The 57,671-nt window shown below is 70.2% G+C and carries 40 protein-coding genes (1 of these 40 running past the window's edge); 13 read left to right on the top strand and 27 right to left on the bottom strand.

Annotated elements, in window-relative coordinates; all coding sequences use genetic code 11:
* Nucleotides 1-4,964, bottom strand: the 5' end (the start) of a protein-coding gene (locus tag ACWGDX_RS26725; RefSeq protein WP_453629517.1) for an SDR family NAD(P)-dependent oxidoreductase. It extends 9,118 nt beyond the left edge of the window; only the first 4,964 of its 14,082 coding nucleotides appear in the window; its start codon is at nt 4,962-4,964; its stop codon lies beyond the left edge, outside the window.
* Nucleotides 4,965-5,257: 293 nt separating this feature from the next.
* Here ACWGDX_RS26725 and ACWGDX_RS26720 point away from each other — a divergent pair, with 293 nt between their 5' ends.
* On the top strand, nt 5,258-5,590 hold the full coding sequence (locus ACWGDX_RS26720; RefSeq protein WP_453629515.1) for a YybH family protein: 333 nt from the start codon (nt 5,258-5,260) through the stop codon (nt 5,588-5,590).
* A gap of 175 nt (nt 5,591-5,765) precedes the next feature.
* Nucleotides 5,766-6,185 carry a YybH family protein gene (locus ACWGDX_RS26715; RefSeq protein WP_453629513.1) on the top strand — a complete coding sequence of 140 codons (420 nt, stop codon included), beginning with the start codon at nt 5,766-5,768 and terminating at the stop codon, nt 6,183-6,185.
* A 334-nt stretch (nt 6,186-6,519) separates the two neighbouring features.
* Here the strand turns inward: ACWGDX_RS26715 and ACWGDX_RS26710 are convergent, their stop codons facing one another.
* Complete coding sequence (locus ACWGDX_RS26710; protein WP_363083851.1) at nt 6,520-7,068, bottom strand: flavin reductase family protein; 549 nt, start codon at nt 7,066-7,068, stop codon at nt 6,520-6,522.
* Between the two features lie 193 nt (nt 7,069-7,261).
* Between ACWGDX_RS26710 and ACWGDX_RS26705 the strand changes: the two genes are divergently transcribed.
* Nucleotides 7,262-8,893: an aspartate aminotransferase family protein gene (locus ACWGDX_RS26705; protein ID WP_453629512.1), complete on the top strand. Its 1,632-nt coding sequence runs from the start codon at nt 7,262-7,264 to the stop codon at nt 8,891-8,893.
* A 174-nt stretch (nt 8,894-9,067) separates the two neighbouring features.
* Nucleotides 9,068-11,281, top strand: coding sequence for a BTAD domain-containing putative transcriptional regulator (locus tag ACWGDX_RS26700; protein WP_453629510.1), 2,214 nt, complete (start codon nt 9,068-9,070; stop codon nt 11,279-11,281).
* A gap of 164 nt (nt 11,282-11,445) precedes the next feature.
* Here the strand turns inward: ACWGDX_RS26700 and ACWGDX_RS26695 are convergent, their stop codons facing one another.
* From ACWGDX_RS26695 to ACWGDX_RS26680, 4 genes are all read right to left on the bottom strand, one after another.
* Nucleotides 11,446-12,135 (bottom strand): hypothetical protein, encoded by a 690-nt coding sequence (locus tag ACWGDX_RS26695; RefSeq protein ID WP_453629508.1) that lies wholly within the window; start codon nt 12,133-12,135, stop codon nt 11,446-11,448.
* A gap of 45 nt (nt 12,136-12,180) precedes the next feature.
* On the bottom strand, nt 12,181-14,703 hold the full coding sequence (locus tag ACWGDX_RS26690) for a BTAD domain-containing putative transcriptional regulator (protein ID WP_453629506.1): 2,523 nt from the start codon (nt 14,701-14,703) through the stop codon (nt 12,181-12,183).
* 533 nt (nt 14,704-15,236) lie between these two features.
* Nucleotides 15,237-16,031, bottom strand: coding sequence for a thioesterase II family protein (locus ACWGDX_RS26685; RefSeq protein WP_453629504.1), 795 nt, complete (start codon nt 16,029-16,031; stop codon nt 15,237-15,239).
* 27 nt (nt 16,032-16,058) lie between these two features.
* Entirely contained in the window at nt 16,059-16,670 is a 612-nt protein-coding gene (locus tag ACWGDX_RS26680) for an NADPH-dependent FMN reductase (RefSeq protein WP_453629502.1), read from the bottom strand.
* Between the two features lie 171 nt (nt 16,671-16,841).
* Between ACWGDX_RS26680 and ACWGDX_RS26675 the strand changes: the two genes are divergently transcribed.
* Together ACWGDX_RS26675 and ACWGDX_RS26670 are read left to right on the top strand one after the other, a co-directional pair.
* Entirely contained in the window at nt 16,842-20,108 is a 3,267-nt protein-coding gene (locus ACWGDX_RS26675; RefSeq protein ID WP_453629500.1) for a BTAD domain-containing putative transcriptional regulator, read from the top strand.
* Nucleotides 20,109-20,211: 103 nt separating this feature from the next.
* Nucleotides 20,212-21,057, top strand: coding sequence for an NmrA family NAD(P)-binding protein (locus tag ACWGDX_RS26670; protein ID WP_453629498.1), 846 nt, complete (start codon nt 20,212-20,214; stop codon nt 21,055-21,057).
* 52 nt (nt 21,058-21,109) lie between these two features.
* On the opposite strand, the gene ACWGDX_RS26665 is transcribed toward ACWGDX_RS26670, so the two are convergent.
* Nucleotides 21,110-21,949, bottom strand: coding sequence for an alpha/beta fold hydrolase (locus ACWGDX_RS26665; protein WP_453629496.1), 840 nt, complete (start codon nt 21,947-21,949; stop codon nt 21,110-21,112).
* A gap of 155 nt (nt 21,950-22,104) precedes the next feature.
* Nucleotides 22,105-23,430, bottom strand: coding sequence for an FAD-dependent oxidoreductase (locus ACWGDX_RS26660; RefSeq protein WP_453629494.1), 1,326 nt, complete (start codon nt 23,428-23,430; stop codon nt 22,105-22,107).
* 611 nt (nt 23,431-24,041) lie between these two features.
* Here ACWGDX_RS26660 and ACWGDX_RS26655 point away from each other — a divergent pair.
* Nucleotides 24,042-25,691 carry a thiamine pyrophosphate-binding protein gene (locus ACWGDX_RS26655; protein WP_453629492.1) on the top strand — a complete coding sequence of 550 codons (1,650 nt, stop codon included), beginning with the start codon at nt 24,042-24,044 and terminating at the stop codon, nt 25,689-25,691.
* Between the two features lie 172 nt (nt 25,692-25,863).
* Here ACWGDX_RS26655 and ACWGDX_RS26650 read toward each other — a convergent pair whose 3' ends face one another.
* From ACWGDX_RS26650 to ACWGDX_RS26590, 13 genes are all read right to left on the bottom strand, one after another.
* The gene (locus tag ACWGDX_RS26650; protein WP_453629490.1) at nt 25,864-26,637 is read right to left on the bottom strand and encodes a methyltransferase domain-containing protein; all 774 of its coding nucleotides are present in this window, start codon (nt 26,635-26,637) and stop codon (nt 25,864-25,866) included.
* A 79-nt stretch (nt 26,638-26,716) separates the two neighbouring features.
* Nucleotides 26,717-27,805: a metallopeptidase TldD-related protein gene (locus ACWGDX_RS26645; protein WP_453629489.1), complete on the bottom strand. Its 1,089-nt coding sequence runs from the start codon at nt 27,803-27,805 to the stop codon at nt 26,717-26,719.
* Between the two features lie 117 nt (nt 27,806-27,922).
* On the bottom strand, nt 27,923-29,302 hold the full coding sequence (locus tag ACWGDX_RS26640) for an MFS transporter (RefSeq protein ID WP_453629487.1): 1,380 nt from the start codon (nt 29,300-29,302) through the stop codon (nt 27,923-27,925).
* Between the two features lie 40 nt (nt 29,303-29,342).
* Entirely contained in the window at nt 29,343-31,436 is a 2,094-nt protein-coding gene (locus tag ACWGDX_RS26635; RefSeq protein WP_453629485.1) for a JmjC domain-containing protein, read from the bottom strand.
* 79 nt (nt 31,437-31,515) lie between these two features.
* The gene (locus tag ACWGDX_RS26630) at nt 31,516-32,781 is read right to left on the bottom strand and encodes a tetratricopeptide repeat protein (RefSeq protein ID WP_453629483.1); all 1,266 of its coding nucleotides are present in this window, start codon (nt 32,779-32,781) and stop codon (nt 31,516-31,518) included.
* Nucleotides 32,778-33,677 (bottom strand): hypothetical protein, encoded by a 900-nt coding sequence (locus ACWGDX_RS26625; protein ID WP_453629481.1) that lies wholly within the window; start codon nt 33,675-33,677, stop codon nt 32,778-32,780. The genes ACWGDX_RS26630 and ACWGDX_RS26625 overlap by 4 nt, the downstream gene beginning before the upstream one ends.
* Nucleotides 33,674-34,750, bottom strand: coding sequence for a multinuclear nonheme iron-dependent oxidase (locus ACWGDX_RS26620; RefSeq protein ID WP_453629479.1), 1,077 nt, complete (start codon nt 34,748-34,750; stop codon nt 33,674-33,676). Before ACWGDX_RS26620 ends, ACWGDX_RS26625 begins: the two co-directional genes overlap by 4 nt.
* Nucleotides 34,747-36,732 (bottom strand): B12-binding domain-containing radical SAM protein, encoded by a 1,986-nt coding sequence (locus ACWGDX_RS26615; RefSeq protein ID WP_453629477.1) that lies wholly within the window; start codon nt 36,730-36,732, stop codon nt 34,747-34,749. The genes ACWGDX_RS26620 and ACWGDX_RS26615 overlap by 4 nt, the downstream gene beginning before the upstream one ends.
* Nucleotides 36,733-36,832: 100 nt before the next feature.
* Nucleotides 36,833-36,970: a hypothetical protein gene (locus ACWGDX_RS26610; protein WP_365906229.1), complete on the bottom strand. Its 138-nt coding sequence runs from the start codon at nt 36,968-36,970 to the stop codon at nt 36,833-36,835.
* 243 nt (nt 36,971-37,213) lie between these two features.
* The gene (locus ACWGDX_RS26605) at nt 37,214-38,890 is read right to left on the bottom strand and encodes a phosphodiester glycosidase family protein (RefSeq protein ID WP_453629474.1); all 1,677 of its coding nucleotides are present in this window, start codon (nt 38,888-38,890) and stop codon (nt 37,214-37,216) included.
* 254 nt (nt 38,891-39,144) lie between these two features.
* Nucleotides 39,145-40,353: an IS701 family transposase gene (locus ACWGDX_RS26600; protein ID WP_453629472.1), complete on the bottom strand. Its 1,209-nt coding sequence runs from the start codon at nt 40,351-40,353 to the stop codon at nt 39,145-39,147.
* Between the two features lie 387 nt (nt 40,354-40,740).
* Nucleotides 40,741-41,928: an IS701 family transposase gene (locus ACWGDX_RS26595; protein WP_453629470.1), complete on the bottom strand. Its 1,188-nt coding sequence runs from the start codon at nt 41,926-41,928 to the stop codon at nt 40,741-40,743.
* Between the two features lie 389 nt (nt 41,929-42,317).
* Nucleotides 42,318-42,971, bottom strand: a complete 654-nt coding sequence (locus tag ACWGDX_RS26590; protein WP_453629468.1) for a ScbR family autoregulator-binding transcription factor — start codon at nt 42,969-42,971, stop codon at nt 42,318-42,320.
* Between the two features lie 250 nt (nt 42,972-43,221).
* Between ACWGDX_RS26590 and ACWGDX_RS26585 the strand changes: the two genes are divergently transcribed.
* Nucleotides 43,222-44,079 (top strand): ScbA/BarX family gamma-butyrolactone biosynthesis protein, encoded by an 858-nt coding sequence (locus ACWGDX_RS26585; protein ID WP_453629466.1) that lies wholly within the window; start codon nt 43,222-43,224, stop codon nt 44,077-44,079.
* A 24-nt stretch (nt 44,080-44,103) separates the two neighbouring features.
* Here the strand turns inward: ACWGDX_RS26585 and ACWGDX_RS26580 are convergent, their stop codons facing one another.
* On the bottom strand, nt 44,104-44,868 hold the full coding sequence (locus tag ACWGDX_RS26580) for an SDR family NAD(P)-dependent oxidoreductase (protein WP_453629464.1): 765 nt from the start codon (nt 44,866-44,868) through the stop codon (nt 44,104-44,106).
* Between the two features lie 84 nt (nt 44,869-44,952).
* Nucleotides 44,953-45,660 carry a ScbR family autoregulator-binding transcription factor gene (locus tag ACWGDX_RS26575; RefSeq protein ID WP_453629462.1) on the bottom strand — a complete coding sequence of 236 codons (708 nt, stop codon included), beginning with the start codon at nt 45,658-45,660 and terminating at the stop codon, nt 44,953-44,955.
* A gap of 398 nt (nt 45,661-46,058) precedes the next feature.
* On the opposite strand from ACWGDX_RS26575, the gene car reads away from it, so the two are divergent.
* Nucleotides 46,059-49,559: a carboxylic acid reductase gene (gene car, locus ACWGDX_RS26570; protein ID WP_453629460.1), complete on the top strand. Its 3,501-nt coding sequence runs from the start codon at nt 46,059-46,061 to the stop codon at nt 49,557-49,559.
* Nucleotides 49,560-49,686: 127 nt separating this feature from the next.
* Nucleotides 49,687-50,397: an SAM-dependent methyltransferase gene (locus ACWGDX_RS26565; RefSeq protein WP_453629458.1), complete on the top strand. Its 711-nt coding sequence runs from the start codon at nt 49,687-49,689 to the stop codon at nt 50,395-50,397.
* Between the two features lie 137 nt (nt 50,398-50,534).
* Here ACWGDX_RS26565 and ACWGDX_RS26560 read toward each other — a convergent pair whose 3' ends face one another.
* A complete protein-coding gene (locus tag ACWGDX_RS26560) occupies nt 50,535-50,978 on the bottom strand; it encodes a MarR family winged helix-turn-helix transcriptional regulator (protein ID WP_453629522.1) in 444 nt (147 codons plus the stop codon).
* Between the two features lie 187 nt (nt 50,979-51,165).
* Between ACWGDX_RS26560 and ACWGDX_RS26555 the strand changes: the two genes are divergently transcribed.
* Nucleotides 51,166-52,557: an MFS transporter gene (locus tag ACWGDX_RS26555; protein WP_453629457.1), complete on the top strand. Its 1,392-nt coding sequence runs from the start codon at nt 51,166-51,168 to the stop codon at nt 52,555-52,557.
* A gap of 185 nt (nt 52,558-52,742) precedes the next feature.
* Here ACWGDX_RS26555 and ACWGDX_RS26550 read toward each other — a convergent pair whose 3' ends face one another.
* Nucleotides 52,743-54,653 (bottom strand): anthranilate synthase family protein, encoded by a 1,911-nt coding sequence (locus ACWGDX_RS26550; RefSeq protein WP_453629455.1) that lies wholly within the window; start codon nt 54,651-54,653, stop codon nt 52,743-52,745.
* Entirely contained in the window at nt 54,650-55,327 is a 678-nt protein-coding gene (locus tag ACWGDX_RS26545) for an isochorismatase family protein (protein ID WP_453629453.1), read from the bottom strand. Before ACWGDX_RS26545 ends, ACWGDX_RS26550 begins: the two co-directional genes overlap by 4 nt.
* 30 nt (nt 55,328-55,357) lie before the next feature.
* On the opposite strand from ACWGDX_RS26545, the gene ACWGDX_RS26540 reads away from it, so the two are divergent.
* Entirely contained in the window at nt 55,358-55,492 is a 135-nt protein-coding gene (locus ACWGDX_RS26540) for a hypothetical protein (protein WP_453629452.1), read from the top strand.
* A gap of 90 nt (nt 55,493-55,582) precedes the next feature.
* Here the strand turns inward: ACWGDX_RS26540 and ACWGDX_RS26535 are convergent, their stop codons facing one another.
* Entirely contained in the window at nt 55,583-56,785 is a 1,203-nt protein-coding gene (locus ACWGDX_RS26535) for a 3-deoxy-7-phosphoheptulonate synthase (RefSeq protein WP_453629450.1), read from the bottom strand.
* Between the two features lie 344 nt (nt 56,786-57,129).
* Here ACWGDX_RS26535 and ACWGDX_RS26530 point away from each other — a divergent pair, with 344 nt between their 5' ends.
* Entirely contained in the window at nt 57,130-57,477 is a 348-nt protein-coding gene (locus ACWGDX_RS26530) for a hypothetical protein (protein ID WP_453629448.1), read from the top strand.
* The last annotated feature ends 194 nt before the right edge of the window (nt 57,478-57,671 follow it).

The raw sequence follows: 57,671 nt of genomic DNA, 5'->3' as shown, positions 1-57,671 counted from the left end.
GCGGGGGTGAGTCCATGGTGGGCCAGCAGCCGGAACAGCGCCGTCTCCACGGCGAACAGGGCCGGCTGGGTGTACGCGGTCCGGTGCAGCAGCGCCCCGTCCGCGCTGTCGGCGGGAGCGAACAGCACATCGCGCAGGGGCCGTCCCAGATGCGGGTCCAGCGCCGCGCAGACCTCGTCGAGGGCGGCGGCGAACACCGGTGAGGCGCCGTGGAGTTCGCTGCCCATACCGGCGCGCTGCGCGCCCTGTCCGGTGAACAGGAACGCGGTACGGCCGGCGCCCGAGGAGCTTCCCGTCACAAGGTGGGGAACGTCGGCGCCCTGTGCCAGGGCATCGAGACCCGCCAGGAACATGTCACTCGTGGTGCCGAGGATCACGGCCCGCTGATCGAGGGCGGTACGGGTGGTGGCGAGGGAGAGGCCGATGTCGGCGGGACGGACGCCGGTGCCGGCGATGTGCTCCCGCAGCCGGGCGGCCTGGGCGCGCAGGGCCGTGCTGTCCCGCGCGGTGATCAGCCAGGGGGCCGGGACCGCCGTCGCGGAGGGCTCCGGTGCCACCGGTTCGTCCACCGGCTCGTCCGGCCGCTCCTCCGCCGGCTCGTCCACCGGCTCGTATTCGAGGACGACATGGGCGTTGGTGCCGCTGATCCCGAAGGAGGAGACGGCGGCGCGGCGCGGACGGTCCACCTCGGGCCACTCCGCCTGCTCCGTCAGCAGCTCCACAGCGCCGGAGTCCCAGTCCACGAACGGCGACGGCTCGTCCACATGCAGTGTCTTCGGCAGCACACCATGCCGCATCGCCTGCACCATCTTGATCACACCACCCACACCGGCGGCCGCCTGGGCATGACCGATGTTCGACTTCAACGACCCCAGCAGCAGGGGGTGTTCACGTCCCTGCCCATAGGTGGCGATGACCGACTCGGCCTCGATGGGGTCGCCGAGGCGGGTTCCGGTGCCGTGTGCCTCGACCGCGTCGACCTCGGCCGGGCCGAGTCCCGCGTCGGTCAGGGCCTGGCGGATGACACGCTGCTGGGAGGGGCCGCTGGGCGCGGTGAGTCCGTTGCTCGCGCCGTCCTGGTTGACCGCCGAGCCCCGGATCACGGCCAGCACCCGGTGTCCGTTGCGGCGGGCGTCGGAGAGCCGCTCCACCACCAGCAGACCGACGCCCTCCGCCCACGAGGTGCCGTCGGCACCCGCCGCGAAGGACTTGGAGCGTCCGTCGGACGCGAGTCCGCGCTGCCGGGAGAACTCCACGAACATGCCGGGCGCCGACATCACGGTGGCGCCGCCGGCCAGGGCCAGCGTGGTCTCCCCCGAGCGCAGCGACCGTACCGCCAGATGCAGCGCCACCAGCGACGACGAGCATGCCGTGTCCACGGTCACCGCGGGCCCGACGAGTCCGAGCTGATAGGCGATACGGCCGGACATCACACTCGGTGTCGTGCCGGTCAGCAGATGGCCCTCCACACTGTCGGGGGCCTCGTGCATACGCGGTCCGTAGTCGAGCGCCGTGGCGCCGACGAACACACCGGTACGGCTGCCCCTGAGCGTGCCGGCGTCCAGCCCGGCCCGCTCCACGGCCTCCCAGGCGGTCTCCAGCAGCAGCCTCTGCTGGGGATCCATGGCCAGCGCCTCGCGCGGGGAGATCCCGAAGAGGGTGTTGTCGAACCGGGCGGCGTCATGGAGGAACCCGCCCTCGCGCACGGAACTCCGGCCGCTCCTCGACGGGTCGCGGTCGAAGAGTTCCTCGTCCCAGCCCCGGTCGGTGGGAAAGCCCGAGATCGCGTCGCCGCCCTCGGCGACCAGTCGCCACAGGTCCTCGGGCGAGGCGACCCCGCCCGGGTAGCGGCAGGCCATGCCCACGATGGCGATGGGTTCATGGGCGGCTGCGGCGTCGGGCCGTTCGTCGTCCGCGCTCCCGTCCGGCCCCTCGGCCAGTGTGCGCAGATGGTCGATGAGCGCGCTGGGCGTGGGCCGGTCGAAGAGGAGTCCGCTCGGCAGCCGCAGCCCGGTGGCGGCGGACAGGGCGTCGCGCAGCTCCACCGACATCAGCGAGTCGAAGCCCAGGTCCTTGAAGCTGGTGTGCGGTTCGACGCGGCGGTCGCCGGAGTACTCCAGTACGGAGGCGATGTGCGCGGTGACGAGTCCGGCGAGGTCGGCCGTGGCCCCGGCCGTGACCGTGGCCCCGGCCGGTGACACGGGTGTGCCCGTGTCCGCCGGAGGGCTCGCCGGTGCGGCGCCCGGGGGGAGCGCCGCGGCGCCGGCCGTGCCGGAGATCCAGTACGGCTCGCGCTGGAAGGCGTACGTGGGCAGCGGGACCCTGCGGGCCCCCTCCCCCGCGTACACGGCCGCCCAGTCCACGTCCGCGCCACGGACGAAGACGGTGGCGAGGGCCGTGAGCAGTCCGCGGGGCTCGGGGCGGCCGGAGCGCAGCGCGGCCACCGCGGCCGTGGTGCCGGCGTCGGCCAGGCACTCGACGGCCATCGCCGAGCAGACGCCGTCGGGGCCGAGTTCCAGGAAGGTCGTGACACCGGCGGCCTCCAGGGCGCGTACGGCGTCCAGGAAGCGCACGGGGCGGCGCACCTGTTCCACCCAGTACTCGGGCGAGGACCACTCCCCGGGCGTGACGGGCCGCCCGGTCACGGTGGAGATGGCGGGCACGCGCGGCTCGTGGAAGGTGAGCTCCCCGACGACCTGGCGGAAGTCGTCCAGCATGGGGTCCATCAGCGGTGAGTGGAAGGCGTGCGAGACCGTCAGCCTGCGGATGCTCCTGCCCTGGTCGCACAGGCGCCCGGTGATCCGGTCCACCGCGTCGCCGTCTCCCGAGACGACTGTCGACAGGGGTCCGTTGACGGCGGCGATCGCGGCCAGCGGCTCATCGGCGAGCAGCGGCAGCACCTCGTCCTCGGTGGCCCGTACGGCGGCCATGACGCCACCGGCCGGGAGGGCCTGCATCAGCCGGCCCCGGGCCGCCACCAGGCGCGCGGCGTCCGCGAGCGAGAGCACTCCGGCGACATGGGCGGCGGCGATCTCTCCGACGGAGTGCCCGACCACCTGGGCGGGGACGATGCCCCAGGAGGCGACGAGACGGTACAGCGCGACCTCCACGGCGAAGATCGCGGGCTGGGTGAAGCCCGTCTCGTCCAGCCCGTCGCCGGACTCGATGATCTCGCTCAGCGGGCGGTCGAGCAGCGGGTCGAGATGACCGCACACCTCGTCGAACGCCTCGGCGAACACCGGGAAGGCGCGGCGCAGTTCCTGGCCCATACCGACGCGCTGGGCACCCTGGCCCGTGAAGAGCAGGGCGGGTGCCCCGGGGCGCGCCGCACCGGTGACGGCGCCGGGGGCGGGCGCTCCCTGGGCCACCGCCGCGAGTCCCTCCAGCAGCGCGGTACGGCTGTCGGCGAGGACGACCGCGCGGTGGTCGAAGACGGTGCGGTGCGCGGCGAGGGAGAGGCCCACATCCGCCGGGTCGAGTGTCGCGTCCGCGGCGACGGCCGCGTGCAGCCGTCCGGCCTGGCCGCGCAGCGCGGCGGTGCCACGGCCGGATATCACCCAGGGGGTGGGGGCGGGGGTGTCCCCGGCCTCCGGGCCGGGCTCGGAGCGGGGGGCCGGGCGGGGCGCCGGCTCGGGCGCACGGTGCTCGGCGAGTACGACATGCGCGTTGGTGCCGCCCATGCCGAAGGAGGACACACCGGCCAGCAGCGGGCGGCCGGGCTCCGGCCACGGGGAGAGTTCGCTCTGCACCGCGAGGCCGAGCGCGGCCAGCGGGATGCCGGGATTCGCCGTCTCGAAGTTGAGGCTGGCGGGCAGCTCGCGGTGACTGAGCGCCAGCAGCGCCTTGAGCAGGCCGACCATACCGGCGGCCCCTTCGAGATGCCCGACGTTGGTCTTCGCCGAGCCGACCCGCAGGGCCCGCCCGGGGGTGCGGCCGGCGCCGAGGACCGCGCCGAGCGCCGCGGCCTCGATCGGGTCCCCGACGGGCGTGCCCGTGCCGTGCAGCTCCACGTACTGGACCGCCGCGGGGTCGACACCGGCCTTCTCGTACGCCTCGCGCAGCACCCGCTCCTGGGACGCGCGGCCGGGGACGGTCAGACCGGGGGTGGCACCGTCGTTGTTGACCGCGCTGCCGCAGATCACTCCGTAGACGTGGTCGCCGTCCGCGACGGCCCGGGAGAGCGGCTTGAGGATGACGGCGCCGCCGCCCTCACCGCGTACGAATCCATTGGCGCGGGCGTCGAAGGTGTAGGACGTGCCGTCGGGCGACAGGCCGCCGAACCGCTCCTCGGTGATCGCGCCCTCGGCCAGGATGTTGAGATTGACACCGGCCACGACGGCCGCCTCGGACTCGCCCGAGCGCAGCGACTCGCAGGCGAGGTGCACGGCGACGAGCGAGGAGGACTGGGCCGAGTCGACGGTGAGACTGGGGCCGCGCAGACCCAGGTGGTAGGACACCCGGTTCGCGATGACGCCCCGGTTGACCCCCGCCATGGTGTGCTGGGTGATCGCCTGGGCACCGTACTGGTAGAGGAGCGCGGCGTAGTCGTCGCGCAGGGTGCCGACGAAGACGGCGGTACGGGTGTCGCGCAGCGTGGCCGGCACGATACCGGCGTCCTCCAGGGCCTCCCAGGCCAGTTCCAGCACCAGCCTCTGCTGCGGGTCCATGGTGACGGCCTCGCGGGGCGAGATACCGAAGAAGGCGGCGTCGAAGGTGTCCACGCGGTCCAGGAACCCGCCCCGGCGCATCCCCGGGTCGGGCTCCTCGGCGGGGGTGTGTCCGGTCGCGGTCAGCCAGCGGCCCTCGGGTACGCCGGTGACGGCGCTCGTTCCGGTACGGAGCAGATCCCAGAAGTCCGAGGGGCTCGGCGCGCCCGGAAGCCGACAGGAGAGCCCGACGACCGCGACGGCCTCGTTGTTCCCCCCACGTGCCGCGGGTGTCTCAAGGTGGTGCTGGTTCGTCATCGCGCTCGACTACCCTTCCGGCTGAATTAACCGACAACCCAAAGCATTGAGGCAATCCTGTGACGTGATCGTAGGCAGTCGCCCTCTCCGGAAACTCAACGCACGGCCTTGATCGGGTAATTCGGCGGCGAAGCGGCGGGAGAGCACCGTATTACCCGGCGGTGCCCGGGATGTTGCGCGGGATGGAATAGCGTCCTGGCACGTGGAACTCAGCCACCTCACCCACAGAAGGGCAGGCCGACTCTCCCATGTCGCAACTCACCGATAACTTGGAAAAGCGCACAGAACTTTACGTGGATGCCTTCAACGCCGGGGACTTCGACGCCGTCGACAGCTTCTACACCGAAGAGGCCGTCGCGGTCTGGGAGCCGGGCAAGCCGCTGACGGGCCAGGCACGCAGGGACTACCAGCGGGAGTTCCTGACCCGCAAGCCGAGGATGACCGCCGTTCCGCGGCAGTCCTTCGTCACCGGCGACACCGCGCTGCTGATCGTCGACTGGGTGATCGAGACCGTCGACGAGGCGGGCACGCCCGAGCGGCTGGAGGGCGTCGGCGTGGACGTGCTGCGCCTGGGCGACGACTCCGTCTGGCGCTACGCCGTCGACGACCCGTACGGCCAGGGCTGATCCGGCCCGTACGACCGGGGCCGGCCCCTGTCCGCCGGCCCCTGTCCGCCAGGCCCCAGCACGCCTGGCACGCACTCCGCCCCGAGGCGCGGCGGCGCCCCGGGGCAGCACGAGCACCAGTCGGCACGGCACACCACAGCCATTCGGTCATCACAGAGAGGCGGGCCGGTTCACCATGGCCTTCACCATCGATTTCGACCCCGAGAACCCTGACCTCACCAGCGACACCGACACCCAGAACGAGATCTTCATCCAGGTCTTCAACTCCGGTGACGGCGAGCTGTTCAACCGTCTGTACCTCGACGACTCCATCTCGAACTTCTCCGGCGAGCCCCTGACCGGCGCCGCGCGCCTGGCCTTCTTCAAGGATTTCCTGGTCTCGAAGCCGAGCCTGAAGGCGAAGGTGACCCACTCGTACGTCGCCGGCGACGTGGCGCTGATCGGTGTCGACTACAGCATCGAGGCCACCGGCCCCGACGGCGCTCCCCTCCTGCTGGAGGGCAATTGCACGGACGTCCTGCGGCGCCAGGACGACGGCCGCTGGCTGATGGCCATCGACCGTCCGGTGGCCGCCACGGGCCTGGTGGCCGAGTAACGGACCGCGCGCACAGCAGAAGAACCCCCCGGATTCGCTCCGGGGGGTTCTCCTCATGGCCGGGTAATTCTCCGGTCAGCGGGCTCCTGCCGCGGTGGGAGCGGCCGGGGGCGGTCCGCTTACCACCGCGTTACTTTCCTTACCGGCGCGTTAATTTTCCTGCCACCGTGTTACGTGCCGCCGTCCGCCACGCCGATGATGATGACTCATCCATTCCGGGAGAGATCCCGGATTCCGGGGTACAGGGTACGGATTCCGGGGTACGGGGTACGGGGTACGGGGCTCACGATCCCCCGCCCCCGGCGGACGCCGTCGCCGCCGGGGGCCCGGTCGTTCAGCGGACCGACAGCTCCGGGCGGCCGAAGGCGCCATTGACGAAGAGCAGCCCCGGACCGTCACCACCGCGGCCGGCCTCCAGCACCGTCCCGATGAAAATGGTGTGGTCGCCGAACGAGTGCGCCGCGGTCAGCTCGCACTCCACCCAGGCCAGTGAGCCGGCCAGCAGCGGCGCTCCCGTGTGCTCACCGGGCCGCCACTCGACGCCGTCGAACTGCGCGGCCCCCAGGGTCCGGTTCTTGTCGGCGAAATGCCGTGCGAGGGGCTCCTGTTCGGCGTCGAGGATATTCACGGCGAACCGGCCCGCGGAGGTCAGCGCCTGATGCATCACCGCGCCGTGCCCCACACTGCACAGCACCGAGGGCGGTTCGAGCGACAGAGAGCTGAAGGCATTCGCCGTCATGGCGTGCAGATGCTCCCGGCCCACGGTGATCACCGTGACGCCGGTCGCGAAACGGGACATCACTTCCCTCAGCCGGCCGGGACCCACCCAGCGCGGCTCGGAGTGGGAAGCTGAGGAGTCGAGTTCAGCGGACGCGGAATTCATGCCACCTTCTCCGAATTCGTTGGGGCACGCTCGGCCCGTTACGATTCGAGACACGGGCCGGCGGTTCATCAACGTACCGGCGGCTCATCGACGGGCCTCCACCGTCGGGTAACCGCGGTCCCTCCCCACTCCGTTGCCGGCCGGGTGACTCCGCGATGACTGCCGGTTTACCCCGCGGGCGCACTCTGTGCCCATGGATCACACAGACTCCCTGTCACCCGAGCAAGCGTCCACCGAGACAGGGTCCACCGGGCCTGAACTCGCCGAGCCGTATCTGCGCGAGGTGCTGGGCACCGCGGGACTCGCCGTCGAATATGTGCGGGCCGAGGACAATACGCTCTTCCGGCTCGGCGAGGACGGCACCGAGATACCGGTGGTGGACTTCGCCGGCGGTTACGGATCCGTCCTGCTCGGCCACAACCACCCGGAAATCATCGCGCGCGCCACGGAGCTGCTGGCGGCGGGAACCCCCGTACACGCGCAGTTCTCCCGGCACCCCTACGCCAACCGTCTCGCGGCCGGACTCAACCGGATCATCCACCGGGAACTCGGCACCGACGAGCCGTACTTCGCCATCTTCGCCAACACCGGGGCGGAAGCCGTCGAAGCCGCGGTCAAACACGCCGAACTGGACCGGGTCATGCGGCTGGCGGCGCTCCAGGAGGAGCTGGCCGCGCACACCGAGAACGCCCGTGAGGCGGTGGCGGCCGGTACGGCGGCGGTCACGGCCCGGACATACACCCGCCTCGGTATCACCGGACCCGCGGCCGACGGGAATTTCGACACGCTCGCCGCGGAACTGACGCGCCGGAATGCCGAACAGCTCTCGCGGCCCCCGCTGTTCCTCTCCCTGGAGGGCGGTTTCCACGGAAAGCTCGCGGCGAGTGTGCAGCTGACACACAACGAGGCATACCGCACCCCCTTCAAGTCACTCGCGGCGCAGGCCAGGTTCGTACCCCGGGAGCGGCCCGACGCGCTCAAAGAGATCCACTCCGAGGAACGGCGCACGGTCTGGGACGTGACCGTCTCCGACGGCCGCGTGGAGGTGACGGAGCGCGAATTCCCGGCGTTCTGCGCCTTCCTGGTGGAGCCGATCCAGGGCGAGGGCGGAATCCAGGTCCTCTCGCCCGAATTCGCCGCGGAGATCCAGCGGTTCTGCGAGTCGGTCGACTGCCCGGTGGTCGTCGACGAGATCCAGAGCGGTATGGGCCGGACCGGAACCCTGCTGGCCAGTTCTCAGATCGGCCTGCGCGGCGACTACTACACCCTGGCCAAGACGCTGGGCGGCGGGATCGCCAAGACATCGGTGATGCTGGTGCGTCAGGCCCGGTACCGCAAGGAGTTCGAGATCGTCCACAGTTCGACCTTCGCCAAGGACAGCTTCTCCTGTCATATCGCGCTCAAGGTCCTCGAACTGCTGGAGGCGGACGGCGGCTCCGCCTACCGGCGGGCCGTGGAGCGGGGCGAGGCGCTGCGTGCCGCGCTGACGTCGGTGCGCGAGGACTTCCCCGACGTGGTCAAGGACGTCCGGGGCAAGGGCCTCATGCTCGGTATGGAGTTCCACGACCAGTCGGGCTCCTCCTCTCCGATCCTGCGGAACGCGGCGGCCGGCGGGCTCTTCGGCTATGTACTCGCCGGGCATCTGCTGCACCGGCACGACATCCGTACCTTCCCGACCGCGAGCGCTCTGCACACCCTTCGTTTCGAACCGTCCCTCCAACTCTCCGACACGCAGATATCCCAACTGGAGCGCGGGCTCCGGGACATCTGCGGAATCATGAGGGACCATGCCGGTGAACGTCTCACGGGCGCCCCCGCCCACTGAGCGGGCGCCGCGTGGCTCGCCCCCGCACTCCGACGCCCAAACGTCCGAGATGGCCGATTCGACCAATCTTTGACACAGGTGATCAAGGGTTTGTAGCGTGCGGGGTTTCAAGCGGGGAGATTCATGCGATTTCGGCTCTTAGGCCCACTGGAAGTCCAGACCGACGCCGGGTCGGTGGAACTCGGTGGGACCCGGCAGCGGGCGGCACTCGGCTTCCTGCTGCTGCACGCCAACCGGGTCGTGCCCACCAGTCAGCTGCTCGACGCCCTGTGGCCGACGGACCGCGCGCCCATGACCGCGCGGAAGATCCTGCAGAACGCGGTCTGGCGACTGCGCCGCGCGCTCGCCCAGGCCGCGGGCCCGCTGGGCGCCCCGGAGTTGGTGACACGTGCCCCCGGCTACATGCTCCGGGTCAGGCCCGACCAGGTCGATCTGCTCGTCTTCCAGCGGCGGGTGGCCGAGGGGCGCGCGGCGCTGACGGCGGACGATCCGCTCACCGCCAGCCGGGTGCTGGGCGACGCCCTGTCCCTGTGGCAGGGCGTCGCACTCGCCGATCTGGTGGAGGACGGCACGGCCTGGCCCCAGCTCACCGCTGTGCAGGAGAAGCGCCTCGATGTCATGGAGGACCGTTTCGAGGCGGAGCTGGCCTGCGGCGGACACCACGCCGTACTGCGCGAGCTGGAGGCGTTCGTGGAGGCCGAGCCGCTGCGGGAGCGGGCCTCGCAGCAGCTCATGATCGCGCTGTACCGATGCGGCAGACAGGCCGAGGCGCTGGGCGTCTACAACCGGGTGCGCGCGGCTCTCGTCGGGGGCCTCGGTCTGGAACCGGGCCGTCAGATGCAGCGGCTCCAGCAGTCGGTCCTCACCCAGGACCCGTCGCTCGACCTGCCGGCGGAGATGGCGACGCGCCGTGAACACGCCCGCGCGGCCGCGGCGCCCGTCCCGGCCGCCGCGGCGGACGGCGGCAGGCGCGCCGCGGCCGTCCAGGCTCCGGAGGAGGGCGGCGCGCACGAGGCGGCGGACACCACCGGTCCCGGCCTCGCCCCCGCGGAGGCCTCCGGGGCGGCCGAAACGCCGGTGACCCCCCGTCAGGAACCGCTGACCCCCCGTGAGCCGGCCACCATCCTGATGCTCCGCTTCCAGCTCGGCGCGGAGTTCGACCATCTGTCACCGAAGGACATCGACCGGGTGCTCGACGCGGTCTCCCAGCTCGCCCGCGAGAAGATCGAGGAGTTCGGCGGGCTGGCGGCGGCGTCGATCGGCTCCGTCCAGCTCGGCTACTTCGCGCACTCCCCGGAGCGGGCGGGCGGCGCGAGCCGCGCGGTGCGCGCCGGCATCACGATCAGGGACTGTCTCAGTGTTCCGGCGGGCCCGCTCGCCCTGGCCGCTCCCATGGTGCGCGGCCTCGATGTGCACGCGGCGGTCACCACCGGCGAGGCCGTGGTGACCAACTGGACCGTGGCGGGCGCCGTCCGGCCGTTGATCGGCGGCGATCCGGTCGACATCTGCCAGGACATGCTGGACCGGACACCGGCCGGTGAGGTCCAGGTGTGCGGCGAGACCCGCCGGCTGACCGAACCGCACATCACCTACCGCCATGTACGGACGTCCCCCTCGAACTGGCAGGTACGGACGGTCGGCGGCGCCGAGGACCGCTGTGTGGCGTACGGCGGCGAGCGCGAATGCGAACTGGACCTGATGCGCGGCCTGTTGCGGCGTACCCGGCAGCGTTCGATACCGCATCTGATCACGGTGCTGGGCGAGTCCGGATTCGGCAAGACACGGCTGCTGATGGAGTTCCAGCGCCGGGTCGCGGCCGAACCCGACGCCGTACGGGTGCTGGCGGGCACGGTTCCGCGTCCGGGCACCGGCAGCCCGCTGGCCGTGCCCTCGGAGATGTTCGCCACGTACTGCGGGATCACCGACCAGGACTCGGAGGACACGGCGCTCCACAAGGCCGAGACCGCGCTGCTGCCGCTCGCCGGCGGCCGGGCGGACGGCGCGCGGACGATGCTGTCCCTGCTGCACCCCCTGATCGCCGCGGTCCCCCACTCGCACCGCGCGCCCTTCACCGACGAAGTGCTCGCGGCCTGGCGGGACTTCCTCACCAGGGCGGCGCGCGAGGAACTGCTGGTGCTCATCTGGGACGACCTGCACCATGCCGACGACATCCTTCTGGAGACGGTCGAGCATCTCACCGACAGTTGCGCCGACGTCCCCCTGCTGAACGTCGTCGGCGCCCGCGCCCCCCTGCTCGAACGCCGCCCCGACTGGGCGGGCGGCCGTCAGCACACCATGACCATCAGCCTCGCCCCCGTCGACGGTGACGCGCTGGACCGGCTGCTGAAGTCGCTGCTCGTCCCGGACGGCAGCGCGGACGTCGCCTAGAGCGTGCCGCCGAAGCGGTGCCGTCATCACTGCGGTGCCGTTCCTCGGTGCGGTGCCGTTTGTCGCTGCGGTGCCGTTCCTCGGTGCGGCGGAGGCCGGTGCGCGCCGGTGCCGCCGCGCGGACGGTGGACCGCCCGCGTGCGGATGTCCGGCCTCGTCGACGGTCACGACCGCCGGGCGGAGACCGGCGCCGGGGCGGAACGGGCCGTCGCCGGGGCCGTCGCCAAATCGGTTCGCAGGGTGCGGATCGCGCGGGCCAGCGCACCGATCGCCTCCGTGCACGCCGGGTGTCCGGCCGGCAGCGCCGTGGCCGCGCACTCCATCAGCAGGGCCGCCGCGATCACCTGCTGGTCCGCGGCGGGCGGCGGTGTTCTGCCGGTGGCCCGCTCGTCGAGGCTCATGGCGGTACGCAGAACCCCCCGGGCCCAGACGGTGAGCGAGAGCCGCGACACGCGACGCGGCGCACCCCCGGGGATGCCGACCACCGGCAGCGCGGTCTCGAAGCCCCGGAGGATCGCGGGGGCGTGCCGTCTGAGCAGCGCGACGGCCGGGTCCGGCCGGGGGTCCGTCCGGGGGGCCGTCCGGGGATCCGTCCGAGGCGCCGGGTCCGTCCGGGGCACGGGCTCCGCCCCGGGTGCGGGGTCCGGCCGCCGGTGCGGGGCGGCGGCCTCGGACACGGCCGGGGACGGGGACGGGAGCACCGGTCGCGTCCGGCGCCGGTCGGTGGCCCGAGCCCGGCGCAGTCCCGCGTCGAGCGCTTCGACGAACTCCCTTCCCACGAGAGCGGCCAGGGCCAGATCGGCGCTCTTCGCGGGCCGGTGGGCGGGGGACGGTGGGAGGCTGTTGTCATCCATGCTTTCAGGGAAGCAAGTCCCGTGCTCAGACGCTCCATTCGGCGGTCATCGCTCCGCGTGCCTGGCCACGAACGGTTCATGACCGGTGAGTGCCCGGCCCCGGCGCACCCCCTGGCGTACGGGACCGTCCGCGTACACCGGGCCCTCGGCCGCCGTCTGCCTGCCGACGAAGCGCGCGAGCAGGTCCCCCCGCCGTTCCGGCAGCCGGTCGAGTGTCAGGGTCCCGGTGTGACGCTGCCCGCTGCCCCAGAAGGGCCGGCGTTCCAGCAGCTCCGGCCGGGCGGAGGCGACCACGAACAACGGCGCGGGCCGGGCCGTGGCGACCAGTCTCTCGATGCAGTCCAGCACCGAGTCCTCGGACCGGTGGATGTCGTCGAAGCAGAGGACCAGGGGCCGCTCGCGCGCCGAGAACGTCACCAGTTCGATCCAGCTCTCGTGGACCTCGTCGTGGCTGGCGACCTTCGCGGCCGGGCCCATCAGCGGAAGCAGGCTGTGCAGCAGACGTTCGGCGGTCGGACCGTGCCCGGCCAGCCTGCGCACCGCCTCGGCGAAGCGGCTGTCCACGCCCGCCCCGGCCGGCAGCCCGCAGCAGGCGGCCAGGATGTCACGGGCCAGCCGGGGCCCGTTGTCGGCGCTCTCCGCCGCGCTCACCCTGACCACGCGCACCTGCGCGGACCGCGAGGAGGCCCGGCGTTCGAACTCCTCCAGGAACCATGTCTTGCCGACGCCCTGTTCGCCGAGGATCGTCACCAGGTGCGGTGCCTCATGACTGCGGGAGCGGTCCAGCAGGTTGGAGACGACGGCGAGTTCGTGTTCGCGGCCGGCCGGCTCCTCCCGCGTGCCGAGCGGCATGTCGTGGATCTCGCCGCGCGTGCGCTGTCGCGGCACCTGGGGGTCCGCCTCCAGACTCACCACCGGGCGGTGCCGCATCCGTACCTCGGTGACACGTGCCGCGTCGCCGCTGACGTAGACCTCGCCCGGCGGTACGGCGGTCAGCAGGGTCTGGGCGTCGTCGAGCAGCCGGCCGACCACCGTGACGGGCGCGGCCGGGTCGTGGGGGTCGTGGCGGACCAGCGCCGAGCCCGCGATCACGACCGCGTGGAAGGTGGGTCCGGACATCCGGTTGAGCCGGTCACGTACGGCGAGCGCCGCCGCCACCGCGTCCAGCGACGCCGTCGGCCGGTCCTCCCGCAGACCGAACAGGGCGACGGACACATATCCGAGCGAGCCGACGACCGTACCGCCGAACTCCTCCACCCCCTCGGAGAACGCGCTCACCGCGTCATGGAGCGACAGGGCGATCCGGTCGCTCCCGAGCGCGGCGGCCTCACCGGTGAATCCGGTGCGCACCAGCACCACGCTGACCTGCCGCCGTTCGGCCACCGGTCCGCCCGGGGTTCTGGCCGGGATTCTGCCCGGGGTTCCGGCCGCCTCGGACCGGTCCGCCTCGCGTCCGCCCGTCCCGGGTCTGCCCCCGTCGGATCTGCCGGGGCCGGCCGACTGCGTGACCGGCCGGTGTTCCTGTCCCGGCCGGTGTTCCTGTCCCGGCCGAGGCTCCTGCCCCGGGCGAAGTTCCTGCCCCGTTCGCTGCTCCTGTCCCGACCGAGGCTCCTGCCTCAGCCGCTGTTCCTGTGCCGTCAGGTGGCGCCGGCCCTCCCGCCGCTGTTCCGGCACGGCCCGGCCGCGTTCGTCCTCCGGCCGGCGCTCCTCATCCGCCCGGGGATCCTGCCGTACCGCCTCGCCGGGTCCCGGCGGCGGACCGCCGTGCAGCGGGCGCACGTTCGCGAGCACGATCCGCTCGGCCCCCGCGCCCACGGGCGCCACCAGGGTCGGATCATGGGTGAGGATGCTCTTCTGGAGGAGCTGGAGATCACGCGAGGGCTCCAGACCGTACTCCTCGACCAGCGCGCGCCGCACACGGGTGAACACGCTGAGGGCCTCGGCCTGCCGGCCGCAGCGGTACAGGGCGAGCATGAGCTGTCTGCACAGACGCTCCCGCAGTGGTTCCGCGGCGACCAGCGAGACAAGTTCACCCAGGACGGCCTGATGGCGACCGCACAGCAGTTCCGCTTCGAAGCGGTCCTCCATGACATCCAGCCGGAGCTGGCCCAGCGCGGTCAACTCCGGCCAGGTGACGCCGTGTTCGGCGAGATCGGCCAGGGCGGGTCCGCGCCACTCGCCGAGGGCCTCGCGCAGCAGACGCGCCGCACGCTCGGCGTCCCCGGCGAACAGCCGGGCCCGGCCCTCGGCGACCTGCCGGTCGAAACGGTTCACGTCGAGCCGCTCGGGATCGACGCGCAGGATGTATCCGGGCGCCTGGGTCAGCAGTTCGGGACGTTCGCCCTCCAGGGGACCGCGGTGGCCGGGTGGTTCGGAGAGTACGGCCCGCAGGCCCCATACGGCGTTCTGCACGATCTTCCGGGCGGTCGCCGGCAGTTCCTCCTCCGGCCACAGGGCGGCCAGCATCTCGCTGGTGGCCACCACGCGGTTCGCCCGCAGCAGCAAGAGCCCCAGCGCCGCACGCTGTTTGAAGCCCCCCAGCGGTACCGCCTCGTTTCGGAACGACACCTCTAACGGACCCAGAATCCTGAACTCCACGCTTGTCCCCTCATGGGTAAAGTGTGCGCTGATTCGACGAGTACGGAGGCCGCACTGCCACGACCCGGTCCGCGGTGGTCGGACCGGGGTGCCGGTGGCCGTCCCCGTCCTCCCGGAGGTACAGGACCGGTTACGGCGGATCCCGGTTGACGGACCGGACCCCGCCGGACCCGGCCGAACCCCGCCAGACCCGGCCGGACCTGGCCGGACCCCGCCGGACCCGGCCGGACCCCGCCGGACCCGGCCGGGCTCACGCGGGAGCCCCGGTACGCTCCCCGCTTCCGGCGGTCTTCACACCGTTGTAAATTCCACCGTTGTAAATTCCGCCCGTCCCAGCGCCGGGGCGCTCCCGAAGAAGTGCGCCCCACCCGCGGCACGGGCCCGCACGCCCGTCATGCCGCCCGCCCGAACCGGCCCCGTACGCCCGGCACACGGCCGATCGTCCACCCGGCCCTCCCTCCGCACAGGACGGCAGGTGCCCCGCCCCCGCGCGCGGGACGGCGCTACCTCCGCAGCGCGTCCCGGCCCGCCGGCCGGACCGCCACCCGGTCCACGATCGCCTCGGCCACCTTGTCGAGTTGACCGCCCAGATAGAAGTGACCGCCGGGGAAGACGAGTGTCTCGCTCTCCAGCGCGGTGCGTTCGCCCCACGCCCGCGCCGACGAGACCGGGACCACCGGATCGTCGGCCCCGACGAAGACGCTGACGGGGGTGTTCAGCACGGGATCCGGAGTCCAGCGGTAGGACGCCAGCGCGCCGTAGTCGGCCCGCAGCGGGGGAAGCGCCATGGCGACCAGCTCCGGATCGTCCAGCACGGTGGCGTCGGTGCCGCCGAGGCGCCGGACGGCGGCCAGGATCGCCCCGTCGCCGTCGAGCCGGTCGTGCGGGTCGGCCGCCGCGCCCGGGACACCTCGGCCCGAGAGGAGGAGCCTCAGCGGTCCGGGCGCGCCGCACCGCTGGAGCGCGCGGGCGGTCTCATAGGCGACGAGCGCGCCCATACTGTGCCCGAAGAGGGCGTACGGCCCGGTGGTCCCTTCGATCAGCCGCTGGGCGATACGCCCGGCCAGTGGGGTGATCCCGCGCTCCGGGGTCTCGTGTCTGCGGTCCTGCCGGCCGGGGTACTGCACGGCGAACACATCGAGGTGCGGCGCCAGCAGGCGCGACAGACCGGCGTAGGCACTGGCCGCGCCGCCCGCGTGCGGGAAACAGATCAGCCTGGGACGGTCCGCGTCACCGGAGCCCGTCCGCGTGTCACCGGAACCCGCCCGGTCGTACCGCCTGAACCACTTGCTGTCCATGACGCTTCTCCCTCCGCTCTGCACGGGTCACTCTCCTGGGCAAAGGTCGGCGGCACGTTCGTACGGTTCGACCGCGCGCGCCTGGCGCAGTGCGCGGGCCCACCAGCCGAGCCGGTCGAGCATGGCGCGGGCGGCCTCGTGACCGGCCTCGATGTCCACGGGCCGGCCGTGCGCGTCGAAGCGCTGTTGGTAGTCGTGGAAGCTGACGGTCTCCCGGACCGTCACGGCATGGGCCTCGGCGAAGACCTGCCGTAACTGGGCGACGGCACACAGACCGCTCGACGCCCCGCCGTAGGAGAGGAATCCGACCGGCTTGGCGTGCCACTCCTCGTCGTACCAGTCGATGGCGCTCTTCAGGGAGGCGGGAAAGCTCTGCTTGTACTCGGGTGTGACCACCACGAACGCGTCGGCCGCGGCCAGCCACGGCGCCAGGTCCTGTACCGCCTGCGGTTTGCGGGCCGAGAGTTCGGTGGACATCACATCCGGCAGCCAGGCGGTGGCGAGATCGATGACATCGATGTCGAAATCGTCGCGCAGCCGCGCCCTCGATGCGAGCCACTCCGCGGCGACGGGCCCGAACCGGCCCTTCCTGACGCTGCCGATGATGATCACCAGGCGCAGTCGGTCCGTGTCCCCCATCAGAGTCCCATTCCCTTCGCCGTGCTCGCGTCGCTGCCGGAAATCACTCTGCGGCATATGCCTTCGGATTTCCTTCGGGTCCGCTTCGGGCTATCTCGGGCAGCCCCTTGGTACTGGCGTGACCTGCGAAAACCCCCATCTCTGTGGACTGGCTGAGTTAGGCTGGGGCGCATGCAATTCGGGGTGCTGGGACCGCTGGAGGTGTGGGCGACCAAGGAGAGGTTGGTACGTGTACCCGAGGTGAAGGTCCGAGCCCTGCTCGCCGATCTGCTCGCCCACAACGGGCGTGTGGTGCCCGCCGACAGGCTCGTCGAGGACCTGTGGGGCGGTTCGACACTTCCCGCCAACCCCCTCGGAGCCCTCCAGGCGAAGGTCTCCCAGTTGCGGCGCGCGCTGGAGGAGGCCGAGCCCGGCAGCCGGGAGCTGATCGTGCACCGGGCTCCCGGGTACGCGCTCAAGGCACCGGACAAGTCGGTGGACGCCGACCGTTTCCGGACCCTGGTGGTACGCGCCCGTACGATCGAGGACCCGCGGGCGAAGGCCGCCGTGCTGACGGACGCTCTGGCGCTCTGGCGGGGACCGGCGTTCGCCGACTTCGCGGACGAGCCCTTCGTACGGGTCGCGGTCGCCAGTCTGGAGGAGGAGCGCCTCACCGCCGTCGAGGAGCACGCGGAGGCCCGTCTCGAACTCGGTGAGCACAGCACGCTGATCGGTGAACTCACCACCCTCGTGGCCGCCCATCCGCTGCGGGAGCGGCTGCGGGCGGTACAGATGCGGTCCCTCTACCGGGTCGGCCGTTCCTCGGAGGCCCTCGACAGCTACACGGAATTACGGCGGCGGCTCGACCAGGAGCTGGGGCTGTCCCCCGGCCCCGCCATCGAGACGCTCCAGCAGGCGATACTCCGCCAGGATCCCGGACTCCAGGACACCACGGGCGCGTCGAACGCCATCCCCGGCACCCGGTCCCGCACCAATCTGCCCGCCGGGGTCAACTCCCTGGTGGGACGGGACGAGGCGCTCGCCGAGGTGCAGCAGTTGGTACGGGACCGCCGGCTGGTGACCCTCACCGGTCCTGGCGGGGTGGGCAAGACCCGGCTCGCCACGGCCACCGCCCGCGAGCTGGACGGTGAATTCCCCGACGGTGTCTGGCTCGTGGAACTCGCGGGACTCGGTGGCGCCGAGCGGCCCGCCGGTCCGGGGGTGGTCGCCGAGCATGTGATGGCGGTGATGGGAATCCGGGAGGACTCCGGCGCCGCGGCCTTCGGGGCCGAGTCCGCGGGCGGCTCCGTGCGGCGGCTGGCCCGGACGCTGGCCACCCGTCGGCTCCTGCTGGTCCTGGACAACTGTGAGCATGTGGTCGACGCGGTGGCCGAACTGGTCATCTCGCTGCTCGAAGCCGCCCCGTACGTCAAGCTGATGACGACCAGTCAGGAGCGGCTCCGGATACCGGGCGAGACGATCTGGCCGGTGCCGCCGCTCGGTCTGCCGCCGCCGGACAGCGACACGGCCGCGCTGCGACGCTCCAGCGCGGTCCAGCTGTTCGCGGCGCGGGCCCGGTCCGTGGACCCGGGTTTCGTCCTCGACGCCGTCACCATCCGCAAGGTGACGGACATCTGCCGGCGGCTGGACGGACTGCCGCTGGCCCTGGAGCTGGCGGCCACCCGGATACGGACCCTCGGCGCCCAGGAGTTGCTGGACCGGCTCGACGACCGCTTCCGCGTACTGAACAGCGGCTACCGCGGCGCACCGCAGCGTCAGCAGACGCTCCAGGCGACCATCGACTGGAGCTGGAGCCTGCTCAGCCCGCAGGAGCAGACGCTTCTGCGCGGACTCGCCGTGCACGCCGAGGGCTGCACGCTGGAGGCCGTCGAGGAACTGTGCGAGGGCACCGGGGTCTGCGCCGACGAGGTGCTGGACATCCTGGCCCGGCTGGTGGACCGCTCCCTGGTGATCAGGGTGGAGTGCCCCTCCCTGCCCCGCTACCGGCTGCTGGAATCCGTCGCCGCCTACGCCCAGCGCAAGACCCATGAGCTGGGCGAGACCGCGGAGCTGGCCCGTCGCCATCTGCGGTACTACGCGGAGCTGGCCGAACGGGCCCGGCCGCATCTGCACGGCCGCGACCAGCGCCGCTGGCTCCAGCTCCTGGACGCGGAATCCGCCAACTTCCAGCGGGCCCTGGACGAGGCACGGCGTACCGGCTCGGCGCGGTGGGCGCTGCGGCTGGCCAATGCCCTGACCTGGTACTGGTTTCTGCGCGGCAGGCTCGGTGAGGGGTGCCGGGCGCTGGCGACCGCCCTCGCCACGGAGGGGCAGGCGCCGGCGGCCGAGCGGGCCGAGGCGAGGACCTGGCACACCGGGCTCGGCATGCTGCTGGGCGAGAGCGGGACGGACCCCGGGGCCCAGCCGGACGAGGACCGGCCCGAGCGGACGGTGGGCCGGGCCAGGGCGGAGTGGTTCCTCGGGTTCGCCGAGTGGAGCCTGGGCGCGCTGACGGCCGGCGAGCAGCGGATGAACGGGGCGCTGACCGACTTCCGGGCCCTGCGCGACGCCTGGGGTGTGGCGGCGGCGCTGAGCACCCGGGCCGCTCTCGCGATGGCGAGGGGCAATCTGGAGGCGATGCGGGGCAACGCCCTGGAGGCCCGCGGCCAGTTCATCAGCCTGGGAGACGCGTGGGGGCAGCTCAAGGCGACGGAGGTGCTGAGCGTCCTCGCGGAGATCAACGCCGACTACGAACTGGCGGCGGGGCTGCACCGGGAGGGACTGCGTATCGCCGAATCCCTGGAGCTGTGGTCCGAGGTGTCACGCAAGCTCTCGGGGCTGGGCCGGATCGCCCTGCTGGCGGAACGGCTGACGGAGGCGGACGAACTCCATGAGCGGGCCCTGCGGCTGGCGGTCGACCAGGGGAACCGGCCGGTGGAGCAGTTCGCCGAGCTGGGGCTCGCGCTGGCCGCCCGGCGTCAGGGCCGGCTGAACGCGGCGGAGGAGCATCTGCGGCCGTGGCGCGAGTGGAACCGCAGCCGGGGCGCCTTCACCGGACTCGCCCTGGTCCTGGCCGAGCTGGGATTCGTCGCCGAGCAGCGGGGCGACGCCGAGGCGGCGCTCGCCCTGCACCAGGACTGTCTGGCCACCGCCCGGGTGACGGGTGATTCACGGGCCGTGGCGCTGGCGCTGGAGGGGCTCGCCGGGGCGCACTCGCTCTCGGGCCGGCCCACCCGGGCGGCCCGGCTGCTGGGGACCGCGGCACAGACCAGGACACTGTCGGGTGCGCCGCTGCCACCGGCCGAGCGCGGGGATGTGGAGCGGATCTCCGCGCGCATCCGCGCGAGCCTCGGCGAGGACGCGTTCCGGGCCGGGCTGGAGGCCGGGGCCGCGAGGGACCACGAGGCCGCGGCGGACGAGGAGGAGAAGTTCCTGGCGGATTCCCGGCGCACGACCTGACGGCGGGGGCGCGCCGGTCCCGTATGCGGACCGTACGCCGTCCGACCCGCCGCTTCGGTCAACCACCCCTGGCCGCCGCGTTGTTCATGGTCTACTCGACGGCATGGAACGCGGCGGCGGACACGGTCCCATCCTGGTCATCGGCGGCACCGGCAAGACCGGCCGGCATCTGGTGGCCCGGCTTCGGCGGCTCGGTGAGGACGTCCGGGCCGTGGCCCGCTCCACACCGGTCCGGTTCGACTGGTTCGACGAGTCCACCTGGGAGCCCGCGGTGTCCGGTGCGCGCGCCGCCTATCTGGTGGACGCGCAGGACGAGCACGCCGCCGAACGGATGCGGGCCTTCGCCCCGTTCGCCGTCGAGCGGGGCGTCGAGCGGCTGGTCCTGCTCTCCGCGCGCGGCTGGGCCGACTCCGGTGAACCGGAACTGCTGGCGACGGAGAACGCGCTGCGGGAGTCCGGCGGCGCCTGGACGATTCTGCGGCCGACCTGGTTCATGCAGGGCTTCACCGAGGACGAGATCCTGCGCGCGCCGGTACGGGCCGGGGAACTGCGGCTGCCGAGCGGCGACGGCATGGAGCCGTTCATCGACGCCGAGGACATCGCCGAGGTCGCGGCGGCGGTCCTCACCCGGGACGGACACGAGGGCGTTGTCCACGCCCTCTCCGGGCCGCGCGCCCTGAGCATGGGAGAGGCCGTGGACACGATCGCCAAGGCGACCGGCCGCGCCGTCCGTTATGTGCCGGTCTCCGAGGACGAGTACGTGGCCGGTCTCACCGCGCGGGGTGTTCCGCCCGGTCAGGCCCATTTCGTGGCGAAGCTGTTCGGCTGGATACGGGACGGCGAGGACGCCTATCTCTCGGACGGCGTCCAGCGGGTACTGGGCCGGGCCCCCCGGGACTTCACCGATTTCGTCGCCGCGGCCGCGGCGGCCGGAGCCTGGGACGACTGACCGTCCGTACGGACGGTGCGCACAGACCGGCCGGACGGCCCGCGTACGACGGTCAGACGCGGCCCGCCCGGTGGAGGATCTCCGCGGCGATCGTCTCCGGGACCTGCTGGGGCTGCCAGTGCGAGACCCCCTGGAGACGGACGAAGCGGTACTCCCCCGTCACATGGTCCGCGGTGTGCTCCGCGGCGAAGACACCGACCGCCGGGTCGTGTTCGCTCCAGATGTGCGTGGTCGGCACGGCGACGGGCCCGAGCCGATCCGTGTCGTCGCGCAGGGTCCCCGCCCGGTACCACTTGAGCGCGGCCCGCAGGGTGCCGGGGCTGGTGTGGGTACGGACGTACCGCTGGATCTGCTCCTCGCTCAGCACGCCCTCGCCCGCCTGCCGGAACCATCCGTCGAGCCCGGCCGCGCCGTCGGCGAGGAAGGCGTCGGCCGCGTCCTCGGCGCTGAGGACCTCGATGTACCCCGAGTGGTCCCGCTGCTCGGGGTCCACCCGCAGCGCGTGCTGATAGGCGTCCAGATGCGGGAACGCCGCCGCCGTCAGACTCCGTACCCGCTCCGGGACCCGCGCCGCCAGATACCAGCCGACCACCGCGCCCCAGTCGTGCCCGGCGACATGCGCCGAGGCGATACCGAGGGCGTCCAGGATGCCCAGGGCGTCGCCCGCCACCTCCCGGAGCGCGTACGCCTCCACCGGTTCCGGCCGGGCACCGGGTGAGTAGCCGCGCTGGTCGGGGGCGACGGTGCGCAGCCCGGCCCGGTGCAGGACCGGCGCGATGTCGCTCCAGGACTGCCGGTTGTGCGGAAAGCCGTGGAGCAGGAGTACCGGGTCGCCGTCCTCGGGTCCCGCCACGTCGACGTCGAAGACCAGCTCGTTCAAGGAGATCCGCATCAGGGCTGCCTGTCCGTGGAGGGTGGGCGGGTGACGGGTGGACGGGGGAACGAACGGGCCCTCGGACCGGTCGCGTGCCGCGCGTGTGCGGCCGGTCCTCCGCCGGCGCGGCGGGCGGCGGGCGGTGCCCCGACGCGCCGGTCCGGGGCGACGCGTCAGTCCGCTTTCAGCGCCTCCCGTACTCTCGCGGAGCGCAACGCCTCCGGCGGGTCGACGAGACCGATGACACGCGCGTAGGCCGCCGCGACGTCACCGTCCCGCTGCGCCGCCTCCAGGACCCGGCCGATGTACTCCTGGTCGGCGAGGATCTCCGGTGTCCTGACTCCCTCGACCCCGGGAAAGCCCAGATCGTTGCCGAGTGCCTGGCGCCATGCCTCGTCCACCGCGTCGCGGGCGAGATCACGGAAGTAGGCCACCGGATCGGGCGGTCCGCCGGCCGCCGCGTGCGCGCGCAGTACAACGGAGCCGAGGGCCGCGACCGTCATCCCCTGTCCGTACGTCGGGTTGAAGCTGCACACCGCGTCCCCCATGGCGAGCAGCCCGGCCGGGAACCGGTCCATCCGCTCGTAGCGGCGGCGCAGACTGGCGGGGAACCGGTAGGACACCGGGGCGTCGAGCGGCTCCCTGTCGACCACCAGCGCCTCGTAGATCTCCGGCGAGGAGAGCGACTTGAGGAAGTCGAGAAAGCCCTCCGGGTCGGTGGGCGGTACGTCGCCGAGGATTCCGTACGCGGTCACGATCTGACGCCCGCCGTCGATGCGCGCGCATATCGCACCGCGAGGGTTGTCCGGTGTGGCGACGATGTCGACGGAGATGTCGCCGGGCGACGGCTCGGGCCCCGCCCGGTAGTGACGCGTGGTGTAGGTGAGACCGACCTGGGTCCGGTCCTCCGGGACAGCCGGCCACCCGTGGTCCTTCAGCCACCTCGGGATCTGCGAGCCGCGTCCCATGGTGTCGACCACGAGATCGGCGTGGACGACGGATGTGCCGCCCGGGTCCTGGCGGTCCATCGTCCGTACGCCCGTCACATGGTGTGTGACAGGGGCGAACCGCAGTCCGACGACCTCTCTGCGGTCCAGGATCCCGACGTTCGCCAGCGCGCGTACCCGGTGCCGGATGTGCGCCTCCAGCGTGGGCCGGGCGACGGACACCGCGAGGAGTCCGGAGTCGCCCTTGCTCATCGGGATGCCGTCCATGATCCAGCGGACGTTCCCCGCCACATCACCCGTGACGGCGCCGGCCGCCTCCAACTCCTCGGTGATACCGGGGAAATACTCTTCGATGATCTGCTGGCCCCGGGCCAGTATCCCGTGGACATGGCGTCCCTGCGGCACTCCGCGCCGGTTCCCCGGGAGATCGCTCAGCCCGTCCCGGTCGACCACGACGACCTCGTCGTAGGCCTCCGACAGTGCCCGCGCCGCGAGCAGACCCGCGATGCTCCCGCCCAACACCACGGCCCGTCGCAACTTCTCACCCGTCATGGCGGGGTGCCTCCTCATGTGTCCGTCACCGCTCGTGTCTGCCACCCCTGCCGTCCGCCACTGGTGGACGCCTGTGTCCCTCAGGACTCAGGGACGCTAACTCCGGCCGGTAATCGGTGACCCACTGCCCGGTAATCCCGCTGGGGACGCTCCGTTGACAACGGGGGCAAACCGCGCCCTAGGGCCTTTCGTTTGGATCTTGCTGGGCCCAGGCGGTGTCAGCGCCGCCTCGGCGGGACCACCGGGCGGTGCCGGAACGGGTCGGGAATGAATTCCGAACGGGTCGGGAACGAATCCGGAACGGGGCCGGCGCGGATGTGGAACGGGGCCGGCGCGGCGAAAGCTCGCGCGACCAGAGGCCGTGCGTCATGAGGGGCCGTATCCCATCGGAGTTACGCCGAATCGGTACCGCCTCGGGACCGCCGCACTCACCGCGCCCTGTCGTCGGGATCCACGGCGTGAGGGTGCATTACGCTCTGGCTCTCCCGCGACGGCCGGAGAACCCATTCGGCCGCACCGTGGATCGCGCGCGGAGAACGACATCGCCGCATTCCGCCGAAAGCGCCGGCGCCTGTCGGTTCAAGACCAGCCGAACCCGAAGGAAAATCCCGATGAAGGCATTCCAAGCTGTCACCGACGCGATCGCCGCCGAAGGACTCGACCACTTGTTCGCCGTGATGGGGGACGCGAACCAGGACATGATCGTGGACCTGGGCGAACGGCACGGCGCGACATTCGTCCACGCCCACCACGAATCCAGCGCTGTCGGTATGGCCGACGGTTACGCCCGGTTCAGCGGGAAGCCCGGTCTCGCGTCGGTCACCCAAGGACCCGGCTGTACCAATGCCACGACCTCGCTGGTGGCCGCGCGGCTCCACCGCACCCCCCTGATGGTGCTCGCCGGACACGCCTCCCTCCGCGATCCGTACAACCCGCAGGGAATGGTGGACCAGCAGGCACTCGCCGGACTCACCGCCGGGGCCACCGTCCGGCTGGAATCGGTGCACAACGTGGACTACTGCCTCGGGGAGGCATTCCGTCAGATCAAGGTCCGGAAAGGGCCGTTCATTCTGAATCTGCCCCAGGACATCCAGCAGACGGAGATCCCGGACCCCGGCTGGACCTACCGGCCCATGTACACGCCCAACCCGCTCCAGCCGCCGCGTACCGAGGATGTCGAGGAAGCGGTCAAGCTGCTCGCGTCGGCTCGGCGCCCGGCGATTCTCTGCGGACTCGGGGCGAGGGACTCCGGAGTGGAATCCGAGGTGCGCGCACTGGCCGAGCGTCTTGCCTCACCGGTCGCCGTATCCATTCTCGCCGCCGGATTCTGCGCGGATTATCCGCTGTATCTGGGAGTCAGCGGCGGACTGGGTTCGCGGCTGACCGTGGAAACGCTCGCCGAGAGCGATGTGCTGGTGGTCGTCGGCGCCAGCCTGAACGAATGGACGACCGACTTCGGCAAAATCCTGGCGAACGGGAAGAAGATCATCCAGATCGACGACCGGCCGGACGCTTTCGGCTGGTTCGCCCGGGTGGCCGTCGGGATGACGGCCGACGCCGGAACGGGCGTGGCGGCCCTGACGGACCGGCTCGCCCGGACGGTGGAGGCGCGCCGGCCCGACCCCGGACTCGTACAGCGGCTCCAGGACGACCGTGGGCCGAAGTCGGTGCACTACAACGACGGGGACGCCACGGATCCGCGTCGCGCCGTACAGCACCTGGAGGACGCCCTGCCGAAGGACGACCGCGTCCTGGTGGTCGACGGCGGCCACGCGGGCATGGTCTGCGCGAAGATCCTCACCGTGCCGCGCGCGGAGAACTGGGCGATCGGCTGGGACTTCGGCGCCATCGGCCAGGGCCTGGCCCTCGCGATCGGCGCCTGCTTCGCCCGCCCGGGACAACGTGTGACGCACGCGACCGGGGATGCCTCGTTCATGATGAACGTCGCCGACTTCCATACGGCCGTGCGCCACAGGCTGCCGCTCACGGTGATCGTCTTCAACGACGAGGCGGTGGGCCAGGAGAAGCACGATCTGATCCACAAGAAGCTGAACCCGTCCTACGCCGACATGCCGGAACCCGACTTCGCCGAACTGGCGGCCGGCTTCGGCGCCAAGGGCTTCACCGTGCGCCGGCCCGACGACCTCGGCGAGATCGACAGAGCACTGGCCGTCGAGGAAGGCCCGGTCCTGGTCGACGTACGGATCAACGGCGATGTCGAACTGGCGGCGAGCTGGGAGATCGCCAAGCACCTCGGCTAGGGCGTGCCCGGCGGATCTTCGTGGATCAGCCCGGGGCGGCTGGTGCGGTACATCGCAAGGCGGAGGATCGTCCTCTACTGGGACGTACGCGAGCGACTCCGACAACGCGGCGACAACGCGGCGAGGTGCCGTGCCGGGTGTCGCGAGCCGGTGAACCCTTCCGGCCACAGCACTAGCGGGAGCAGATCACGCTGACAAGGGAGAACGACGCGAAGAATGTCCCCTGGGAGAGGTCCGCGAACCAGCGGTGGCCACGGTCCCGGTCGATATGGCCGGCCTCGATGGCCTGTTGCGTATTGCGGCCGAGTCCCAGCGTGTGGTCCGCGTCCTGGAAATCGCGGAACACCGGTGTCGTGGCGCGGACCGTCTCGACGCCGAATCCCGCCTGCTCGGCGAGACGGGCAAGGCGGCGGCCGATGGTGGCGTGGCGTACCACTTCCGCGGTGGTGTAGCGGGTGAAGGCGCGGCTTGTCTCCAGGTCTTCCGCGTCGACGACCAGGGTGTCCCAGTCGGGTTCGACAAGACCGATCAGAGCGCCCGGCCGGGTGGCGCGGTGCAGCTGTACGAGTACGTCAGCGGGTTCGGCGACGTGCATCAGAACCCGGTCGATCTTGGCCCGGTCCACCGTTCCCGGCTCGACGGGAAGGGCATGGGCGTCCCCCTCGCGGATCTCCACTCCAGGCAGGTGTTCCGTACGCCGACGGGCCTCGGCGAGCATGGCGGGGTCACGGTCCACACCGATCACCGCGCCCCTCTCACCGGCGCGTTCCGCCAGCGCGGCCAGGTCGGTGCCCGGACCGCATCCCACGTCCAGCACGGTCTGGCCCGGCCGGACGTCCAACAGGTCGATCAGCTCCCGCTTGTACGCGCGACCGGCATCGCCTGCGGCGGCCCGCAGCATATAGGCGGCCTGGTCAGGTCGGGATACCCCGAGTTTCGTCGACATGCGCGTAAGTCAATCACTCCGGCCGATCATGACGACCGCCTGTAAGCCGACTTCCGGACGAGCACGGCCGGCGGACGGTTCAGTTCGCGGTCGCGCCCCGCATCGGCACCACGGTCAGCCGGCCGAAGGCCATGGACGGGCTCGCCACGCTGACCGGCAGCTCCTGCCCGTTCTTGCCGCAGCCGGTGACCGGATTGAAGACGACAGGGTCGTCCGCCACCTCGCGCAGCTCCCGCAGCGCGGCTGTCTTACGGCCCTTGATGTCGAGACGGCGCACGAGCACCCCGGTGAGTTCACCGTTCTCGATCCACTCCGCATAGGCCGGGCGGACCACGAACATCTCCTCCACCGAACCGCCGCCCCACGCGCCACGGCAGTACAGCCCCCGCCGCACGGACCGAATCAGGTCGGCGGACGGCGTGGCCCCCGCGGCCACCCGCAGTGCCGACATCCTCGGCTGGACGAGTCCGGCCCCGAAGGACCGTCGGCCGTTGCCGGTACGCGGCAGTCCCTGACGGGCCGCCTCCGCGGTGTCGGTCATCACACCCGCCACCGTTCCCGCGTCCACCAGCGGTGTCGCGGTCGCGAGGGTCCCTTCGTCATCGCACCGGTACGAGGTCTCCAGTCCCTCGGCCGGACCGTCCAGCACGGTGAGGGCTTCCGTACCGACCCGCGTGCCCAGCTCCAGCCCCGAACGTGCCGCGTAGTCACGGTAGTTGTCGGCCTCCAGGCTGTGCCCGAGCGTCTCGTGGACAAAGTGCACCGCGACCTCGGGCGCCAGCACCACGGTCCCCGTGAACTCCGCCTCCAGGGGCACGGCCGCCGAGGCGGCCCGGATCTCGCCCGCCACCTGGGCCGCCGCCGACCGCAACGCGGCGACCGGATCGGCACCGGCCCACTGCCACAGCAGGGGTACCGGCCGGCCGGCCGTGGGCACCTGGATCTGTACGAGGGTCTCCAGCCGGGTCCGCCGGACCGGGTCCTCGCCGCCCGCGACACCGTCCGCCCGGCGGCTCTCCCCGCCGCTCGTCCTGCCGCCCGCCCAGCCGCCCGCCCGGTGGCTCACCCTGCGGCTGCCCACTCGGGCGACGACCCCTGCCCCTTCCGCCCCGACGCCCTCGGCGATCTCCAGAGCCGTACGGCGCACCGCGAGGGCCGTTGCACGCACCCGGACCCGTTCCGCAGGCGGAGCGTCTTCGTCGCGGCCGGTGGCCCGCTCGGTGATCGCCGGTTCCGATGACGGACCGGAGACCGTCACCCCGCGATACGCGCCCTCGTCCACCCGTCAGGCCTCGCTCACCACCGGACGCCCGGCCTCGGCCTCGGTTTCGGCCCCGGCTTCGGGCTCGGCCTCGGCCTCCGGATGGGAGTCCGGCCCCGCGCGCCCGCCGAACTCCCGTACGCCGGAGACGAGGAGCGGTACCAGCGTGCTCACCACGAACAGCGCGGCACCGGTCAGCGTGATCACCCATACGGGCACCTTCGCGAGCGCGAGCCCCACCAGCGCGTAGCCGACCGGCGCCGCCGCTGTGGAGGACAGCCAGTCCAACGACATGACGCGGCCCAGGAGTTCATCCGGAATGGTCCGCTGGAGGGCACTCATCCACAGCACCTGGAACGAAGCGAGCCCGGCACCGGCGGGAATCGCGGCAAGGGTCAGTACCGGAACGGAACTGGTCACCCCGAGCAGCCCCACCGCCAGCCCGAACGGCAGCAGCGAGAGCAGCGCCACCGTGCCGGAACCGCTGCGAATCCCGCGACGTACCAGGATCCCGCCGATCAGCGCGCCCGCGGAGAAGGCGGCCAGTACGACCCCGTAGGCGACCGTGTCCGACGTCGATCGCAGCAGCCGCTCCGGCAGCAGGACGAACCAGACCGGGACGGTGGTCAGCACATGGAACAACGACATCAGCAGGATCGCCCAGACCCAGGGCCGGGACCGGGCCTCGCGGAATCCCTCCAGCACCTCTCGGATCACCGAACCGCCCCAGGCCGGCTCCGTGGGTTTCCCGGCCTGCTCCGTGGGTTTCTCCGCCGTGGCCGTGGCCTCGGTCTTGGTCCTGGCCTTCTCCTTCACACCGAGCAGCAGCAGGGCGCTGGCCGCGAAGGTGGCGGCGTCGAAGAGCAGCGCGCTCCGGGCACCGATCAACGCGACCACCGCGCCCGCCACCGTGGGGCCGAGGATGCCGATCGTGCGCTCGGTCGCCGTGGTCAGTGAATTCGCCGCTTCCAGCTGCCGCTTGGGGACGATCCGGGGCAGCAGCGACTCGTAGGCCGGGTCGAAGAAGGCCTCTCCCGCGCCGACCAGCAGCACCAGCAGCGCGAGCGCCCAGGTAGGCGCGCCGAGCACGGCCATCGCCGCACCGGCGACGACGACGGCGCGCAGTACGTCGACGCTCCACATGATCCTGATGCGCGGGAAGCGGTCGGCCACCACTCCCCCGATGAGCACGCACAGAGCCATGCCAAGGGCGCGGGCGGCGAGAACGGCCCCGAACCCGGTGACACTGTCGTCCTCGACAAGAACCGATGTGGCGATGGCGAACGGGAACATCTGGTCACCCAGCGAACTCGTCAGCTGGCTGATCCATACCCGGGCGAACGTCGGATCGCGCAGCACTGCGCGCCAGGAACCGCTCGTCCCGGTGGTGTCGGCGGATGTCATCGAGGTGCTCTGTCCCCCGTCTGGTCCTGCTCGTATGTCGTCATAGGACCTGCTTCTGTGTCGTCGAAAAGGCTTCGAACCAGCCGTCCGGATCCGGCCGCCGTCCTGACAGCCCCTCAAGGAGCTGGGCCGCCGCCCGTTCCCCGTCGGCCGCCACGCCGACGGCTCCGGTCCCCCGGCCGAGCAGACGGCGGCTCAGTTCGTTCCGCGTATGCGCCGCGAAGATCTGTCCGCACACCCACTTGGCCGAGCGGGACGAGCCGTCCCATGGGGACTCCAGCGGCGGCAGTGGCTGCTCCGGGTCGGGGAACAGGTCCGTGATGAGCCGCCATTGGGCCCGCGCGAGCACGGTCACCAGACCGGCGGCCAGGGTCCGGGCCGACGCCGGTTCCTCAGGGGGCCGGGAGAGCCATTCGTCCGGCGTGCCGGGCTGCGCGAAAACCAGCAGCTGTGCCTCGGCGGCGGCCAGGGCCTCGGGCCAGCAGTCGGCCAGCAGGGCCACGGCGTCCGCCGCGCGGGCGGAGAGGTCCGCGGTGGGGGTGGGCGGTCGCCCGCAGTGCCAGGACACACCGTGCGGACCGGCCCGGTCCCACCAGCCATGAGCCCGCTCCAGCAGATGGAGCGAGGAGCCGGGGACCGTCGCCAGCGGTTCCACGACGGCGGGGTGCCAGGTGCCGTCGGCCGTACGGAGTGACGGGACGCCGCTCGTCTCCTCGAAGCGCACACCGCCGTTCTCGGCGAGCGTGCCCCGGACCGACCACCGTTCACCGGGCGGCAGCGCCACGATCCCGCCCGGATCGGATCGGGCGACGGTCAGCGGGTGGCCCGCCGGCACCTCGGGATGCCGGACGGCGAGTCCGAGGACGACGGACGCCACCTGCGGAACGAACTCGTCACCGGCCTGCCGGTAGTCGGCGGCGGCCTCGTGTTCCGCGCGCCGTACGGCCCCCAACAGGACCGGATGGCGGCCCAGTTCCGTCAGTTCCCGCTCATCGGCCGCCGCCAGCAGGCCGATCACCGTCCGGGCGGTTCGCCGGATGTCCGGCCGGCCGGCCCAGTCGGCGCTCCGGTGGCGCAGCAGACGCAGCAGCCGGATGAGGACGTGACGGGTGTGCTCAGCGCGAGCGGACGCCCAGAGGTCCGCGGAGGTGGGACCGGAGAGCAGGTCCCGCGCCCTCGGCAGCTCCGGGGGTCGGCCGACCAGTTCGCGAAGCGCCCCGCTGCCCAGGGAGAGGGCCAGGGGCGACGGCCGGGCGCCGCCGCCCGACACCTCGTCCTCCGCACCCGCACCCGTACCCCCACCCGTACCCGTACCCCCACCCGTGCCTCCGCCTCCGCCCGTACCCGCGCCCGTGCCCGCGTCGGCGGTCCGTTGCGCGCTCAGGCCGTGTGCGACTCCGGCTCGGTGCCGTTCCCGCAGGGCGTCCCGGATCCGGCTCCGCAGCGCGGGATCGGTGAGGCTGTCCCACAGCGTGTCGAGGCTGTCCCGGCCGGCGGGCAGCGGCTCCCACCACGCCCGCTGTGATCTCAGCTCCTCGGCGATCAGGGGAAGTACGGAGTCCAGGGCATTGGCCGAGTTGAGGGCGACGCTGACACTCAGCGAAGGACCGTCACTGACTCCCCAGTGACTCCAGAAGATCGGCAGATAGAGGATGTCCCCGGGCGCGAGCACGAATTCGAGGGCGTCGTCCGGCATATAGGCCGTGCCGACCGAGTGGTCGCCGACCATACGGCGCCGCAGCGAGTCCTCGGGCAGGCCGGACGGCGGGGAGAGCTGCCAGCGTTTGGTGCCTTCCTGCTGGAGCACGAAGTTGTCGCTGTCGTCGAAGTGACAGCCGATGCCCGAGGGCGCCAGGGTCTGGACCGCGTCGCACCAGACGTTCGGCCAGTCCAGGGTCTGCCGGACCGTGTCACTGAGCGCGGCCAGCCGCGGACTGGTGAGGTCCGCGACCCGTACGAACCAGGCCTCGCCCGGACGTTCGACGACCTGTACGGGATCCTCGCGGACCATCCGCTCCCGGATGCCGTCGAACTCGGCGACGGTCAGAGGCGGGTCGAGAAGCCCCCGGGTGGCGGCGCGCAGCACGAACGGCCTGCGGCGGAAGTATTCGCCGAAGAACACGTCCCGGCTCATACCTGGGAGGAAGTCGCCGGTGGACGCTCCGGGAGGGAGGGGCCCGGTGGGGTGGACGCCGGAGGAGCGGATGCCGCTGTCAGGAGCCATTCCACACCTCCGCGAGACTTCCGGCGTGCCGCTGTGCCTCGCGCTCCGCCGCGGCGTCGCCACTTCGGCGGCCGGCCAGGGCGAGCAGATCGGCCGCTTCACGGTGCAGGGGGATGACCTCCAGCGTGCGGCGGGCCCGCCGTACCCCGTCGGGACCGTTGCCGAGGCGCAGCGCGCAGATCGCTCCCAGGAGGCTCGCGTGGGCGTCCAGGGTGTCGGAGATCCGCTCGGTGCACAGGTCGAACAATTCGAGGGCGGTGCCGTGCCGCCCCGCCCGCATGGCGGCGATCCCGGCCGTGTACGCGGGCCAGGTGGCGTGGGCTCCTTGCGAACGGGCCAGGTGCACACCGTCGACGGCATCGTCGATCCGGCCCGACTGGGCGTCCAGGACAGCGCGCAGGGTGACCCCCTCCGGGCCCATGCCCGCGAGTTCCCCGTCCCACAGCCGGGCCAGTTCCGCCGGAGCGACCGGCGCGCCGAGCGCGGCCGCCAGCAGGCTGCGCTCGGGCGAGGCGCTGTCTCCGTCCCGGATGAACGTGTCCGCCGTGGGCGCCCGTAACGCGATGCCCAGTCCCTCGGCCAGTTCGCCTGCCAGTGAGGTGAATTCCGGCGGCACGAATCCGCTGGACACACTCATGGAGCCGGTCCAACTGCGGATCTTCGTCCTCGTCCCGCCGAGCTTCGCCATCACTTCGCCGACGGTGTGGTCGACGGTGCCGTCGCTGTCGACGAAGAAGTCGAGATCGAAGTCGGCCGCGGTGATCCCGTCCAGGGCCTCCGGCCCCAGACCGGGCAGACCGGTGCAGGAGACGGTGCCGACGGGCAGTTCCGCCCGGACGCTCCACGGCTCCCGGGAGAAGGTCTCGATCACCCGCCGGCCCACGTGCGGTACGAGACTCAGTGCGCCCAGCAGCGAGGCGGCGGGGTCACGGCCCGCGTCGCCGGGGACGACCCAGCACACGGAGGCCAGCCAGCCGCCGGCCAGCGCCGGATAGAGAAAGTCGTCCAGTCCGTAACGGCCGTGCCCCGGCTCACGGAAGGGCAGGCGTCTGCACTCGGCGGCCAGGTCGCGGGGGCGTCCGCGCAGCCGGGCCAGTGCCGCGCAGTCGTCGTCGGGCACATGCTTCAGATCCAGATGGCGGTCGAAGAAGAGCAGTCTCTCCTCACGGAACTCCCGGACGTCCCAGACCGGGAGGACATGGCCGTGCTCCGGCACCACGGTCAGACCGTCACCCGCCTCTTCGAGCGATGTCACCAGATACCTCGCATCCGCAGGGCTTCCCTGACCTTCTCCGCCGCCGGTTCTCCGGGGCGGGACAGGGCGTCGGCCACCCTCCGCGAGACAGGCCCGAAGGCCACGCCCCGGGGCGTGGCCGAGTACAGGCACCACCTCTCCGCGCCATCGCCGGGGACCGCCGTGCCCCAGCCCGTGAGGACCTCCGCCGGATAGCGGCGCAGGACCGCGTGGCCGTTGTCGGTGGGCATGACGCCCTCGATGCCGACCCGGAAGGCGACCGGGTGTTCATGGACCAGCGCGGTGAACACCGCCAGCAGCATCTCGTGCTGGAGCGTGCACCGCAGTGTCCGCGCGGTTCGCGCGGTCCGCGCGTCATCGGACTCGGCCGCCTCCAGACCGGCGGGCGCGGGCGTATCCACATGGGCGGGCGCGGGCGCCTCCAGATCGGCGGGCTCAGGGGACAGGCTCATCGCGAAAGTCGCGAAAGCCTCCTCCAACGAGGTCCCCTCGCCCGCGTAGGGCACGACCCGGTAGCCGTCGAACTCAGGTGACCGGACGAATCCGGCGAGCAGCCGCTTCCGGGTCCAGCCCGCCCGCTCCAGCAGTGTGAGGGAGCGCGGGAACGCCCCGGCGATTCCGCCGGCCCCCTCGCCGCTCCAGAGATAGCCGCGGAACCGCCGTGCGGTGTAGTCGAGTTCCCGTTGGTCGATACTGCTCAGGCAGGAGAGTTCGGCGTCGTTCCTCGCCAGTTCCCCGGCGCCCCGTTCGCCGAGGTGCTCCCGGTAGTCGTCGTCGGTGAGCAGCCGCAGCAGCAGCTCCGTCAGTTCGCCGCCGGAGAGGTCGTCGCCGCAGAGGTCGTCGCCGGAGCCGGAGAGGCCGTCGCCGTCGAGTCCGGGTCCCGTCGCGGTCGTCATGAGGCGCTCTGTCCGGGACACGCGGCCCATTCGGCGACGAGGAGACGCAGACGTTCGTAGTTGCGACGGGATTTCTCGATGAGCACGCCGTCCTCACCGTAGACCGGGTCCTCGTAGGTGACACCGAGCAGATTCGGGCATACGGGCAGCAGATGACGGGTCAGTTCGAGCTGCTCGTCCAGGAGGATCCCGTGGTGGAGGTCCCGGAACTTCCCGCCGACGATCTGGCAGCCGGACAGGTGCAGCTCGCGGCAGCGGTCCAGCGGCAGCCGCTCGATCTCGTCGTACATGGACGGTCCCGTACGGCCCCGCAGCCATTGGTAGCTCAGGATGTGGCCGACATCCAGGGTGACCCACACCTCCGCGTCGTCGGCGAGTCGCTTGAAGTAGTCGAAGCCGTCGAGGCCGCCCAGGATGAAGGAACCGCCTTCGGTGTACCCGGGGAATTCGACATGCAGCGGCGGTTCGAGCAGCTCACGGGTCTGTCTGGCGTTCTCGGTCGCCAGTTCCAGACCGCGTTCGGTCATGACGGGCGGCAGGGGGTACGGCAGCGGCCGGCCGCGCAGACTCCAGATGCCCAGGTCCTCGACCACCCAGGAGAATCCGTAGCGCGCGTGCAGCTCATTGGTGAACTCGGCGACCGGACGGCGGTCGTACACCTCGGGCGTTCCCATGTTCAGCAGCGTCTGGTGGAAGGCGCGGGGCGGTCCCGCCGGCATGGCCTCGTAGAGACGGTCGTAGGCGCGCACATAGTCGGTGGCGCGCAGCCGGGCCCTGTTACGGGGCTGGAACGCGAAGAAGGAGTAGCCGAAGTGGCCGGCGTGGCGCTTGAGGAACGCCCTTACCCGGGGGGTGACATCACCGCCCTCGGCGGTCTCGGCGAATCCGGTCTTCTCGCCCCAGGGCAGATCCATGCCGACGCCCAGTCCGAGCCGGGGGTTCACCTGCTCCGCCGCGGTGGCCCCGGCGGCCGGTGCGGTCCCTGCGACAGGTGTGGTCCGCGTGACAGGTGTGGTCCGTGGGGCCTGTGCGGTCCCTGCGGACCCCGCGGCCGGTGGCACATGGACGGTCATGAGGAGCTCCGTGCGACGAGAGAGGCCGTGAGCGGTACGCGGACGGCGGTATCGGATGCGACAAGGCGGCCCAGCAGCTTGGCTCCGGGTTCGGTGCGCGCCGTAAGTACGTCCGCCGCTTCCTCCGCGACACCGATGTGTTCACGGGGGAGGGCGAAGATCTGCTGCCAGACGAGGTCGGCCAGCAGCAACGACCGTGTGTCGCCGCCGGTCAGCGCGTCGGCCGCACGCGCTGGCACGGGGCGTGCCCAAGGGCGCAGTCGTGCCCGCCGGACCGGGGTCACGCCGCCCTCGGTGCGACGCAGATGGGGTGGGAGCGCGTCGTTGCCCTGCGGCTTGACCGTCTCGAAGGTGTCCTTCAGCCGTCGCAGCGATTCGGCGCGTCCGGCACCGTCCTGCGCTGTCATCGGCAGACCGTGCCGTCCGCCCAGGTAGTTCAGCTCGGGGTTCGAGGTGAGCGGTCCCGAGCGGTCGAGATCGACACCGTAGCGCCCGGGTTCGGTGGAGAGCAGTGTGCCGGGTTCCGCCACCATGAGCTGGAGAACATCGATCCCGATTCTGGTCTCGTTGTCCTGGAGGAATGTCCGCGATGCCTCCGCCTCGGCCTGGGTTTCGTCGAACAGACCGCCCATGACCGAGAGCCGGAGGTTGATCCCGGCGCCCACCACATGGTCGACGATGGTCTGGTAGTCGTCGGAGGTGACGCCCTTGTCCATACGGTCGAGCAGACGCTGGGTACTGGTCTCATAGCCGACGCTCATCAGAACGCAACCAAGATCTGCCAGTTCCTGACAGAAATTCGGGTCCAACAGAACGGATTCAAGTCTGTTCCGGGTGCTGAACGTAATTCGCAGGCCCCGGCGGCGCACTTCCCGCATGGCTTGCACGATCAGCCGCAGATTGGTGTTCTCGTCGACGACGGCCACGAAGTCGACGCCGTGCCGCACTACCGTCGCTTCCACCGCGTCGGCGATCTGCTTCGGTGTGCCTTGCTGATACGCGCCTTTCGGCAGCGATCTGTTGCCGTAGGAACAGAATACGCACCGTCCCCAGTAGCAGCCGACGCAGGAGACGATCGCGAGCTGGAAATCCTCGGCGACATAGGAACGCAGAGGGAGTCCGGCGAAGTCCGGCGGGCCCGTGTCGCGGAACGTCATCCGTACCGGCAGGACCTCACCGCCGCCCCGGCCGCCGCCGATCCGGACGACCCCGGGCACCTCGTCCTCGGGCATGCGACCGTCCAGCGCGTCGAGCGCCGCCGCCAGAGGCTCCTCGCCGGCGGTGACACACAGGGCGTCGACGCTGTCGCCGACCGAGGAGAGCCGGGCGAGCTCCTCATGTCTGAGCATCACCTGCTGGCCACCGAGCCAGATCCGGGCGTCCGGCATGAACTCGCGTGCCCAGCAGGCGATCAGCAGCGCCGGTGCGAGCTGGCTGAAGAAGGCGACGGACAGACCGATCACCCGTGGCCGGGCGCCGGTGAGGGTATGTCTCACCAGCCGGCGCAGCGTGGCGGTGGGTTCGTCGAGGGCGTCCTCCCCGAGCGATCCCACCTTCCCCACCTGCTCGTCCAGGACGTCCAGACCGCTCCACGCACGGGTCAGGAAGGAGTCCTCCAGGATCAGTTCGACCGCCTGATTGGCCAGCCGTACGGCTCGGGCGGGGCCCAGTGCGCCCGAGCCTTCCTTGGTGAGGACATGGCCGCGCAGTCGCTCCAGGTTCTCGATGGCGGTCTCGGCCATCGCGGCGCGGTACCAGGAACGCATGCCGTCCGCGGTCCGGTGGCGGTCACGCGCCCTCAGGAGGGGTCCGGGCTTGAGCAGTTCATGGAAGAGCCCGAGATTCAGATCGGCCGGAAGCACCGTCCGGCCCAGGGCGCGCAGATGCCCGGCCAGATAGGGAAGACTGAGATAGGGGAAAAGGCGCGCTTCGGTCTGCGGGGGGAAAATGAGAACTACATCGACCGGACTCGCGTCCATCATGCTCCACTCCCCCAGGTCATCTCGAAATCCGCGTACACATGCGATCGACGGTGGATGTGACGCGGGGCCAGACATGGACCTGGCCCCACGCCGAACCGGACTAGTCCTCCTGAGAGGCCTCGACCAGCGACTTGAAACGGAACGCGTGGAAAGCGCCGCCTACCTTCAGCTCGGAGGACTCGATGACCTGGAGGTCATCCAGCTCGCCGAACTCATCGACCGTGGTGTTCTCAGACATGATGAACTCCCTTTGCACATGGGTGGTTGTGCACTTGAGCACATCAGCGTACAAGGATGGAGCTGAGCCACTCAAGAATGAATATCCGGCCTGACTGGCCGAAAGGGCGAATTAACAAATGATCGCCTTATCTGATTTAAAGCGCGGAAGCAGTTCTCTGAATTCGTATTCAACGAGTGGAACAACGGCGCCCGGCCGGGGAAGAAATCCCCGGCCGGGCGTCTGTGTGACGGGTGGGTCCGGTCAGCCTCGGCGGGCCGACAGGATCTGGATGGTGTCGCCCACGGCGCGCTCACCGGTCGCGTCCGAGGTGATGTTGACGAGCTTGCCGCCGACCACCATCGCGCTGGAGCCGCCGCCGTCCAGGTTGAGGGCCTGCTCCGCGCCCAGGGAACGCATGAAGCGCGCGGCCTCCGCCAGTGTGAACCCCTCGCTGACACCCGGCTGACGCCCGTCGACGGTGACCAGGAGCAGCCGCCCGTGCCCGTCGATCCCGGCCATGGTGCGGGGCTGGCGTACGTTCGACCACGCGAAGCCGAACGAGAGGTCCAGGGGGTCCAGCGTGCCCTCGGTGGCGGCGTCGATGGCGATCCGGCCGTTCTTCACCAGCGTCGGCGCGGCGCTGACGATGCTGTCGTGCGCGCCGAGCTCGACCTGCCGTCCCGAGGAGTCGCGGATGACCTCCTGTACCGGGATCCGCTCGCCCTCGCGGCCGTGGGCGGTCAGCCAGTCGGCCGCGCCGCCGATGCCCTGGAGGACGGACCCGCCGGCCGGGACCGTACCGCCGCGCGGGCCCGCGGAGACCACCCGGTCCTTGGAGTCGAGCACGACCTGGGTACCGGCGCCCTCGGGCAGGGCGGCACGGAACCTCGGGGTGAACTTCACCAGGTCGTCGGGGAGGGAGCAGGTGGTGTCATGGCGGGCCAGTCCGGTGGGGACACCGCCGGGACGGCCGCAGTTGCGCACCTTTCCGGGAAGCCGGTTGATGCCCTGCACGGCGTACGTGGAGGACTTCGCCCGAGCGGTGACCGTGGTGGACAGATCGGCTATACGGGGGTGCCGCCCGCCGTCCGCCAGGATCAGCGCGGCGCGGGAACCGACGGCCATCGACTCCAGCTCGCCGTCGTAGGCGGCGATACCGGCCACCGTGCCCTGCACGCCGTCCGCGTCGGAGGTGATGAAGAAGCCTCCGTTGACGGCGAGCAGGGAACCGTTCTCCACGGCGACGGAGGACGTCGTCTCGCGGTCCGCGACATTGCCGTCGTGGGTGCTCGCCACCGTGCCGCGGAAGCGGGCCGGGTCGATGACCGCGACATGGACGCTCTCCCGGTCGGCGAGCTGCCTGCCGTCGTAGCCGGTCCACTCCACGGCCGTACGGAAACCGCCCGCCGTGACAGCCTGGTTGGCGCTCTGGGCCTCGGCCTGGGTGGCGTACGAGCCCACCCGCACCTGCCAGCCCATGGTGCCGCGCGGTGTGTCCGCGTACTCGTCCCACACGACCCGCTCCACACGCGCCCCGAACCCGGCGGCGCGCAGCCCCCGCTCGGTGGTGTCGGCCCAGGCGCGGTCGCCCAGCGGGGCCCAGGTCGCCGCGCCCGTCAGCCGGTTGACGGCAGGAGCCTGGATCGTGACCGTCCAGACCGGCGTGACGCCCTTGTTCTGGATGACGCCGGTGCGCACCCGCACACCGGGCGCCACGGTGTCCGTCTTCCACCGCGTCTGCTGGAAGGCGGAGGCGGAAGACGGAGCGGGAGCCGAGAGCGCGACGGGCGCGGCCGGGGTGACGGCCTGCGCCGCCCCGGAAAGGGTCAGGGGATTCACAGCCACGAGTACGACGGCCGCGCCCAGCGCGATACGTGTCCGCGGAATTCGGCGGTGCGCGCCGGCTCCGCGCGGGTGCTCTCCGTCTTGGTCGTACATGATTTCCCCTTACAGGTTGGCGCTCGATATGGCCCGGCTCCACGGCACGGCGTCCACAAGATCCGAAGGCCATCCCAGCCATGTACGGGGGCGAGCACGCCAACAGCCAGGGGCGCCGCGCGGAAGGCCGGATGAAGGAGCGTCACGGCGGGTACGCACCGAGCCGGTCTCGTCGGCACCGTCGAACCCGGCGGTCCGGTATTCATCGCGGGCACATAACCCGGTGCGACCGCCGGGCAGGAACCGTGTCCCGGTCACCGGGTATAATTGGCCAGCGCGACAACCGCGTGAGCGGCCGAGGCGAGTGTGACGTGACGGTGCCACCCGCCGAAGGAACGCCCCGTGAAATCCCGGATACCCACCCGGTCCGCGATCTCCGCGAAGTCCCGGTCGACCTTTGCGGTGAGTCTGCTCAGTCTCAGCAGGGAGGCGGGCGACACGGATGCCAGATTGGTCAGCCACAGTTCCGCGGGCCAACGGCCGCCGTCCTTGCCCATCCCCAGCAGCAGCAACTCCCCGCGTCCCGCGGTGTGCCCGCCCTCCACGGGCCCTGGCTGTGCGGAGGGGAAAGGCAGACCGACTCGGACGGTCGCGGCCAGATTCATCCGTCTCGCCGTCTCCGGACCGGAGTCTTTCCCCATGACCGGCCGCCGCATGTCCTTGGCCAGGCTCATGATCTGGTACGCGGGCAGCAACTTGCCCCCATGGCCGGGAAGAATGGAATCCGCCACGGCAAGACGGAGATCACCGCCGACTCTCGCGAGGAAGGGCATGCCCGTGGCGCCGAGTCTCTCGACGATCGTCGCCGCGTGCGCCTCGCCGATGTCGAGCACGACGGGCCGTACCGGCAGCCCCCATCGCTTCGTGGTTTCGAGGCAGGCCTCGATCATGCATTCACTCAGCGTCTCCGCGGCCATTCCGTCCGGAATCGACACCTGGCTCCGGCGGAGGTCGTCCTTGAGCCAGGCCTGAGGCAGATGAAGACGCCAGTTCACCGGGGTGCTCATCTCTTCCGAGACCGCCCAGACCCCGATGGCGCGTTGCGCGTTCAGTACCTGTCCCAAGGTCGGGAAGAAATGCTTGTCCACTCCTACTGAGTGCTGTCCGGTCTTGGGGATGATCATTGGCTGTACCACCCAGGCCTGCGGAGGCGAGATACCCACCCAGTAGTCGGCGAGTGCCCGGCGAATCAGGGTCCAGTCCCAGGTGGAATCGCAGATGAAGTGATGGAGGTTCTGTTCCGAGGCCTGCTCGCCGAGCAGCGCCGCGATATTGCGTATCGACTTGCGTCCCTGGGTCTCCAGTAAGCCACGTAAGTACAGCATTCCTTTTCTGCACTGGTCGCTACGGGTCAGTGAGGTGAACAATATCGAGCAGAGTTCGGCGAACAGCACATCGTGGGAACTGGACTGGAATGGGGCACGTGCGCCTCGTGCGATCGGGCGGGTGGAGGAATGCGTCATGGGGGTGTCCCGTTCCTGTTCGGTCCGGTTGTTCCGGTCGGCTGGCGACGGCGGATGCCCGGAGCGAGACGCCCGGAAAGTCCGTCCGGTGACGGTTCTCGTGGCGGCGCGTATATGACCGACAGGTGGGGGTGTGGCTTTCCGTGGCCGTCGTCTCGCGGGGCTGGAGCGCCGGCACAGCGGGCATCGGACGGGGCGTCAGCGACGACGTCGGAGCCTGGGTCCGTCCGCCATCGGTGGTGATCCGGAAAGGACCGATGAGGTCGAACCGCACGACGCAGCTCCTGTTCCGACGCGTGTGACGCCCGTGACGGTGCTTGCTGTCCCGGACCTGACATTAAGGACCGGACGCGGCGGAGCCATCACACGCGGGGCGAGAGTGTCAGGTTACCGGACGGTAGTCCCGTTAGTGTGGCTTACGTCACCTTCGGTCGGGCTCGCGCTCGTCGCCGGGCCCCGTAATTCCAGGGCGGCGACAAGATGGGCCACGGAGGCGAGCGTGATGTGACGGTGCCAGCCCGGGAACGACCGTCCCGCGAAATCCCGCACGCCCACGCACTCGGAGATCGCGGCGAAGTCCCGTACGACGACGCCCGGCAGCCGGGTGAGCCGCAGGGCGGGGACGGCGGAGGAGACATCGGCGTTGGTGAGCCAGAGCCGCCGGCGCGGATGACCGACCGGTCGCCACTCGCCCAGCAGCAGCATTCTGTCGCTCCGCGAAGGCGATGCCACCACGGGGATCGCCACCGCCGTCGTGGGGCCGTCGCCCGGGTTCACCTGTTGCCGGAGCCGGGGAAGGGACTCCGCGAGCTCCCCCGCCGTGCGCTCCCGGCCGCCGTACTTGGGCAGTTCCGAACGGTCGAGCCGCAACTGCGCGTCCGGACCCACACGAACGATGAACGGGATCCCCGTCGACGAGAGGAAGCGCGCGATCGACACGGCGTCCACGTCCGCGACATCCACGACCACCGGCCCGCGCGGCACATCCTTGATACCCAGGACATTGGCCACCGCCACACGTACGCATTCCTCGACGGTGGCGACCGCGGCATCGGGGGGAACGCTCGCGCGCTGCCGCAGCGGATCCGCCATCCAGCGGGCGGACAGGCGCAACTGCCAGTCGACGGGCACGGCGGACCGGCCGGACACCAGCCATGCCCCCACCGCGCGCTGCCCGTTGACGATCCGCCCCAACGGCAGAGGCTGCTGGTCGACGCCGACGGAGTGGGACCCGGCCTTGGGAATCAGCGTCGGCCTGATCACCCAGGCGTCCGGTGCCAGCGTCCGCTGCGCGTGCCGGGCGAGGGCATGCCGTACCGGCATCCACTCCCAGGGCGATGTGCTGATGAAGTGATGCACACTCTGCTGCGCCGCGACGCCGTCGAGCTGCGCCGCGATGCTCCGCAGCGTCTTACGCCCCCGCACCGACAGCAGACCACGGACATACTGCTCGGCCTTGATCCGCTGTCCGCTGCGCTGCAACGAGCCGAACAGCCACTCGCCGAGCTCCGCGTCCAGAGCCGCCGGGGCGGTCAACCACTCGTCCGGGCACGCATGCTGATGAAGGTCTCGCATCGTGGATCCCCCTGTAACACGCCACTGCGGCCAGGCGGAGCGAAGCACCGCGCCGCACCGGTGCCGTCGACCCCGAGTCTCCAAAAGAGGACTGCTGTCCCGTTTCTTTATACAGGCCCTCACAGGAAACGACTGCCCTGCTGCGGTCAGGAGATGTGTTGCGACCTGTACGAACCTCCACGCGGAATACCGCGTACCGTCTCAGCCGGACAACACCGGTCCCCGGTGCGTCGCCGGCCACCCGGCAAAAACAGGTCGCGGTGAAGGTTTTCGAGAGAAGGCACCGCCGTGTCACCGGGAAACAGGATGCCCGTAACCACTGCGCGACCCGACGCGACGCGACGTCAGTCAGGTCAGGTCAGGTCAGGTCAGGTCAGGTCAGAAGCGCCTCACGCCGACGGGGAGGAACCCACTGAGTTCCCGGCCGCCTTGAGGAGACGTTCGGCGCGGTACGGGGAGATGTCCAGTTTCGCCAGCACGCCGGCGCTGGCGATATTGGGAAGAACGAGTTCGAAGAGGCAGGAGATCTCCTGGGACAGGTCGTGGTCCGGCAGAGTCTCGGTGATCTGCTGTACCCCGGTCCACGCTCCGACGAGCAGCCGGGCGGTGTCGCCCGGGTCGACATGCACGAGCAGCTCACCCCGCTCCTTGGCCTCGGTGAGCAACTCCTCCCCCACAGCGATCCAGTCGGGCCAGCGGGTGCCCAGAAGACCACGGGCCTTGATGTCGACGGACAGCCGGACCGAGGCGCTGAGCAGTGGTTCCCTGGGCAGGCGGTAGGCGAGGAGCAGCGCCAGGTCCACCCACTCCTGCAGCTTGAAGGCCTGCGGAGTGAGTCCTTCCATGGTCACCGCCTCGTCGAGCACACCGCGGGCGAGCTGCTCCTTCGTGGTGAAGTGGAAGTACAGGCCACCGCGGGTGAGCTGGATCCGTTCGATGAGAGCGCCGATGGTGGTGGCGTCGTATCCGAGCTCGTTGAACATCTCGGCCGCGGCCTCAAGGATGATCCTGCGGGTATGGATCGCACGTTCCTGCCTCACCACCTCACGCCTCCCCAGACTCTCTCTTTACCAATGCGTGAACTCACATTTACCTTGGGTGGAAACCGGACGGAGAGCCGGTACTTTAACAGCCACATTTCACTGAGCCGGGCGCAGGCCGGTCGGTCCATGCGCAGGCCAGTCGGTCCAAGGGGGGACCTTGCACTACTTCGCTCTCGCACCGCATCCATCCACACCGCCGTCGATACCTTCGTCGACACCGACACCGGCTCTTCTCGGCGCCTACGCGCACGTGAAGCGCGACGAATCCGTACTCGTCACGGGCTGGGAACGTGTCGGCGCCCATGAGTTCACGGTGGGTGTCAGATGGCCCGCCGTCCACGAGGACCTGCCGTACGATCCACGATTACTCACGCAGACCATCAGACAGAGCGGTCTGGTGATCGCGCACGCCGCGTACGACGTTCCGCTGACCCACCAAACCATGCTGGGCACACTCGACTTCACGGTCACCCCGGGCTTCCGCACTCCTCGCGACCGGACCTCGACGCTGGATGTCCGGATCATCGTATCGGGGACGGGAAGCAGCCGACGCGCCACCAGTTCCCTGCGTCTGAGCTTCCATATCCTCCGGAACGGTGCCACGGTGACCCGGGCGAACTCCGAATTCCGCTGGATCTCACCGTCGGTCTACCGGCGAGTGCGCGGCGCCCATCTCACCGTCGACTGGGGGGCCTGGCCGCTCCCGGCGCCCATAGACACGGAGCTCGCCGGCCGGGCCTCCACCACCGACGTGGTCCTCGCGCCCGGCGGCCGGCCGCACCGCTGGCTGCTGCGCAACGACACAGGCAACCATCTGCTCTTCGACCATCCCGTGGACCATGTGCCGGGACTGGCTCTGCTGGAGGCCGCCTACCAGGCCGCACACGCTCTGCTGGCCCCGGCGCCCTTCATGGCCGACCGGGTCGCCATCGCCTACGACAGATATGTCGAGTTCGACCGGCCGTGCTGGATCGAGGCCGAACCGCTGCCCGCGCCCGGCCCCGGCCGGTGTGCCGTCCGGGTCGGCGGCACACAGGACGGGGAATCGGCGTTCCGCGTCACCTTCGACGGGGTGAGGCGGCGAAGGACGAGCGCGCGGCCCGGATAGGCCCGCTCATCCCCTTCGGCCGGCTCACTGGTTGACGAAGCCGCCGTCCACCGGCAGCACCGTGCCGGTCAGGAACGGGCATCGGTCACTGAGCAGCCACGCGGCCGCCGCCGCGATCTCCTCCGGTTCCGCCGTTCGGCCCTGGGGAGTCACCGAGTTCGCCAGCTCTTCGAGGCCGGGGTTACGGCCGAACCAGTCGGCAGTTATCTCGCTTCGTGTCGTACCGGGGGCAACCGCGTTCACCCGGATGCCCTGCTTGGCGTACTCGTCGGCGGCGGCCCTGGTGAAGCCGATGACCGCGTGTTTGGAGGCGATGTATGGAGCGGCGGCGGGGATGGCCACCAGGCCGCCCACACTGCTGTTGTTGACGATGGAACCCCCGCCGTGCTCCAGCATCGCCGCCAACTCGTACCGTAAGCAGTTGAAGACACCGCGGACGTTGGTGTCCATGATGCTGTCGTAGACATCGTCCGACATCAGATGCAGCGGGGTGCGGTCCCCGCCGATTCCCGCGTTGTTGAAGGCCGAGTCCAGGTGTCCGTACTCGGTCAGCGCGAAGTCCACCGCCCTGGCGGCTTCCTTGGCGACGGACACATCGCTCACCACATAGGCGGCTCGCGCGCCCTTGTCGCGCAGTTCGCCGACCAGGGTGGCCAGGCGGTCTTCCCGGCGGGCGGTGAGGACCACCGCGGCGCCTTCCTCGGCGAACACCCGTGCCGCCGCCGCACCTATACCGCTGCTCGCCCCTGTGATGAGAGCGACTTTGCCGGAGAGGAGATCTCTGCTCATGGGCGAAGTCTGGCAGGCCCGTTCCCGGCACGAGCGGGGTTTGCCCCGCCCGCCATGTCGTCCGCGCCATGCCCGTCCGGGCTGTCAGCAGCCCGACAGCGCGTCGCAGGCCCGCGTCATCCCGCCGTCGCCGTTGCGGACTTCGTCCACAGGCCACTCGCGCTTCCTCAGGGGCGCCGCGCGACTTCCCGTCGCGTCGATCTGGGTACGTACCGCCTCCGCCGACAGCTGCGGCAGCATCAGCCGCCAGAACGGCGTGACCGCCTGGCGTGAGTGCCAGTGGGCGTCGCTGCGCCCCAGCACCTCGACCCCCGCTATCACGGCCGTAATGGCGGAAGCGGCATCGTCGAGCACCACATCGGCGGCCAGACTGCCCTGGTCCCTGGCGACGGTCAGCATGAGCTGGACCCAGTCCTGCCACTGCTCCCACAGATTCATACCGCCCTGCCAGGTCGCGTCGCTGCCGAGGCCGAACCCGGCCCTCAGCACCGGATCACAGGAGAGCCGCTGTGCCAGCGTGTGCGAGGTGTCGACGAGGAGCTGCAGCGGTGCGGGGTGCCTGAGCGGGACGTTCCCCGTGATGTACAGCAGTGTCTGGGCCGCGGCGGACTCGACCGCCTCCCCCAGGGCCCGCTTGTTCCCGAAGTGGAAGTGCAGCGCGCCGTGGCTGACACCGGCGCGGGCACAGATCTGCGTGACGGAGGAATCCGCGAATCCGGCCCGGCCGAAGACCTCTGCGGCGGAACGGATCAGTTCTCGACGCGTACGTACGGCACGATCCTGCTTGGCCATGGGGCGCTCCGGAGGGTGATGAGCGATGGGTGAAACGCACGTGAACATGCCATAGAGCGATGACAGAGGACCCTGACACCGGGTCGACCGTCATAAGGCCTGGCTGGATCGCGCCCTGCGCGGATCGGCACCCGGGAGGGCACCGCCGGGGCCACCGCGGCCTACGCACTCGGCCTTGAAAACGGCACAGGCATATCCACATGCATCGTACAAATGTTACCACGGCAACAGCCCGCCCAGTAGGGACCGTTACTGATCCTGGCGCGATATCGCACCCGCCGGGCAGCGTCGCCGTATGCCATCGTCCTATTCATCGCCTGACCAGCAACTACGGCAAGATCAAAGGAGATTGGACACCCCCTGGCGATCCGGGGAACGCCCGGTCCCGACCGGCCGACATGACAGATCGTCGATTGTTTATTCCAGGACCCGGTACAACGCTGGGTAGCATCGGGCAAAAGTCGGCCAGTGATGCGATGCGGAGACCCAGAATGCGGCTTGCGCAAACGTTGGCACATGTAATGGAACGCCACGCGGACCTGCCCGCCGTCGGTGAACGCGCCAAGGAGTTCACGTCCGACCCCGACACGGGTCGCGTTTCACTCCGTCTGCTGCCACGATACGAAACGACCAGCTTCACCGAACTGTGGGGTCGGGTCCGTGCGGTGGCAAATGAATGGCACCACAATCCAGAACATGCGTTGCGCGCGGGCGAGCGGGTCGCCATCCTCGGTTTCGCCAGCCGTGATTACGCGACGGTCGATCTGGCCTGTATCCATCTCGGCGCGGTCACCGTCCCGCTCCAGACGAGTTCCCCCCTGTCGCAGCTGGAGTCGATAGTCGGCGAGATCGAACCGTTCATCGTCGCCGCAAGCGTCGAACGTCTCGATGTCGCAGTCGAATTGATACTGAGAAACACGTCGGCGCGGCGCCTGGTGGTCTTCGACTACCATCCGGAAGTGAACGATCAGTTCGAGAAGTTCACCTCCGCCCGCGACCGCCTGGCGCAGGCCGGCCGTGATGTGGCTGTTGAGTCCCTGTCGGAAATTCTCGAACGGGGGTCCACGCTGCCCGCGGCGCCCTTGTTCACGCCCGCCGACGATGAGGATCCGCTGGCCCTGCTCATCTATACGTCGGGGAGTACGGGGACGCCGAAGGGCGCCATGTACACCGAACGGCTGGCGCGTGCGATGTGGGGCGGCGTCTGGTCGAAGCTGTTCTCCGACACGCACGCGGTGAACATCAATTACATGCCGATGAGCCATGTCGCGGGACACTCCTCGCTGAAGAACAGCATGGCGCGCGGCGGTACCAGCTACTTCACGGCGAGCAGCGATCTGTCGACCTTCTTCGAGGACATCGCACTGGCACGTCCTACGGAACTTTCGCTGGTGCCACGAGTAGGCGAAATGCTGTTCCAGAAGTACCAGAGCGAACTCGACCGGCGTGCGGCAGCCGGTGAGGACCGGAATGCGATCGAGTCGGACGTCAAGGCGGAGATGCGTAAGAATCTCCTTGGCGGCCGTCTCACCTGGGCCAGTTGCGGCTCCGCGCCGCTTTCCGTGGAACTGGCCGCGTTCATCGAGTCCCTGCTGGATCTCAAGCTGCATATCCTCTACGGTTCCACCGAGGCCGCCGTCATCTCGGTCGACAACAAGCTGCTGCGCCCGCCGGTGATCGATTACAAGCTCATCGATGTGCCCGAGCTCGGTTACTACCGAACGGACTCTCCGCACCCCCGGGGAGAGCTTCTGCTGAAGACCGATGCCATCATCCCCGGGTACTACAAACAGCCCGAGCTGACGACGCAGATCATCGACGAGGACGGCTTCTACAAGACCGGCGACATCGTCGCGGAGCTCGGGCCGGACGAGTTCATCATCGTGGACCGCCGCAAGAACGTGCTGAAGCTCTCGCAGGGCGAGTTCGTGGCCACCTCGCGTCTGGAGGCCATCCTCGCCCTCAGCCCCCTGGTCAGGCAGATCTTCGTGTACGGCAACAGCGAACGGTCCTATCTGCTCGCCGTGGTCGTGCCCACTCCGGACGCCCTCGATCAGTTCGGCGCGGAGAGTGAGACCCTCAAGCAGCTTCTCAGTGAGTCCTTCCAGCAGATCGCGAAGGAAGCCGAGCTCAACTCCTATGAGATTCCGCGCGACTTCCTGATCGAGACCGAACCCTTCAGCCAGGCGAACGGCCTTCTCTCGGACCACAGGAAGCTGCTCTGGCCCCAACTCCTGGCGCGGTACGCAAAGCGCCTGGAGGAGCTGTACTCCAGCATAACCGCGCGCGAGACCGAGGAATTGGCCGAGGTGCGCCGTGCGGGTACCGAAGGGCCCGTACTGGAAACGATCCAGCGGGCCACCCGGGCGCTGCTCGCGAGCTCCATGGCCGAGATAAGCCCCACCGCGCACTTCAGGGACCTCGGCGGGGACTCCCTGTCCGCGGTGACTTTCTCCAACCTCCTCCATGACATCTTCGGAATCCGCGTTCCCGTGGACATGGTCATCAGCCCGGCGTACGACCTCCAGCAGGTGGCCGACTACATCGAGACGAAGCGCGAGAGCGGGCTGACGCAGACCAGCTTCGCGTCCGTGCACGGCGAGGACAGTACCGAGGTCCATGCCAAGGACCTCACCCTGGGCAAGTTCATCGATGAGCGGACGATCGCCGACGCCCGGACTCTTCCCCGTCCGAGCGGAACTCCCCGGACCGTGCTGCTGACAGGGGCGAGCGGTTATCTCGGCCGCTTCCTTTGCCTGGAATGGCTGGAGCGGCTTGCCGGGACGGACGGGAAACTGATCTGCGTGGTGCGCGGAAAGGACGCGGACGCGGCCAGGAAACGACTCGACGAGGCTTTCAGCAGTGGAGACGCGGATCTGGTCCGTACGTTCCAGGATCTGGCCGCCGGGCATCTGGAAGTCCTGGCAGGCGATATGGCGGAACCGCAGCTGGGTCTGGACGACCGGACCTGGAAGCGGTTGTCCGACGACGTGGATCTGATTGTCCATGCCGGCGCCCTGGTGAACCATGTCCTTCCGTACAACAATCTGTTCGAAGCCAATGTCCTGGGAACCGCTGAACTCATCCGGCTGGGTATCACAAGCCGGATCAAGCCGTTCACCTACATCTCCAGTGTGGCCGTCGCCACCTCGCGGGCCGGACAGCCGGCCCTGGACGAGGACTCCGACGTAAGGGTCGCCATTCCCGTCCAGCAGATCCACGAGGGTTACGCCGGGGGTTACGCGACGAGCAAGTGGGCCGGGGAGGTCCTGCTCCGGGAAGCACACGATCTGTGCGGCCTCCCGGTCACCACGTTCCGGTCGAACATGATTCTCGCGCACAGCCGGTACGCCGGACAGCTCAATGTGCCGGATATGTTCACACGCCTTCTCTTCAGCGTGATCGCCACCGGTATCGCGCCGCGTTCCTTCTACCGTACCGACGGCGAGGGAAACCGCCTCCGCGCCCACTACGACGGTCTGCCCGTGGATTTCACCGCCGCGTCCGTCGTGGGACTGGGCGGGCAGAGCACGGAGGGATACCGGACCTTCAGTCTGGTGAATCCGCACGACGACGGAATATCGCTCGATGTCTTCGTGGACTGGCTGAACGACACGGGTCACCGGATCGAGCGGGTGGACGACTACGGAGACTGGTTCGCCCGGTTCGAGGCGGCCATGCGCGCACTGCCCGAAGAGCAGCGGCAGTATTCGGCGCTGCCGCTCATCCATGGATTCAAGCAGCCCGAAGAAGTCATCCGCGGGTCCTTCATTCCGTCCGCCCGATTCCGTGCCGCTGTCCAGGCGGCCAAGATCGGCCCGGTCGAGGACATACCCCGGCTGTCGCCGTCCCTCATCACCAAGTACGCCACCGACCTGAAGCGGCTCACGTCCGTGTGAACCGGATACGCCCTGTCAGGACCGGCGGCGCGGCGACGGCCGCGAACACCGCACACCGAACACCCATCGGCCGGCACTCATCGACCGACACCCCATGCCCGACACCGACACCTGTCCAAGGAGAATCATGGATCAGACATCCGAGAAGTTCGAGGAGCGCTACCGCCTCGGGCAGAAGCTCGTCGAGCAGTTGGGCACCGTCGGGACCGATCCCTCCACCTTCGAACTCCTCGGCAGGGAATGGGACCTGGTCCCCGGAACGTACGCGCCCCGTCCGGGCACCGGCACCGAGTGGTACACCGGCGCCATCCCCTACCCCTCGGGCGGGCGTTTCCTGGAGATCGGCTGCGGGGCGGGCGTCACCGCCGTCTGGGCGGCGCTGCACGGCTGTGCGCATGTGACCGCGACCGACATCACCGACACCGCGGTCGACAGCGCCGTCCGCAACGCCAAACGGCATGGCGTCGAAGACCGGGTGCGGGTGCTGCGCAGCGATCTGTTCGCGGAGCTCGACCCCGCCGACCGCTTCGACACGGTCTTCTGGAACTGCAGTGTCATCGAGGCACCGCGGGAATTCGAGTTCACCCGGGACTTCGAATGGGCGATCTTCGACCGCGGCTACACGGCCCTCGGCCGCTATCTCGCGGAGGTGCACGACTGGCTGCTGCCCGGCGGGCGCGCCCTGGTCACCTTCAACAGCCTGGGTGACGCGGACCGTATCGCCCAACTCGCCGCCGAGGCCGACACATCGCTGACGCTGCTGGACAGCGCCGGCCGGCGGCTGGAGGGCGTGGACGTCACCTACAAGGTCTTCGAGATCATCCCGAACGGCCGCTGACCGAGGACCGTCCAGGAACCGAGAACCGTCGGCCACCCGCGCGCGGACCGGTGCGCGCGCACGGCGACGGCACACTCGGCGCCGTCGACGCCACCCCCCGGCGCACCGCCGTCGCCCGGCCCTGTCCGGTCACAGCACTAGCCCGCAGGGGGGAGATCGGCGAGTGCGTCGACCAGGGGTGCCAGTTCGGAGAGTTCCTCCGCCTCTCGCAGGGCACCGGCCAGCGAGTCGTCGTGGGTCGGCCGCGCCCGTTCCAGCGCGGCCCGGCCCTCGGCGGTGACCTCGGTGTATACGCCTCGGCGGTCGTCGGGGCACAGGTACCGCTGGAGCAGTCCACGCCGTTCGAGCCGGCCGACCAGCCGGGTGGTGGCCGACTGGCTCAGCACCACCGCCTTGGAGAGCTGGTTCATCCGCAGACAGGAACCGCCCTCCCGGGAGAGCACGTCGAGCACTCCGTACTCGCTCACCGACAGGCCGTGTTCACGCTGCAACGCCCGTTCGAGCGCGTCCTCGATCCGCGCGTGCAGCGCGGCCAGAGTGCGCCAACCCTGCGCACGGGCCTCGGCGGAGTCGTCACTGATCGACACGGGCACCACACCCCCCTTGCGAACGGCTGCTTGCTTAAGGCAGTATCAGGCTTGTGCAATATAGCGCGTGTACAACTATCGCGGACGCTGGTTGAACGCGCTTCGGACAGTCTATTGGGAGGGGACGTGCCTAATGTCAGGCAGCTCGACTCCGAGTGAACAGCGGGCGGGAGGCGACGCCTTGGCAGCGCCCGAGGCGCCAGCACCCGAGGTACAGAAGGATTCTCTGCGCTGGTCACCGCGATTATGGATCTCGATCCTCATCTTCAGCGGGGTGATCCTGCTCGACGGGCTCGACATCTCGATGATCGTCGTGGCGATCCCGGAGATCCAGAACGAGCTCGGGATGACCGCCGCCACCGCGCAGTGGCTGGTGGGCGCCTACATTCTGGCGTTCGGCAGTTTCCTGCTCCTGGGTGGACGAGTCGCCGACTTGTTCGGCCGGCGGCGGGTGCTGGTGATCGCCATGGCCGCGTTCGCGATCGTGTCGCTGTTCGGCGCGCTCGCCGATGACGCGGTCCTGCTGATCATCTCGCGCTTCGTCAAGGGCATGGCGGCGGGTTTCGCCGCCCCGGCGGCCATGTCGCTGCTGACCACGACCTTCCCCGAAGGCCCGCAGCGCAACAAGGCGTTCGGCATCTTCAATGTCTTCGAAGCGTCGGGATACTCATCCGGACTGCTGGTGGGCGGCCTGCTCGCGGGGCTGAACTGGCGGTCCATCTTCATCCTGCCGATCCCGCTCTCCGTGCTGCTGCTGTTGGGCGCCCTGCGCTTCCTGCCGCCGGACCCACCGCGCACCGAGCGGCCACGGCTCGACATCGGCGGCGCCGCGACACTGCTCGCCGGGATGCTGCTGCTCGTCTTCACCGTGGTCTCCGCGGCGGAGGTCGGCTGGGGTTCACTGCGGACGATCGGCGGATTCGTCCTGTCCGCGCTGCTGCTCGCCGGTTTCCTCCTGATCGAGCGCACGGTGAAGGAACCACTGATCCGGCTGGGCGTATTCCGCAACCGGGGCCTGGTGACCGCCAACATCAGCATCGGTCTCCTGTACGGAGGCGCCATGGGCTTCCAGTTCCTGCTGGCCCTGTACTTGCAGGATCTGGAAGGCTGGAAGCCGTGGCAGATGGCGCTGGTGCTGCTGCCCGCGGGTCTCATGGTGGTCATCATCGGGCCCAAACTCGGGGCTCTGATGGACCGGTTCGGTGTGACCAAGGTGCTCATGGTCGGGCTCGTGGCATTCCTTCCGTGCTACTTGCTGATGCTGCGCATCGGCCCCGAGCCGGACCTGTGGATGGTGCTGCTGCCCGCGTCGGTGCTGTGGGGTGTGGGCTTCGCGCTCAGCATCGCGACACTGATGGTCGCCGGCACCAACGGAGTGCCCGACGAGGAACAGGGACTCGCGGCCGGGCTGCTCAACAGCTCGCTCCAGGTCGGCGGTGCCTTCGGCCTCGCGGTCGTCACGGCGGCGATCCTGCCCGGTACCGAGCTGTCCATGCTCTACCCGGGACTCGTGGTCATCCTGGCGTTCGCGGTCCTGACACTTCTGGCGCAGCTCATGCCCAGACAGAAGTGATCCCGGATCCCGGCGTGCGAAGCCACCCGGCGGTGTGAGGAAGCGCCGTTGAACGGTGCTTCCGCGTAACGACGAAACGGTCGTCATCGTGATCACGATGACGACCGTTTCACTTCGTGCTGTCGCGGCTCACCCCGGACCAGGGCGTGTCCGACAGGCCCTGGTGCCGGCCGCCCGGCGCCCTGTCATGGCGTCCGTCCGCTCAGCACCTCTGTCATGAGTGCGCCGACGAGACGTACGCCGTCCTCGGTGAGCACCGACTCGGCGTGGAACTGGAGCGAGGCGAAGTGCGGGCCGCGCAGCGCGTGCACCTCACCGGTCTCCGGATCCCGGCTGACCTCGACCGTGCCCACGCCCCCGCGGTCGACGCTGTCCTCCATGGCACGGGCGGCGAACGTGTTGTAGAAGCCGACCCGCTCCCGGGTACCGAAGAGGTCGATCTCCCGCTGCACCCCCTGGTTGGGGAACTCCCTGCGCACCAGGGGGAGACCGAGCCGCGTACTGAGCACCTGGTGGCTCAGACAGACCGCGAGGAACGGGCGACGTTCGTCGAGCAGTGTGCCGATCGTCGAGCGCAGATGGGCGATCTTGGGGTGGCTCGTCTCGCGCGGATCCCCCGGCCCCGGGCCCATGACGACAAGATCGTAACCGTCCAGGGTGTACGGCTCGTCGAAGCGGCGGACCGTCACCGACAGTCCCATGGACCGGAGTTGGTGCCCGATCATCGAGGTGAAGGTGTCCTCGGCGTCCACGACGAGCACCCGGCGGCCGGCCAGTACGGGCTCGGGCCGGGTCCGCGCCGCGTCCTCCGCCAGCCAGAAGCCGGCGATGGTCTCGTTGCGCCGCTCCAGGGCGGCCCGTACGTTCGGGTGCTCGGCGAACCGTACGGGACCGTCCGCCTGGAGCGCCGCGAGCAGCCCGGCCGCCTTCGCCCGGGTCTCGAAGACCTCGGAGGCGGGATCGGAGTGGCGTACGAGCGTGGCGCCCACCCCGATCCGCACCCGTCCCCCGCTGTCGATGTCGGCGGTGCGGATGAGGATGGACGAGTCCATGGTGGAACCGCCTTGTTCATCACGGCCGATGAGAGCCACGACTCCGCTGTAGTAGCCACGCCCCTGCGGCTCGTACTTGTTGATGACGCGGCACGCGCTCTCCAGCGGACTGCCGGTGACCGTCGGCGCGAACATCGTCTCGTGCAGGATCTCGCGGGGATCGCGCGTGCTGCGGCCCTCGATGAAGTACTCGGTGTGCGCGAGCCGGGCCATCTCCTTGAGATAGGGGCCCACCACCCGGCCGCCCGAGTCGCAGATCCGGGCCATCATCTTGAGTTCCTCGTCGACGACCATGTACAGCTCGTCGGCTTCCTTGCGGTCGGCGAGGAAGTCCATCACCTCCGGCAGAGTGGGGCCGGACGACGGGTAACGGTAGGTGCCGCTGATGGGATTCATGACGGCGTTGCCGCCCGAGAGGCTGATGTGCCGCTCGGGTGTGGCGCCGACGAAGGTCCGGCTGCCGGTGTGGACGACGAACGTCCAGTAGGCGCCCGATTCCCCCCGCATGAGCCGCCGGAAGAACGACAGCGCGCTGTGCGGTGTGTAGCCGGTGATGTCGGCGACGAACGAACGCTTGATGACGAAGTTCGCGCCCTCACCCTCGCCGATCTCATCGGCGATGACACGGCGGACCGTGTCGGCGTAGGTGTCGTCGTCCACGTCGAAGTGGCCGTCGGCCAGCGCGATCGGCACGTCAGGGAGCCGCCGCAGCGCCTCGCCCACCGGCAGCAGGTCCTGGCCGGTGACGGTCATCGCGATCAGCGGCTCACCGTCGTCGGCGCAGGTGAAGCCGCGCTCGGTGATCTGCCGGTAGGGGACGATCGCCAGCACCTCGTGGCGAGGGCCGCCGGCGTGCGGGAACTCCTCGGGTACGGGAATGTCCGCCAGCGTCCTGGGCGTCGAGATCTCACCGACCAGGACATCCAGCACTCCCTGGCCGGTCGCCTCCGGGCGGTGGAGCAGCGCGAACGCGGGAGGCCGGGGCCCCAGCACCCGGTCGAGCAGATCCGCGGCCGTCTCCACCGCCTCCTCGGTCCCGGTCATGCGCCGGCCTCGCGTCCACCGAGTCCGGCCAGGGCGGCGGACGTGTCGAGCTGGGCGAGGATTGCGTCCGTGGTGGCGACGACGGCGCAGCGCCGCGCCGCGTACTCGACGGCCAGCCGGTGGTACTCCTCGGAGAAGTCCGCGACGGCATCGGCCACCAGGAACGGCTGGATGTCGTTGGTGAAGGCCTCGACCGCGCTCATCAGCACACCGACATGGGCGTACACACCGCAGATGACGAGCTGGTCGCGGCCGCGCTCACGCATCCATTCGAGCAGGCCGGAACGGAAGAAGGCGCTGTAGCGCCATTTGGTGAACACCCCGTCGTCCGGCGCCGGGGCGAGCGGTTCGACGACCTGACGGTCCACGGGGTCCACCCGCATACCCGGGCCCCAGAAGTCCTTGAGCAGGCCGCGTTGTTCGTCGGTCATACCGCCGGGCTGCGCCGTGTACGCCACGGGCATGCCCAGCGCGACGCCGCGCTCGCGGAGCAGGACGGCGTTCCGTACGAGCTGATCGCGGACGGTCCCGGGGAACGGCCGCAGGAAGTAGCGCTGCATGTCGTGCACGAGCAGCACCGCGCGCCCGGGGTCCACGGTCCATTGGGCGGTGTTGCCGGGCAAGTCGCCCGCTGTCGGCATCGGGTACGGCGCGATGGGGGGTATCCCCGCCATGACCTTCCTCTCCTGGTTCGAATTGTTCTTGTGCCCGGAAACCCCGAAGCGGCCGGCGAAATGACCGGCGGAATGGCTGACGCGGCGGCCGGTGAAATGGCCGGCGCGACGGCCGCCGTGACCGTCGGTGAAATGACCGGCGCGGCGGCCGGTGAGAAGCCATGAGCGGACCCGGACAGTTATGTCCTCCGGGTCGCCTTCGGTGGTGGCCGCCTTCGCGCGGCGCTGTCGCGGGGCCGGTCGCGGATATCGAAGCTAAGGGGCGCCCAGCGGTGTCGACCGGCCGGTCATCCACCAGGCCGAGATCACGGAAAGGGCCTGGCCCGGGTTGAGCCGGGGGTCGCAGAAGGTCGTGTACTTGGCCCCGACGTCATCGATCCGGGACTCGCTCTCGACGCATTCCGTGACGTCGTCGGGGGTGGTCTCCAGATGGAGTCCGCCCGCGATGCCGCCCGCGTTCCTGACCGCGTGCTGGAACTCTCCGACCTCCCGCGTGACCGTCCGCAGATAACGGGTCTTGAGCCCGTCCGGAGTGCTGACGGTGTTGCCGTGCATGGGGTCGGTGAGCCAGATCACCGGGTGTCCCGCGGCACCGACGGCCTCGACGAGCGCGGGCAGCCGCTCGGCCACCGCCTCGGCGCCCATCCGGGCGATGAGGGTGAGCCTTCCCCTTTCGCGCTCGGGGTCGAGCCGTTCGCACAGGGCCAGCAGTTCGTCGGCCGTCATGCGCGGGCCGACCTTGCAGGCCACCGGGTTGATGACCTCGGCGAGCAGAGCGACATGGGCGCCGTCGACCTGCCGGGTCCGCTCGCCGATCCAGGGCCAGTGTGTGGAGGCGAGCAGCAGCCGCCCCTGTTCGTCCCGGCGCAGCATGGGGATTTCGTAGTCGAGCAGCAGTGCCTCGTGGCTTGTCCAGATGGGCGCGCCGATACGGGTCCGTCCGCCGTGGTCCGGCCAGCCGAGATACCCCATGACGTCGCGGGCGGACCGGTAGCCCGCCAGCAGCCGCTCCGGGTCGGCGCGTCTGAGCTCTGGATCGGGTTCCGGGCTGTTGACCATGTGACCGCGGTAGACGGGCAGTTCGAGGTCGCCGACCCACTCGGTGGGATTCGAGCGGGGCTTGGCGAACTGTCCGGCCATCCGGCCGGCGCGCACCACCGGTTTGCACGTGTCCATCTGGAGCGCGCCCGCGAGCATGTCCAGCAGTCCCGCCTTGCGCGCGACATAGCCCGGCGTGCACTCCGCGGGGTCCTCCGCGCAGTCACCCGCCTGCACCACATGCGCCTCTCCCTCGGCGACCCGGGCCAGCAGCGAGCGCAGCGTGCGTACGTCCCCCGCGTCGACGAGCGCGGGACGAGTCGCCAGTTCCTTCCTCACCTGCCGTACCTGCAACGGGTCCTCCCACGGTGGCTGCTGGAGAGCCCGTCTGAGCCGAATATCGACCAGAGCGTTGTCCACTGATTTATCCAATCGCGAATGGGCGATGAGCACAGTTGCCCCAGGGCCGACAGAACGAGCATTCTGCGGCTGATATCAAAGCAGCACGCGAGCACCATCGAGCAAGCAGCGAATACCAATGGAAACAAAACGACCAAAAAACAAAATCTGCATAGACCAAAAACGTAGTCACCGTAGCGTCGAAATACGACATGCAAGGACAGAAATGACAAGATGACCGCGGCACCGGACCAAATGGCACCCGCCTACCGGCGGATCTCCGCAGCGGCCTAAATCATGTGCCGAAACGAAGACGCCGCCAATATTCGCCGCCGTACTCCGTCAGGTGACGAATACTTCGTCAGGTGACGAGTAACTCCATCAAGTTGCCGCGGCGGGCCGACGGGCCAGTCGCCGCGTCCGCGGAGCCGGGCCCACCCGTACAGAGCGAGGGGCCTCGACGGATATCCCCGCGACTCCGGCCCTCGTGGGCCGAGATCCCCGACGCGGCATCCCACCTGCCGGGACCCGCCTTCCTGGTCGCGTTCGTCCCTGACGAGGACCCCGATCTGGAACCGACCGTGCACATCCACAGCCATGACGAGCACGTCGTCCCCTACGAGATCATGGTCTGGTTCATGGAACAGGTGACTGATCAGGTGCAACGCTGCCGGGCCGCGCCGGTCGAAGGAGATTCCGAAGCAGTGGGATGATCTCGGCCTGCCTGCCGCGATCACGGCGTCGGAGCCATCCTGGAGGGCCGCTTCGCCGGACTGAGCGCGCGTCCTGCCGTTGGGGACCCGGTCCCGCTGGACGACCACCGCCGCCCTGCGCACCCCCCCCTGGGCCGCCAGCTGTGATGCCGCCACCACAACGTCAGGCGGGCCCAGGATCGACATCCTGGGCC

It is taken from the genome of Streptomyces sp. NPDC055025 (assembly GCF_053608565.1).
Note: the sequence above shows the minus strand (reverse complement) of the source record. Positions and strands in the feature narration are given on the sequence as shown.

What these genes read in the sequence shown, in the direction of transcription:
- ACWGDX_RS26655 (WP_453629492.1), top strand. Translation starts at nt 24,042, where the DNA reads ATGAAGGCATTCCAAGCTGTCACCGACGCGATCGCCGCCGAAGGACTC.
- ACWGDX_RS26670 (WP_453629498.1), top strand. Translation starts at nt 20,212, where the DNA reads ATGGAACGCGGCGGCGGACACGGTCCCATCCTGGTCATCGGCGGCACC.
- ACWGDX_RS26675 (WP_453629500.1), top strand. Translation starts at nt 16,842, where the DNA reads ATGCAATTCGGGGTGCTGGGACCGCTGGAGGTGTGGGCGACCAAGGAG.
- ACWGDX_RS26715 (WP_453629513.1), top strand. Translation starts at nt 5,766, where the DNA reads ATGGCCTTCACCATCGATTTCGACCCCGAGAACCCTGACCTCACCAGC.
- ACWGDX_RS26550 (WP_453629455.1), bottom strand. Translation starts at nt 54,653, where the DNA reads ATGACCGGGACCGAGGAGGCGGTGGAGACGGCCGCGGATCTGCTCGAC.
- ACWGDX_RS26650 (WP_453629490.1), bottom strand. Translation starts at nt 26,637, where the DNA reads ATGTCGACGAAACTCGGGGTATCCCGACCTGACCAGGCCGCCTATATG.
- car (WP_453629460.1), top strand. Translation starts at nt 46,059, where the DNA reads ATGACAGATCGTCGATTGTTTATTCCAGGACCCGGTACAACGCTGGGT.
- ACWGDX_RS26545 (WP_453629453.1), bottom strand. Translation starts at nt 55,327, where the DNA reads ATGGCGGGGATACCCCCCATCGCGCCGTACCCGATGCCGACAGCGGGC.
- ACWGDX_RS26665 (WP_453629496.1), bottom strand. Translation starts at nt 21,949, where the DNA reads ATGCGGATCTCCTTGAACGAGCTGGTCTTCGACGTCGACGTGGCGGGA.
- ACWGDX_RS26705 (WP_453629512.1), top strand. Translation starts at nt 7,262, where the DNA reads ATGGATCACACAGACTCCCTGTCACCCGAGCAAGCGTCCACCGAGACA.
- ACWGDX_RS26610 (WP_365906229.1), bottom strand. Translation starts at nt 36,970, where the DNA reads ATGTCTGAGAACACCACGGTCGATGAGTTCGGCGAGCTGGATGACCTC.
- ACWGDX_RS26595 (WP_453629470.1), bottom strand. Translation starts at nt 41,928, where the DNA reads ATGCGAGACCTTCATCAGCATGCGTGCCCGGACGAGTGGTTGACCGCC.
- ACWGDX_RS26565 (WP_453629458.1), top strand. Translation starts at nt 49,687, where the DNA reads ATGGATCAGACATCCGAGAAGTTCGAGGAGCGCTACCGCCTCGGGCAG.
- ACWGDX_RS26710 (WP_363083851.1), bottom strand. Translation starts at nt 7,068, where the DNA reads ATGAATTCCGCGTCCGCTGAACTCGACTCCTCAGCTTCCCACTCCGAG.
- ACWGDX_RS26685 (WP_453629504.1), bottom strand. Translation starts at nt 16,031, where the DNA reads ATGGACAGCAAGTGGTTCAGGCGGTACGACCGGGCGGGTTCCGGTGAC.
- ACWGDX_RS26575 (WP_453629462.1), bottom strand. Translation starts at nt 45,660, where the DNA reads ATGGCCAAGCAGGATCGTGCCGTACGTACGCGTCGAGAACTGATCCGT.
- ACWGDX_RS26615 (WP_453629477.1), bottom strand. Translation starts at nt 36,732, where the DNA reads ATGATGGACGCGAGTCCGGTCGATGTAGTTCTCATTTTCCCCCCGCAG.
- ACWGDX_RS26695 (WP_453629508.1), bottom strand. Translation starts at nt 12,135, where the DNA reads ATGGATGACAACAGCCTCCCACCGTCCCCCGCCCACCGGCCCGCGAAG.
- ACWGDX_RS26625 (WP_453629481.1), bottom strand. Translation starts at nt 33,677, where the DNA reads ATGACGACCGCGACGGGACCCGGACTCGACGGCGACGGCCTCTCCGGC.
- ACWGDX_RS26640 (WP_453629487.1), bottom strand. Translation starts at nt 29,302, where the DNA reads ATGACATCCGCCGACACCACCGGGACGAGCGGTTCCTGGCGCGCAGTG.
- ACWGDX_RS26600 (WP_453629472.1), bottom strand. Translation starts at nt 40,353, where the DNA reads ATGACGCATTCCTCCACCCGCCCGATCGCACGAGGCGCACGTGCCCCA.
- ACWGDX_RS26620 (WP_453629479.1), bottom strand. Translation starts at nt 34,750, where the DNA reads ATGACCGTCCATGTGCCACCGGCCGCGGGGTCCGCAGGGACCGCACAG.
- ACWGDX_RS26580 (WP_453629464.1), bottom strand. Translation starts at nt 44,868, where the DNA reads ATGAGCAGAGATCTCCTCTCCGGCAAAGTCGCTCTCATCACAGGGGCG.
- ACWGDX_RS26635 (WP_453629485.1), bottom strand. Translation starts at nt 31,436, where the DNA reads ATGAGCCGGGACGTGTTCTTCGGCGAATACTTCCGCCGCAGGCCGTTC.
- ACWGDX_RS26680 (WP_453629502.1), bottom strand. Translation starts at nt 16,670, where the DNA reads ATGGGGGACACGGACCGACTGCGCCTGGTGATCATCATCGGCAGCGTC.
- ACWGDX_RS26660 (WP_453629494.1), bottom strand. Translation starts at nt 23,430, where the DNA reads ATGACGGGTGAGAAGTTGCGACGGGCCGTGGTGTTGGGCGGGAGCATC.
- ACWGDX_RS26605 (WP_453629474.1), bottom strand. Translation starts at nt 38,890, where the DNA reads ATGTACGACCAAGACGGAGAGCACCCGCGCGGAGCCGGCGCGCACCGC.